We start from the raw sequence: 57,117 nt of genomic DNA on the forward strand, positions 1-57,117 counted from the left end.
GCTTGTTTCCCGATAATGTTCTTTGTGGGTAACCCTGTGGAAATCAGAGTCCGTGAGGGTTCCCCTCACGGACCTTTCGCGTGCATCGCGCGCCAGGCCCGTCGGCCCGGGCGAGAACCCTGCGCGCTACAGAGAAAACCCCAATGTGGCATTGGGTGCATCTGACGCACCCAATGCCACATTGGGGCGGGATCAGGTGGCGCCGCGGGTCCAGTTCACGGCGGAGCCGAACGGGCCCTGCATCGGCGGACCCGGCGTCAGGCCGGAGATTCCCTTGCCTACCGCCAACGTCTCGGCTTCCTGGAACAGCGGGATCGCGACATTCTGGGACCACAGTTGCGATTCCAGCGTCTTGAGCGAATCGGTGACCGTCGCCGAGCCGGTCAGCGCCGAGTCGATCGTCGCTTGCAAGCCCTGATCGCACAGTCCGGCGGGATTGGCCGGCACCACGGGTTTGGTCTTGTCCGCAGGGGGCAGTTCGGGCGCGCAGCCGTAGTTGGACGCCAGGACCGTCGCCGGGTCGCCGCCCACTGGCTGGCCCACTACGGCGATGTCGACGCCCACCGTGCTGTTCGAATCCGGGCTTGCCTGTTGTTTTCCGTTCACTACCGGCATTGCCAGCAGCGACGAGTACAGGTCGCGCGGCTGCGGTTTGATCTGGTTGACCTCGATGCCGCCCGCGACCAGCTCCGACGCCAGTTCCTTCGCGATCGACGCGTACGGTTCCTGTTCCCCGGGCGACGCGAGCACGATCGACAGCGTCTTGTTTCCCTTGCGCCACACGCCAGCTTCCTTCTTGTACCCGGCGGCGGTGAAGTACTGCTCAGCCTTGGTCGCGTCCGGAGCCGACGGCGGGCCAGCCGGAATGGTTGCGGCGTAGCCCTTCGCCGAAGGCGGGAGGACCTGCGCGTCCGCCTTCAGCGTCGCGGACGGGCCGCCCTTCGCTCCGGCGGAGATCAGCTTTCCGCGGTCCAGCAGCGAGGCGATGCCCGCCCGAACCTGGGGTTCAGACAGCGTCGCGCTGACCGGGCGCAGCAGTACCGACGCGGTCAGCGGGCGCGGCACGGTGTGCAACTGGACTGCCGAGCCGAGGTCGTTCAGCAGCTGCAAGCCGGTGGAATCGGTGTGGGTCAAGGAGAACTGGTCGTTGCCGCTGCGCAGGGCGGTCGCGATGCCGGACGCGTCCGAACGGCGCAGGATAAGCGTGTCGACCGCGGCTGGCTTCTCCCAGTACCGGTCGTTGCGCTGGAGAGTCGCTTCGCCGCGGGCGGTGTCGATGGTCTTGATCGCGAACGGACCGGCTACCGCGGGGAAGCTGGTCGCGAGCGCGTTCGTCCAGCCGCCGGGCGAGTCCTTGAGCAGGTGCTGCGGCAGCAGATTGTCGAACAGCGTCTGCCAGGCCGGGTACGGCTTGCTGAAGGTGACCTCGACGCCCTTGCCGCCGTCACGCGATTCGATGTCCGAGATCAGCCGGTAGCCCGCCGGGTCGATCACGCCGGGGTTCGTCTTCATCGCGTTGGCGAGGTAGATGAAGTCCTCGGTGGCGATCGGGGCCCCGTCGGACCACGAGGCGTCCGGGCGGATCACGTACTTCACCGTGAACGGCACCTGCGACACGACCTCGGCCGAGACCATCAGCGTCTTGTCGAGCGTGCGCGCGCCGTCGTCGGACTGCCGGAACACCGAGGGCAGCAGCAGTTGCGACAGGGCTGTGGTGATCGTCGAGGCGTCCGCGATGCTGTGCGGGTTGTAGCCGCCGACCACGTCGTCCACGCCGACCACGATCTGCGACAGCGCCGCCGCGCTGGTCGTGCTCGACGGCGGAGCCGACGTGACCACCGGGGGCGGCGGGGTGTTCGAACACGCGGCGAGCAGTACTCCCGCCAGCGCGAGCACCGGCCCCAACCGGCGTCCGAATCGCACGCTCGTCCTCCTGAAAGTTCCCGCCGCGCTCCGTGGTCCGAGCGGACATGCTGCCATGACAGGGCGGGGGCCGGCATCGAGATTCCCACATCGGCCGCCTCTCCGTGACATCGGAGTGGATACCGCCATAAGAGTGGACGCACGAACCGCTGCCGGGGTTCACGCGAAAGGGCGCCTCCCGGAACGGGAGGCGCCCTTTTTCACCTTCGCGAGGTTCAGCTGTTGTTGTCGCGGCTCTTGGCCCGCGAGCGCTCCTTGGCGCGGGTGTTGATGTCGAGCGTGACCTTGCGGACCCGCACGACCTCCGGCGCGACCTCGACGCATTCGTCGCTCGCGCAGAACTCCAACGCCTCTTCGAGGCTGAGCTTGCGCGGGCGGGCCAGCGTCTCCATCACGTCGGCCGAGGACTGCCGCATGTTGGTGAGCTTCTTTTCCTTGGTGATGTTGATGTCGAGGTCCTCGAACCGCGGGTTCTCGCCCACGACCATGCCCTCGTACACCTCCGCGCCGGGCTCGACGAAGAACGTGCCGCGGTCGGCGAGCTGGATCATCGCGTACGCGGTGATCGGGCCCGAACGGTCGGCGACCAAGGAGCCGCTGTGCCGGGTGCGGATCTCGCCCGCCCACGGGAAGTAGCCCTCGAACACGTGGTTCGCGATGCCGGTGCCGCGGGTTTCGGTGAGGAAGTCGGTGCGGAAGCCGATGAGGCCGCGCGACGGCAGCACGTAGACCAGCTTGATCCGGCCGGTGCCGTTGCCGCTCATGTCCTCCATGCGGCCCTTGCGGGACGCGAGCAGCTGCGTGATCGCGCCGAGGTGCTCCTCGGGCGAGTCGATGTACAGGCGCTCGAACGGCTCGTGCAGCTTGCCGTCGATCGTGCGCAGCACCACCTGCGGCTTGCCGACGGTCAGCTCGAAGCCCTCGCGGCGCATCTGCTCGACCAGGATGGCCAGCGCCAGCTCGCCTCGGCCCTGCACCTCCCAGGTGTCCGGGCGCTCGGTCGGCAGGACGCGGATCGAGACGTTGCCGATCAGCTCCTGGTCGAGACGGGCCTTGACCAGCCGCGCGGTGACCTTGTCGCCGCCGTTGCGCCCGGCCAGCGGCGAGGTGTTGACGCCGATGGTCATCGAGATGGCTGGCTCGTCCACGGTGATCCGCGGCAGCGCGACGGGATTCTCCGCGTCGGCGAGGGTGTCGCCGATGGTGATGTCCGGGATGCCCGCGATCGCGACCAGTTCGCCGGCGCTGGCCTCGGCCGCCGGGACGCGGGTGAGCGCCTCGGTGACGAGCAGCTCCGAGATCCGGACGTTCTGCACGGTGCCGTCCTCGCGCATCCAGGCCACGGTCTGGCCCTTGCGCAGCTTGCCGGCGTGGATGCGGATCAGCGCGATGCGGCCGAGGAAGTTCGACGCGTCGAGGTTGGTGACGAGCGCCTGCAGCGGGGCGTCCAGGTCCGCGGCCGGGGCCGGGACGTGCTGGAGCAGGGTCTCGAACAGCGGGTCGAGGTTCTCGCTGTCGGGAAGGCCGCCGTCCTCGGGCTGCTCCAGCGACGCCTTGCCGGCGCGCGCGGAGGCGTAGACGACGGGGAGGTCGAGGATCGCGTCGAGGTCGGCGTCCTCGATGTCGCCCGCCAGGTCGAGCAGCAGGTCGTGGGTCTCCTCGACGACCTCGGAGATCCGCGCGTCCGGCCGGTCGACCTTGTTGACCAGCAGGATCACCGGCAGCTTCGCCTCGAGCGTCTTGCGCAGCACGAAGCGGGTCTGCGGGAGCGGGCCCTCGCTCGCGTCGACCAGCAGCACGACGCCGTCGACCATGGAGAGGCCGCGCTCGACCTCGCCGCCGAAGTCGGCGTGGCCCGGGGTGTCGATCACGTTGATGGTGACCGTGCCGTCGGCGGTCTGACGGTGGATGGAGGTGTTCTTCGCGAGAATGGTGATGCCCTTTTCCCGCTCGAGCTCACCGGAGTCCATCACGCGGTCGACCAGCTCGGCGCGTTCGGCGAAGGCGCCGGACTGACGGAGCATGGCGTCGACCAGGGTGGTCTTGCCGTGGTCGACGTGGGCGACGATCGCGACGTTGCGCAGGTCGGGCCGGGTCTTGCCGGACGCGCGGCCGGTTTCGACCGCGGTGGCGCTGGCTGCGGGCACGCGAAGACTCCTGAACTTCGAAGAAAAAAGGCGGGTGGCACCGCGCGGCGGGTCGGGATGACGGGCACCGGACACTGCGACCGGCTCTCGCTGACCGGCTTTGGCCACACGCGGACTTCAACCAGGATACCTGTTGGGTTGGTGTGAGGAGCGCCACGCCCCATGATCGGTTAGGCTCACCTAACCTTGTGGGTGTTGTCGCAGCCGGGTTGAGGAGTGTGCGGTGGGCAAGAAGCACGCGGATGATCCCCGGGCTGTGGTGCGGAAGCTGATGAAAGCCGGGAAGGTCAAGAAGAAGTGCTGCCGGTCGAAGGACCGGTGCAAGAAGTGTCCGGTTTTGGCGCTGAAGAAGGCCAAGAAGCAGGTGGAGAAGGCTGCTTGAGGGCGTTCTGTCGCGGCTCGTCGCCTGGCGGCGACATTGCGCACGTTGGTTGCGTGGGGCACCCCGAAGCTTGATTGTGCTGACGGTCTGAGGGTGGTTGTCAAGGCTGGAAAGATGCCTTGACAACCACCCTCAGACCGCATTTTGGCTTCGTATCGGGGTGCGGGGGTGGTGTGGGTGCACCTCGAGTTGGGTGCATCGGCCGCGGTTCGCGTGGCCGGGGCTAGCGCCCCAATGTGGCATTGGGTGCATCTGACGCACCCAATGTGGCGTTCGGTGCATGCGACGCACCCAACGCCACATTGGGGCGCATCCCGGCGGCGGCAGGGCGGGGCGGGGCGGGGCGTGAGGGGAACCCTGAGGGACTCAGAGTCCCTGAAGGTGGCCCTCACGGAATTCGCTAGTTGTTGTCCAGGAGTTCGTTCACCAGGTTCAGTTCCGGGGACGTCCTGGTGGGCTGGAAGTGGATGATTTCGTAGGTCGCCAACTGGGCGATCGCGAAGGGGTCGGTGGCCAGGATCGCGTCCAGCCGCGCGCGTTCCATGGGGCGGGTGATCAGCACGCCGCCGGTGCGGGGTTTTTGGCCTCCCGACGCTAAGAAGTGGCCGTCTTCGTACTGCTTCGTGAGCCACTCGTTGTGGGCTGGGAGGGCGCGGTCGATTTCCGCTAGCGGAACGATGTACGTGAGCACGACGACGAACATGGTTCGAACCGTAGTCCGGTGCTAGGCTCGCCGCATGCGTTTCCAGAGCACTCAGTGGTGGCCGCCCGTTGGCGGCCCGCTTGCTCTGCGCTGAAAAACCAGCGAAGGCCGCCCCGGTGGGCGGCTTTTTTGTGTCCGCTCCCGGGGTTCTGCTCAACCTAGGGAGAGGGAAATCCAATGGTCCAGCTGTCCGGCATCACGCCGTCCGGTCACGTTCAGCTCGGCAACCACCTCGGCGCGTTGCGGCGGTGGGCGGCTGAGGGCGGAGCGGACGATCTGTACTTCGTGTCCGATCTCCATGCGATGACTACCGCGCACAATCCGGCGAGGTTGCGGTCGTTGGCGACCGAGCAGCTGGCCGTGCTGGTGGCTGCGGGGATCGCGCCGGAGCGGGTGTTCGTGCAGTCTGATCTTGCTCGGGAGCTGGGTGCGTTGACCTGGGTTTTGGAGTGCACGTGCTCGTACGGCGAGGCGGCGCGGATGATCCAGTTCAAGGAGAAATCCAAGGGGCAGGCGGGAGTTCGGCTCAGTCTGCTCACTTATCCGGTGTTGATGGCGGCTGACATTCTGTTGCAGGGCGCGGATGAAGTGCCGGTTGGCGAGGATCAGCGGCAGCATGTCGAGTTGGCTCGCACGCTTGCTCGGCGGTTCAACTCCACGTACGGCGAGGTGTTCGTCGTGCCGGAGGCGACGTTGCCGCCTGCCGGGGCGCGGGTGAAGGATCTGGCCGAGCCGACGCGGAAGATGTCCAAGTCCGCGCAAAATTCCGTGGGCGTGGTGTTCGTGCTGGACGAACCGGATCAGATTCGGCGCAAGATCCGCAAGGCTCAGACGGACGGGGACTCGGTGCCCGCGTACGACCCGGAGAACCGGCCGGGGATCTCGAATTTGCTGGAGATCCTGGCTGCTTGCGTGGGCGGCGAGCCGGCGGAGCTCGCGGACAAGTATCCGTCGTACGGCGTGCTCAAGGACACAGTCGCCGACGCGGTGATCGAGGAGTTGCGTCCGGTTAGGGAAGGCACGCGCGCGTTGCTCGACGACGTCACCGAGTTGGAGCGGGTGCGCAAGGCGGGCGCGGAGCGGGCGATCGACCGCAGTTCGCACCGGGTGTCCGCGGCGTTGCGGATGGTCGGGGCTGCTTGAAGGGCCTCGTGAGTGCCGGTTCTACTCGGAACCGGCACTCACGAGCTCATGCAGCGCGGGCAGCAGATCCCGGTCCGCCGGAAGCCAGTCCAGATCGTCCAGTTCGTCGTGTCCGACCCAGCGCAGGGCGGTGTGTTCGACCGCTCGCGGCTCGTCGCCGGGCGAAAGCAGCGCGGCGGAGTACACGCGCAGCACTTTTCCGCCCGGCAGCGGGATCTCCGGGCCGACGCGGTCGCCGACGGTGACCACCACGTCCAGTTCCTCGTGGCATTCCCGGGCCAGCGCGAAGGCTTCGGTCTCGCCCTCTTCTACGCGCCCGCCCGGCAGTTCCCACTGGCCCGCGTGATGCGGCGGCCAAGCTCGTTGCTGGGCAAGAAGCTTGCCGTCGCGCACCAGTGCCGCCCCGACGATGACCGCGTCCATGCGCCCAGTCTCCCCCACCGGATTCACCAGTCCGCTCCCGCCCGCCAGGTGACCTCGAACCGCGCGCCGCCGTCCGGTGACTCCCCGACCCGGACCTGGCCGCCTCGGCGGCGGACCGTTTCGGCGACCATCGCCAGGCCCAGCCCGGTTCCGCCGGACGAGCGCGCCCGGTCGTCGGACACCCGATAGAACCGGTCGAACACCTTGCTCCGATGCTCGGGCGCGATGCCGGGGCCGTCGTCGTCCACCACGACTCGGACCTTCGAGCGTGAAGCGAGCACGGACACCACGATCTGACCGGACGCGTACCGGCAGGCGTTGCGCAGCAGGTTGTCCAGCACCAGTTCGACCTCCTGGTGCGCCGCCGAGGCCCAGGCCTGCGCCACCGCGCTGCTCACCCGCGTGTTCGGCGTCCCGGACGGCAGCCGCCGCACGGCCGCGCGGACCTCGGACACCACCTCGACCGGTTCCGCGGGCGGCACCTCGCCGGCGTCGGAGCGAGCCAGCGTGAGCAGGCCGTCGAGCAGGCCGGACAGCCGTTCGGACTCCTCGAGGATGTCCGAGAGCGTCTCCTGCGACAGCTCCGGATCGGGATTCGTGACGGCCACCTCGGCCTGCACGCGGATCGAGGCGACCGGCGAACGCAGCTCGTGCGCCGCGTCGCCGGTGAACCTGCGCAGCCGCTGGCTGACCTCTTCCTGACGTTCGAGCAACGCGTTGAATTCCTCGGCCAGCGCGCGCATTTCGTCGTGCGACGTCGGCAGCGGCAGCCGGGACCCCGGAGGCAGCGCGCGCACCAGCCCGCGCATCCGAGCCACCGGCCGCAGCGCGAGCCGGACGACCAGCCAGGTCGCCAGGCCCGCCACCAGCGCGCCGACCAGCGCGACCACGACCAGCCACAGCCCGCCGTAATGCACCGCGGCGGCGAATCCGACGAGCCCGGCCCCGGCGACGACCAGCCGCTGGCTGCCGTTCGGCGTGCTGACCACCTGGCCGCGCCAGCGCGATCCGTCGGACTGCACCGGCAAACCCGCCTTGAGCTGCGACACCTCCGGCTCGGTCAGCTTCGGCCGGGCTTGGCCGTCGACCGGAGCGCCGGAAATGTCCAGCACCCGCACGGAAACCGGGTCCGCCGAGGTCAACGGCGTCCCGGTGGAGACCGCACCGGCCGCCGGGACGAGCGCGGCGGTCAGCTCCTCGTCGACCGAGTCAGTGAGCAGCGGGTCGAGCTTGTTGGCCGCCAGCGCGGCGAGGCCGAGCAGACAGCCGAGGGTGATCGCCGCGGCCAGCACGGTGATCCGGACCTGCAGTGAACGACCGCTCCACCACGACGACGGCGAGCCGGTCACCTGACCTCGTCGAGCTGGTCGTCGGAGGCGAGATAGCCGTGCCCGCGCACCGTCCGCAGGATCGAGCCCGCGCCGACCGCGTCGAGCTTGCGCCGCACGTAACCCACATACACCTCAACGAGATTCCGTGTGACGGCCTGCTCCTCGCCCCACACCGCGCGCAGCAGCTCGTCCTTCGTCACGACCGTCCCGGAACGGCCGACGAGCACCTCCAGCAAGCCGAACTCGCGCGGGCTCAACGGCACTTCGTGCCCGTCCCAGCGGACCTGCCGCAACGCCCGGTCGACCTCCAGCGCACCGAGTTTCAGCGCACCGCGTGACGCGTCCGGCCCGGCGCGGCGCAGCACCGCCCGCACCTGGGCGACCAGCACGACGAACGAGAACGGCTTCACGAGGTAACCGTCGGCGCCGAGGTCGAGGCCGTCGGCCTGGTCGATCTCGCCGTCCTTCGCGGACACCAGCAGCACCGGCGTGGTCACGTTCTCCGCGCGCAGCCGTTCCAGCACGCGATAGCCGGACAAGCCGGGCAGCATGATGTCCAGCAGCACGACGTCGAACGAACCGGTCCGCGCGAGCTGCAGCCCGGTCGGCCCGTCCGCGGCGGTGACCACGTCCATGTCCTCCGCGCGCAGGCCGCGCTGCAGCGCCTTGCGCACGCCAGGTTCGTCGTCGACCACCAGCACCCGAGGTTTCACGATCCTCATCATGGCCGGTTTGCGCAGTTGACGCGCGTACTCTCAGTGCGATCTCAGCTAGCCGGGCCGAACATTCAGGGGTATCTCAGCCTCGGCGGGGGAACGTCTGCACCGGGAGCCGGGCCCACCAGAGCCCGGGAACACAGGGAGAGACGAGATGGATCCGAAGAAGAAGGCCATCACAGCGGCCGTCGTCGGCACCGCGCTCGGTGTCGGGGGACTGGTTGTCGTGGCGATGCCTGCCTCGGCGGGGGACGCGCCGAAGCTGCCACAGGTCAGCGCGGAGGACTTGGTCCAGTCGGTGGTCACCGCCAAGCCGGCGCCGTTCGACGGCACCGTGACGGTAAGCAACGACCTCGGCCTGCCGAAGATGGCGACCGGCGCGATCCCGGGGGCGGGCGCGCTGGGCGTCGACTCGGCGCAGGTGTTCAGCGACGGCGCCGGCAAGACGAAGGTGTCGCTCACCAAGGGGCAGGCGCAGGAGACGATCATCCACAACGGCAACACCGTGTGGGACTACGACTCCAAGACCAACAGCGCGACCAAGACCACGATCCCGGCCGAGGTCGCGACCAAGCAGCACAAGCCGGCCGAGGGCCAGGCCGCCGACCCGTCCACCGCGGCCAAGGAACTGCTGGCCAAGGTGCGCGAGAGCAGCAACGTCGCGGTCGACGGCACGGCGACGGTCGCCGACCGCCCGGCGTACGAGCTGGTCCTCACGCCGAAGCCGACCGAACGCACGCTGCTGCGCGAGATCCGCGTCGCGGTCGACTCGCAGACCCGGATGCCGCTGCGGCTTTCGGTGCTGAGCAACGGAACCACCGCCCCGGCGCTGGAGCTGGCGTTCAGCAAGATCGAGTTCGCCGACCAGTCCGCCGACCTGTTCGCCTTCACCCCGCCCAAGGGCGCGAAGGTGACCGAGAAGCAGGCCAAGATCGACGACCGCGACAAGGCGCTCGCGAACGAGGCCAAGCAGGCCACCAAGTTCGTCGGCGACGGCTGGGACACCGTCGTCACCGGCAAGGTGCCCGCGGACCTGATGAAGCCCAAGCAGGCCCAGGGCGACGAAAAGGGCGGCGCGGACGTGCAGAAGATGCTGAGCCGGTTCGCCAAGCGGGTCAACGGCCCGTGGGGCAGCGGCTACCTCTTCACCACGAAGGTGGGCGGAGCGGTACTGACCGACGACGGCCGGTTCGCCGCCGGCGCGGTCCCGGAGCAGGTGCTCTACGAAGCGCTGGGCGCCAAGTGACCAGCATCGCGGTCGAAACCGGGGCGGGCATCTCGGACGAGGTGCCCGCCCCGGCGGTCCCGCTGGCCGCGCGCACCCGAGGGGTGCGCAAGGTCTACCGCAGCACGGTCGCGGTGGACCACGTGGACCTGGACGTTCCCGAGGGCGCCGTGCTCGGCATGCTCGGGCCCAACGGTTCGGGCAAGACGACCACGATCCGGATGCTGCTCGGGCTCGTCCGCCCGACCGCGGGCGAGGTCGAACTGCTCGGCCGGAAGATGCCGGAGGAGTCCGCGCACGCGCTGCCGGACGTCGGCGCGCTGGTCGAGGGGCCGGGCTTCCACCCGTTCCTCTCCGGCCGCGACAACCTGCTGCGGTTCGCCGCCGCCGAGCCCCGGCTGGCGTCGTCCGCGATCCCCGGCGCGGTCGACTCCGCGCTGGACCGGGTCGGGCTGTCGGTCGCCGCGCGCCGCCGGTACAAGGGCTATTCGCTCGGCATGAAGCAGCGGCTCGGCTTGGCGAGCGCGCTGCTGGTGCCGCGCCGGATGGTCGTGCTCGACGAACCCACCAACGGTCTGGATCCGGCGGGTACCAGGGAGATCCGCCGTATCATCGCCGATCTGCACTCCGACGGCGTGACCGTGGTGGTTTCCTCGCACCTGCTCGCCGAGGTCGAAGCGACCTGTACGCACGTGGCGGTGCTGCAGTCCGGCACGGTGGTCGCGCAAGGCGAGCTGTCGGACCTGCTGGAGTCGGGGAACGCCGCGCTGCTGGTGCGCACCCCGGACGCCGAGCAGGCGGTGGAAACGTTGCGGGAGAACCGGATCGGGGCCCGGCTGACGCCGGACGGCGTCCGAGTCGACCTCACCGCGACGCCTTCGCCGAGGGTGCTGCAGGTGCTCGTGCAAGCGGGCGTCGAGGTGCACGAGGCGACCCGGGCGCGAACCGGGCTGGAGGACCTGTTCGCGCGGCTGACCGAAGGGGAATCGGCGGCTGGCGAAGAAGCTGAGGGGGAATCATGACTGCCGCTGCGGTCGCGGTGCCGGTAAGCCGGACCGGACACGACACGGTGCCGTTGCTCCGGCTGATCGCCGCGGAGCTGCGCTGGATTTTCCACCGGCCGCGCACGCTCGCCGTGCTGGGTCTGCTGGCGCTGGTGCCGATCGTGATCGGGATCGGCCTCACGTTCGTCGGCCAGAACTCCGGGAGCAACGCGCCGGACGACAGCGGCGGCGCGCTGCTGGTGTCGGCGGTGAACAACGCGTTCGTGCTGCCGATCGCCGCGATGGTCATGACGCTCACGCTGCTGCTGCCGCTCGCCTCCGCGATGGCGGGCGCGGACGCGATCGCGGGCGAGGCCGCGCACGGCACGCTGCGCGGGTGGCTCATCGCGCCGGTGAGCCGGGGACGGCTGCTGACGGTGAAGGCGTTCGGCGTCGCGACGGTGTCCGTGGTCGCGGTGCTCGCGATGTGCGTGACCGGCGTGGCCACCGGGTTGATCATCAACGGCACGGATTCGCTGTTCACGCTGTCGGGCACCACGTTGTCGCTCGGCGAGGCGCTGCTGCGGATCCTGCTCGTCGGCGGCTGGATCGTGCTGCAGCTGTGGGCGGTCGGCGCGATCGCGCTGGCGGTGTCGAGTTTTACCGAGCACCCGATGCTCGTGGTCGCCTCGGTGCTGGCGATGAACATCGTCTTCACGATTCTCGGCTTCCTCAGCTCGCTGAAGGCGGTGCACCCGTTCCTGCTCACGCAGAACTGGACACTCGCCCCGGCCTCGGCCCTGCAGGATCCGATGACGCTGTCGATGATGGGCGAAGGCGCGGTCCGCGCGGCCTGCTACATCGTGGTGGGGCTGTCGATCGCCTACGGACGCCTCGTCACCCGGGACGGCTGACCTGGGGGTTCAGCCCACCACGGCGATCCCGTCCGGATCCGGCTCGAGCCGGACGGGGTCGCCGGCCCGGTAGTCCGCCCCGGCCGGGGCGATCGCGTCCACAGTGGACTCTCCGCAGCGGACGACCAGCCGCAGATGCTCTCGCCGATGCACCGCGGCGGTCACTTCGCCGAGTACACCCTCTTTGGCGCCTTTCAAGCCGTGCGGACGCAGTCCGAGCCTTACCGGGCCGTCGTCCACTCCCGTGATTTCGACAGTGCCCAGCTCGGTCCGCACCACGCCGTCGGCCGCGGTGCCGTCCAGGAACGTGGTGACGCCAAGGAATCGCGCCACGTCGTCGTCCACCGGCTTGTTCCACACCGACCGGACCGCGCCCTCCTGCCGGATTTCCCCGGCGTCGAGCACTGCCACGCGATCGGCGAGCGTGAACGCTTCCTCCTGATCGTGCGTCACGAGCAGCGCGGTGATCTTGCTGCGCCGCAACAGATCCGCCAGGTCGATGGCCAGCTGCTCGCGGAGTCCAGCGTCCAATCCGGACAGTGGCTCGTCCAGCAGCAGCAAACGCGGTTCCGGAGCCAGCGCGCGAGCCAACGCGACGCGCTGCGCCTGTCCGCCGGACAGCTCGGTCACCCGTCGCCGTTCGTAGCCCTCTAGGCCGACCAGCTTGAGCAGTTCCTCGACGCGCGCCGCGTGCCGTTCTCGAGGCACGCCGTGCATCCGCAGGCCGAACGCGATGTTCGCGGCGACGTCGCGATGCGGAAAGAGCTGTCCGTCCTGGAACACCAGACCGAATTCGCGCTTGTGCACCGGCACCGCGGCGAGATCGGTGCCGTCCCAGGACACCGAACCGGACGACACCGGCTCCAGCCCGGTGATCGCGCGCAGCAACGTCGACTTGCCTGAACCGGACGGGCCCAGCAACGCGAGCACCTCGCCGTCGGCGATGTCCAGCTTCGCGTCGCGGACCGCGGCGAACGATCCATAGTGGACAGTCAAGTCCCGTACCGTGAGCGCCATCAGAACTCCCCGACCGTGCTGCGGCCGCGGACCGAGCCGAACCGGTCGATCAGCGCCACCGCCACCACAGTCACCACCATGAGCAGGGCGCACGCGGCGTACGCCATCTGGTTGTTCAACTCCCCCGGCCTGCTGATCAGCGTCGCGACGGCCACCGGGAGCGTCGGCGCGTCCGGCCGGGCGAGGAAGCTGGTCGCGCCGAACTCGCCGAGCGCGACGACGTACCCGAAGCCCGCCGCGGCCACCACCGACCGCGCGACCAGCGGAAAGTCGATCTCCCGCCACACCCGCGCCGGGCTCGCGCCGAGCGTCGCGGCGGCCTGGCGCAACCGGACGTCCACCGCGCGCAGCACCGGCAGGATCATCCGCACCACCAGCGGCATGATCACCAGCGCTTGAGCGAACGGCACGAGCAGCGGCGACGTGCGGAGGTCGCCGGGCAACGCGTCGAGCGTCACCAGGTAGCCGAAGCCAACGGTCACCGCAGACACGCCCAACGGCAGCATCAACGCGACGTCCATGGTTTCGCCCATCCCGCGCGCGAGCCCTCCCGGCGAACGGCGGAGCGCCACCAGCACCACACTCGCGACCAGACCGACAGCCATCGCCAGCAGCGTCGCATCAGTGGCCGCGGCGAGCGAGTTCTGCGCCGCGATCCAGCCGGAAACCTGCAGTGCGTCGTTCTGCCCAACCGTGTTCAGCGCGCGGTATCCGGCAAGGCTCCATCCGTCCGAAGTGGACACCGACTCCAGGAGCAGCGAGACGATCGGTGTCAGCAACAGGCCGAGCACCACGACCGCGGCGCCGACCGTCCACCACTCTGCTCCGCGCGGCCGACGCGCGGTGACCTGCGCGGACCGCAGCTTCACCGCGTTCTCTCGCTTCCGACGCGCCATCGCCCCCAGCACCAGCGCAGCGACGACGGCCGCGAACTGGATCAACGACAACGCAGCCGCACCGGAGAGGTCGAGCAGGTCGACTGTCCGGAGGTAAATCTCGGTCTCGAGCGTCCGGTAGCTACCGCCGCCGAGAATCAGCACCACGCCGAAACTGGTAGCGCAGAACAGAAACACCACCGCAGCAGCAGACGCGATGGCCGGGCCGAGCGCAGGAAGCGTCACCGACCGGAACGCCCGCCACGGCGACGCACCGAGCGCCCGCGCGGCCTCGGTCGCTCGCGGATCGAGATGCGCCCACAGCCCGGCGACCGTGCGCGCGACGACGGCGACGTTGAAGAACGCGTTGGCCAGCACGAGCGGAAGCACGCCACCGTCCGGCCAGATCGCCCGGAAAGCCAGGCCGACAACAACCGTCGGCAGCACGAACGGAACCAGCACGATCGTCCGCGCCAATCCGACGCCCGGCAGCCGGACCCTCGCCAGCAGGTACGCCACCGGCAGCCCGGCGAGCACCGCGACCACCGTCGACGCGGCCGCGCTGGCCAGCGTGAACCCGGCGAGCCGCCACGTCTGCGGGTCGCCGAGCACGGTGTCGACGCCGCCCGCCGAGAACCCCCGGCCGACGATCGCGACGACCGGCCAGGCGAAGAACACCACCAGGAACGCGACCGGCAGCAAGCCGAGCAGCGTGAGCCCGAGGGTGCGCGCGGGGATCACGCGCCCATGAGCGAGCGCCATTCCCCGATCCACTTCTCCCGGCCAGCCTGCACCTTGTCCGCGGGCATGGTGGCCGGCGTCTGCGGCTGCGGCGCCGCGGTGGCCCAGCCCGCGGGCAGTTCGACGCCCTGACGCGCCGGGTAGACGTACATGTTGGCCGCGACCGTCGTCTGGAACTGCTGCGACAGCAGGAAGTCGACGACCTTCTGGGCCTGCGGGACCTGCTTGCCGTTGGTGAGCACGCCCGCGTACTCGACCTGGCGGAAGCAGGTGTCGAGCAGGGCCTTGGTGCGCGGCTTGCCGTCCTCGCCGACCTCAGCGGCCGGCGACGAGGCGTAGGACACGACGATCGGCCGCGGGCCCTTGCCCGACGAGCCGGAGAAGTCCTTGGTGTAGGCCTCCTCCCAGCCGCTGACGGTCTTGAGGCCGTTGTCCTTCAGCTTCTGCCAGTAGCCCTGCCAGCCGTTCTCGCCGTACTTCGCGACCGTGCCGAGCAGGAAAGCCAGCCCCGGCGACGCGGTGGCCGGGCTTTCCGCGACGGTCAGGTCCTTGTACTTGGGGTCGGCGAGGTCGTCGTAGGTCTTCGGCTCCGGGAGGCCCTTGCTCGCGAAGTAGGCCGGGTCGATGTTGACGCACACGTCGCCGAGGTCGACCGCCGCCAGCCGGTGCTGCGGGTCGACGGAGTAACGCTGCGGACCGCGGTCGGCCTCCGGGCTGGTGTAGGGCTGGAAGACGCCCTCGCTGAGCGCGCGCGAGGCGAAGGTGTTGTCGACGCCGTACGCGACGTCGCCGATCGGGCTGCCCTTGGTGAGCACGAGCTTGTTCGTGAGCGCGCCGGCGTCGCCGGACTTGAGGATCTTGAGCTTGATCCCGGACTGGCGCTGGAAAGCGTCGAGCACGTCCTGCGGAGCGGCGAACGAATCGTGCGTGACCAGCGTGACGGTCGGAGTCTGCTGGTCAGAGCTCGCGGACGACCCGCCGGAGTCGCCGCTGGAGAGCGAGCAGGCGCTGGCGAGCACCGAGACCCCTGCGAGACAGGCCACCGTGCGGACGGTCCGCGACATCATTCTTCCCCTCCTGCACTGCGCCGGATGAGGGAGAGCGATACGGCCTCCCTACGCCGGCATGATCCGGATCCAGGTGCGAACGGTCGCGGGTGCGAGGCCCGCCTCTCAGCCCGGCGTACCGGACTCCCGTGGCAATGCCGCAGCGTAGCCGACACCATGGAGTGATGACTCAGCTATTGAACGACTCGGCGGTGGACCAGGCCCTCGGCACCGTCCCGGAGTGGCGGCGCGAGGACGACACCATCGTGCGGACAGTCGAACTTTCGTCCTTCCCGGCGGCGATCGAGGTGGTGGACCGGGTGGCCGTGCTCGCCGAGGAGGCCGACCACCATCCCGACATCGACATCCGCTGGCGCACGCTGACCTTCCGCCTCAGCACCCACTACCTGGGCGGCCTGACCGAACGCGATTTCGCACTCGCCAGGCGGATCGACGAGGTGCTGGCGGCCCGCTGACCAGGTGTGACGTCCGCAACCCTGGCATAACGACCGGCCCCCTCGCGCGTCTCCCGGACAGACGCGACGGAAGGAGCCGGGATGGTCCAGGCACTCGTGGTAGGGATGGGTTCGTTCGGCCTGATGGTGGCCGCCGCGGGCGGGGTGCTGTGGCACACCGCGCGCAACCGGCGTGACCTTGATCACAAGCGGTAACAGTGAGCTAGATCAAGGCGCTATCCCAGCGGTAATCATCGGCACTCGCCCCGCTAGGACCCGCCATGAACAGCACAACCGCCCAGCTCACCGCCGCACAGCGCACGTGGGTCGCGGTGTTCTCGACCGCTGTCGTCCTGTTGTCGATGATTGTGCTCGGCCTGCTCGGCTGAGCATTACGGCAGCGGGAACATCCGGATGAACCAGAACATGGCGAACCCGATGAGCCCGAGCACGACCGACGCGCAGCCGATCACCCGCATCCCGGTCGGCCCCTCGGGGACCGATTCGGCCGGATCCTCCGGGTTCACCGCCACCTGAAGCGCCGCCCTCTCCCCCGGCGAGTTGTCACTGACGGTCTCGGAAAGGCCCTGATAGACGTGTCCGTCAGGGCCGCGGTACTCGTACCGCGGGTAGTAGAGCGACGCGCCGTCGTCGTCGGCCCCTCGCCGCTTTCTCTCGTACCCGGTCACCACGGCCTGAGCCTTCGGCCACGTCGCCAACGCCACCTTGCGCCGCCGGGCTTTCCTCGCCTGCACCACGACGCTGACCACGAGGGCGATCATGAGCGCGCCCCAGATGGCATAAAGAACGATCCGCACCGGGGCATCTTCGCCGGGCGAGCGGCACGAGAGGGACGTTTCGCCGGAGATGCCCCCGCGTGGGTCAGGTCACCGCGTCCCCGGGCGGTAACGCCGGGACTCTCCGATGCCACCTCGCGTGCTCGACCCAGCCCGGCGGCAGCCACTGCCCGGTGACGAGCTGCGGATGCCGGGGATGCACTGCGTTCGCCCACAGCACGAAGAGCAGTTCGGCCCACTCCGACTGGAACAACCAGGACACCGGGCCGGTCTGGCTGTTCCCCGTCACGTGCACGACCGCCGGGGAGACCACCGCCGCGCCGGTGATCGCCTCCCAGTGCCACGAAAGCACCCGCGGCGTGTAGAGGTGAAAGCCGTGCGCGCTCAGATAGAGCGCGCCTCGCTCGATCGGCACCCAACGCGGAACCGCCGCCGCGGCCGCCTGTTGCCGGGCCCGCGACCGGGCGATCGCCCCGCCCACCAGCGAACCGGCCACGAGCCCGACCCCCAGCGCCCCCGTCCCGAACACGAACGGCGTCGACACGCTCCAGCTCCCGTCCCCGAGCGCCCGGAAATCCGAGACGACAACCGACCCGGTGGCCAAGAACCGTTCACCGGGCACGTTCCGTCCGGGAAACGGCGCGAGCACTTCCTCGACCTGGCCAAGATCGGCATTGTCCGCCATCAAGCCCGCCAGGTAGCAGGTGTAGCTCAGCACGTCGTCGCGATAGGTCCATGGCGGTGCCATCGGAGACGGCTGCTCTTTCGCCATTCAAACCCCCTCGCTGAATGAGGAGGCGATCCTAGCGAAAGCCCGGACCGCTATTCGGCCGGGGAAATATTCTGCCGCGTGGAATATTCCACCGTTTCCACTACCCGATCCGGAACCGCTCCCGATATTCGTTGGGCGTCGTCTTTAATGTCCGCCGAAAAGACCGATTCAACGTCGAAACAGTGCCGAATCCGCAAGCCCCAGCGATCCGCGACAAGGTTTCGTCAGTCGTCTCCAGCCGATGCCGCGCCGCCTCGACCCGCGCGTGCTCGACGTAGGCGGCGGGCGTCATCCCCAGCTCCGCCTTGAAAACCCGCGTGATCTGCCGATCCGTCACATGGGCATGCGCGGCGAGATCGGCGACCGTCAACGGATCCGCCAGATGTGCGGCGATGTGGTGCCGCAACTCATCCACGCGCCGAGTCGCGGACGCGGGTTCCAACGACACGCTGAACTGACTCTGTCCACCCGGCCGCCGCAAAAACATCACCAGCTGACGAGCCACCCTCGACGCTAATTCCGGACCGAAATCGTCGGCCACCAACGCCAGCGCAAGATCAAGACAAGCGCTCAGCCCAGCCCCGGTCCACACGCTGCCGTCGCGAATAAAGATCGGATCCGCGTCGACAGTCACCTCCGGATGCTCCGCGGCCAACTGCCGAGCCGTCGACCAGTGCGTGGTGGCGCGCTTGCCGTCGAGCAGTCCCGCCGCCGCGAGGATGTGCGCTCCGACGCAGACGGACGCCACCCGACGCGTCCGCCCAGCCAGCCGCCGCACCTCCGCGACCACCGCCGGGTCACATCGCGCGACGATCTCCCCGTTCTCCCCGGCCGTCACGGCCCCCGGTACGATCAGCGTGTCGATCGCCTTCCCGGACAACTCCGCGAAGGTCACGTCCGGCAACACCCGCACCCCCGCAGAGGTGGTCACCGGGTCCATCGTCCCGGCCGCGAGCACCACCCGATACCCCGTCGGCTGGTCCATTTCCCGCTGCAGCAAGGAAAACACCTCAGCGGGCCCGGTCACGTCGAGCAGGTCGATCCGATCGAACAGGACGACGACCAGCAGCCGCTTCATCGCACTCCTCATGTCGGTTTCTGCGTCTTGCATGTCATTGCCGACATCCGCTGTCGAGTCTAGCGTCGATCGTGCGAACCGGAAACGAGAGGAAACCCCCACCATGGCAAGGAAAACGCTGCGGGAGCTGAACGGTCTCGACCAGACCCCGGCGACACTGGCCGACGCGACGCTGATCATGGTCGACTACCAGAACACCTACACCCGCGGCGTGATGGAACTGGACGGCTGGCGTCCGGCGCTGACCGCGGCTCAAGACTTGCTCGCCAAGGCCCGCGCCGCCGGAACGACCGTGATCCACGTAATCAACGACGGCGGCGAAGGCACACCGTACGACATCCGCGCCGAGATCGGCAGCATCCACCCGGACGTCGCCCCGCTCGAGGACGAGGCGGTCGTCGTTAAGGGCGCGCCGAACTCGTTCGTGAACACCGACCTGGGCTCGCTGGTTGACGAGGCCGGGCACAAGAACGTGGTGATCGCCGGGTTCATGACCAACATGTGCGTCACGTTCACCACCGAGGGTGCCTTCCTGCGCGGCAACCACCCGACCGTCGTCGCCAATGCCTGCGCTACCCGGCCGTTGCTGGCTCCGGCTGGGGAGGTTAGTGCTGAGCAGCTGCATAACAGCGCTTTGGCGACTATCGGAGATCTTTACGGCGTGGTTGTGCCGAGCGTCGCTGAGCTGAACTGAACGTTGGTCGCGGCCTCGGCAGGTCCGCCGTCCTGCCGAGGCTCAAAAATCGATGAACCCCGCAACAACCTCGCGCACAATCCCGTCGGATCCCGGGGTGCCATAGAAGTAGACCGACCCGTATCCCCAGAGGTACTCGTCGATGACGTCCTCGAGTTCCCCGTCGACCGGCCAGCCCTCTTCGTTGACCTGAAACAGAAACTGATGGCCATCGGCACGCACGGCGTCGGCGTAGCTGGGTTCGTTCTGGATCAGGACCGGCTCGTCCGCGATCCGGACCAGCGCGATCGAGTCTTCCTCGTCCGGCATCTCGACGAGCGCCGCCGAACGAAGCCCGGTCCATCCCAGATCGGTCCGCTCGCCGCGGGGTGAGGGCGCGTGCACCAGAGCGCGCATCGCCATGTCCGGGTATTCGAGGTCGCTGTCGCCGATGCTGAATCCGTTGCGCAGCAGGACCGAAATCTCGCTGTCGGGCGCTGTGGGGATAGTCAGCAAATAGCGGTGTGTCTCGAGAAGCGGATGCGCCTCAATCGCCACCGGCGGCGCACCACCGAGGCGACCCCCGTCCTCGCGATCCGGCAAGGACGGGGTGAAGAGCACGGGCATAGGCGGATCATACGAACTAGGACCGACAAATTGGCTTGCCGCCGCGTTCCGGACGGATTTCACCGTGCTCCGGCTTCCCCGGCAATCGGTCGAAGACCGGGGAAGCCAGCCGCGAAACCGGTCAGACGTTGAAGCGGAACTCCACGACGTCGCCGTCCGCCATCACGTAGTCCTTGCCTTCCATGCGGACCTTGCCCGCCGAGCGCGCGGCCGCCATCGAGCCCGCGTCGACGAGGTCCGCGAACGACACGATCTCCGCCTTGATGAAGCCGCGCTCGAAGTCCGTGTGGATGACGCCCGCGGCCTGCGGGGCGGTCGCGCCCTGCGGGATCGTCCAGGCGCGGGATTCCTTCGGGCCTGCCGTGAGGTAGGTCTGCAGGCCGAGCGTGTGGAAACCGGCGCGGGCCAGGGCGTTCAGGCCCGGCTCCAGCTGGCCGACGGACTCCAGCAGCTCGCGCACGGACTCCTCGTCGTCCAGCTCCAGCAGCTCGGCTTCGACCTTCGCATCGAGGAACACCGCGTCCGCCGGCGCGACGAGCTTCGCCAGCTCCTCGCGGCGCGCGTCGTCGGTAAGAACGGCCTCGTCGGCGTTGAAGACGTACAGGAACGGCTTCGTGGTGAGCAGGCTCAGCTCGCGCAGCGCCTCGCCGTCGATGTCCTTCTGCGCCTGGAACAGCGTGCGCCCGGAGTCGAGGATTTCCTTGGCCTTCTGGGCGTTTTCGAGCGCCGGCCGCGCTTCCTTCTTGGTGCGCGCCTCTTTCTCCAGCCGCGGCAGCGCCTTCTCGAGCGTCTGCAGGTCGGCGAGGATCAGCTCGGTGTTGATCGTCTCGATGTCGGACATCGGGTCGATCCGGCCGTCGACGTGCACGACATCCGGGTCGTCGAACACGCGGATGACCTGGCAGATCGCGTTGGCCTCGCGGATGTTCGCGAGGAACTTGTTGCCGAGCCCCGCGCCCTCGGACGCGCCCTTCACGATGCCCGCGATGTCCACAAAGGACACCACGGCGGGCACGGTCTTCTCCGACGAGAAGATCTCGGCCAGCTGGTCCAGCCGCGGGTCCGGCAGCGGCACGACGCCGACGTTGGGCTCGATCGTGGCGAACGGGTAGTTCGCGGCGAGCACGTCGTTGCGCGTCAGCGCGTTGAACAGGGTGGACTTGCCGACGTTGGGCAGGCCGACGATACCGAGGGTGAGACTCACGGCCGGTAAGTCTACGTGCTCGGCGAAGACCCCCGCCGACCCGGTGAGCGCGGCCGCAACGTCGTGTCGGTTTTCCGCCAGTCAGAGCTCTCACCTGCTGGCATCATCGAAGGCATGGCTACCTCGACCATCCCGATCTGGCGCGACACCGAGCGCTGCTACCGCGCGGTGACCGCCCGCGACCAGCGGTTCGATGGCCAGTTCATCATGGCTGTGCGCACCACGGGCATCTACTGCCGCCCGTCCTGTCCGGCGCTCACGCCGAAGGAGCAGAACGTCCGCTTCTACCCGACGTCGGCAGCCGCGCAGGCCGGTGGTTTCCGCGCGTGCCGCCGTTGCCTCCCGGACGCAGTCCCGGGCTCGCCGGACTGGAACGTACGCGCCGACCTGGCCGCCCGCGCAATGCGGTTGATCTCGGACGGCTTGGTCGAGCGTGAGGGTGTGCCCGGCTTGGCCCGTCAACTTGGCTACTCGGAACGCCAGCTCGGCCGCGTGTTGACAGCTGAGCTTGGCGCGGGCCCGATCCGCCTAGCCCGAGCACACCGCGCCCACTCAGCGCGGTTGCTGATCGAGATGTCGCAGTTGCCGCTCACCGACGTCGCGTTCGCGGCCGGGTTCTCCAGCATCCGGCAGTTCAACGAGACGATCCGCGAGGTGTTCGCGACGACTCCGTCGCAGCTCAGAGCAGCTTCGCTCCGCCGCGGAAACCGCAACGAACCAAGCGGCGCGACGCGGCTCAGCCTTCGCCTGCCGTTCCGCGCCCCGTTCGACGCGGCGGGCGTGCTGAATTACCACGCTTCACGGGCGTTGCCAGGCATCGAAGCCGTCTCGGACGACGGCTACGGCCGCACCTTGCGCCTGCCACACGGCCCGGCGTCGGTGTGGGTCAGCCCGCGCGCTGGCTATGTGCAGTGCGACCTGGCGCTCTCCGACCTGCGCGACTTGAGCAGCGCCGTCAGTCGAGTACGGCGGCTGCTGGACCTGGACGCCGACCCGGAAGCCGTCACCCGCGTGCTCTCCGCCGACGAGGCGCTGGCCCCGCTGGTCGCCGCCACCCCGGGAATCCGCGTGCCAGGCGCCGTCGACGGCCCGGAGGTCCTGCTCCGCGCCTTGCTTGGCGAGGACGTGGTCGACGTGGTCCGGCTTGGCGAGCCAGTCCCGCCCGCCGACCCGCCGATGGACACTCTGACAACCCTCTTCCCGACCCCGTCCGCCATCGCCGCGGCCGACGTAAAACCGCTGGTCAAACAGGTCGCCGCCGCGATCGTCGCCGGTGAACTCGACCCGCACGTGGGCCGCGACGCCGACGAACTGCGCACCGAAATGCTCACGGCCGGCGTCGATCCGGCCACCGCCGACTACGTCGTGATGCGGCTGCTCGGCGCCCCCGACGTCCTGCTGGCCGCAGACCCGGCCGTCCGCCGCGGCGCGGCCGAGCTGGGCATCGACCTGACGACGTCCGCACGCGGCTGGCAGCCGTGGAGTTCGTACGCCAGCCGGTATCTCAGTTCCCGAATCGCTTGAGGAGACTTTTCCCGTGCACACCGCCTTCTGGTCCACTTTGGACACCAAGATCGGCCCGTTCACCGCAGTGGTGGCAGGCGACGGAGCCGTACTGGCCTCCGGCTGGACCGGCGACGTCGCCGAACTGACGCCGCTCATCTCGCCGTCGCTGGCCCCGACGACCCTGACCGAACGCCGCGACCTTGGCCCCGTGACCGCCGCGATCCGCCGCTACCACGGCGGTGATGTCGACGCCGTCGCCGACATCGAGGTACGGCAGCGCTCAGGCCCGTTCCGCGAGCACGCGTGGGAGATGCTGCGCAAAGTCCCGGCAGGCAGCCCGGTGAGCTACGCGGAGTACGCCACCCTCTCGGGCAACCCCTCCGCAGTCCGCGCGGCAGCAACCGCCTGTGCCCGCAACGCAGCGGCCCTGTTCGTGCCTTGCCACCGCGTGGTGAGGACCGGCGGAGCGATCGGCAACTTCCGCTGGGGCGTGAACGCCAAGCGGTGGCTTCTGCACCACGAAGAATCCGCCTGACGGTTTGCGCGGCGGCGGAGTCGGGATTGGCCGGACCAAGGTGGCGGGCTTTGCAGAGAGCAACCGGGCGCAGTCGGCGAGCCTGGCTGGCCGAGGGAAGCGGCTGAGCCGAGGCGACGAGCGCGGCGGAGCTGGCTGGGCCACGCTGGTACGCGTTACCGAGCCCAACTGGGTCGCGGCAGCGCGCGTAGCCGGGTGGCTGAGCTGACGCGGCAACCGTGGCGGAGCTGGCTGGGCCCGTTATCCAACGGCCGCCAGTCTCCGCCAAGGGCACTCAGCTCGGCTCACCACTTCAGTAGCGGCCCCCGGCGGCCCTCAGCGACCAGCCAGCCGCCACCGCGTCGTCGCCCGCTTCCGGGCCAAGCCCGTCCGGCCGCGCAGCTAGCTCAGCTCCAGCCGCACCGGCCAGCCGCTCAGCCAGCCCGCTTCCAGTTACGCCGCTTGCCTGCTCTGCCAGCCCACTTCCGGCTATGCCACTTGCCTGTCTTGCCAGCCCACTTCCGACCAAGCCGCCAGCCAGGTCAGTTCCAGCCAAGCCATCCGCAGCCCGGCGCAGGAGCCCCAGCCGTCACCCGGCGCGGGACCCACCTGGTCTTATCAAGCCATCTGCAGCTCCACTCTCGAACCGGTGCGGGACTTCCGCACTCGCAGCCGCGTGGGGATGCGCTGGCGGAGTTCCTCTACGTGCGACACCAGACCCACCACGCGGCCGCCGGCGCGGAGTTCGTCGAGGATGTTCATCACCACGTCCAGCGTTTCGGCGTCCAGGGTGCCGAAACCCTCGTCCACGAAGAGGGTGTCGAGCAGCGCACCACCGGTTTCTCCTGCCACCACGTCGGCTAGGCCCAACGCCAGCGAGAGCGACGCGAGGAACGACTCGCCGCCCGACAGTGTCTTCGCTGGGCGCACCGCGCCGGAGTAGTCGTCCAGCACGTCGAGGCCGAGGCCGCCCCTCGTGCCGCGTGCACCGGCCGCGTCCGAGTGCACGAAGGAGTAGCGGCCCTGACTCATGGTCCGCAGTCGCGCGGTCGCCGCGAGTGCGACCTCTTCCAGCCGGGCAGCCAGGACATACGAACGCAACGACATCTTCCGCGCGTTCTGCCCTCGACCATTGACCACTTCGGACAGCGCCCGAAGTTCGGCCTGATCCTCTTCCAACGGCCTCAGCTCCGACAGCGCCGTGCCAAGCCGTCCAGCCAGCTTCACCAGTTCGCGGTGCTGTGCCGAAACCGCTTGCTGCGCGGCAAAAGCGGTATCCGCACGAGTCCGTGTTTCCTTCGCCCGTTCGGCCAACGGCGCGACCTCGACCGCATCGTCCGGCGAGATCCCGAACAGTTCCGGTTGCGCGAGCATCTCCCGCGCACCGGCGGCCATCGCTTCCGCCTCCACAAGGCCCTGCTCAAGCTTCGTGACCTGCTCGTCGCTGCGGACGGCGGCGCGCATTTCCTCAAGGGTCGAGAACCCCTTGGCATGCAACGAGATCTCGACCAGATCCCGCTGTTCCGCGAGCCGGGACTCCGCTCCGGACACCGCGGTGTGCGCCTCCGCTGCCTGATCGAGCGCTCCGGCGAACGTGAGCAGGTGCTGCCGTCGGGCGGGGACGTCCGGGAATTCTCCCCTGCCCGCGATCAGCCGCTGTTCGCGCTCGGCCATCCGCTCGGCCAAAGCCCGGATCTCGCTGTTCGCCTCGGTGACCGTCTGCTCGGCGAGACGCCGCTGTGCCGTCAGTTGCTCGACACCGCGCTCCAGTTCGGCGACCTTTCCGTTCAGCTGGTCTTTGCGCTGCGCCTTTCCGGAGAGTTCCGCGACGACCGTGCGGGCTTCGGCCAGCACGGTCGCGATCTCCTCCGCAGTGCGTCCGTCCAGCCGCTCCCGCAAGGAGACGACCCGAGCCTTCGCCTCTTCCAACGCGGACACCACTCGCTGGCGCAACGCCGACGCCTTCTGCTCGGCTTCTTCGGCAGCGCGTTCTTCGGCCGCGTCAACCAACGGCGCGTCATGGTTCGCCGGTGCCGGATGTTCGGCCGACCCGCACACCGGACACGCCGTTCCATCGGCCAGGCCAGCAGCCAACTCGGCTGCCATGCCGTCGAGACGCCGTTCGCGGAGGTCGAGCCGACGTTGCCGAGCCGTCTGGTGCTCGTCCACCACTTCGCGCAGTTTCGCTTCGCCACGCTCGACCCTGGCTTCAGCTGGCGGCAGCTCCTCAGCCGCACGAGTGAGCGCCGTCAGCTCGTCGACGCGGGATTTGGCACCGTCCAGCTTCGCCGCCGCTTCTCCGGCCACAGTCGCTTCGGTACGCGCAGCGGCGATGAGTCCGGGCAACTTGTCCAGCCGCTCCGCAAGCCCGGCAACCTGCTCGGCGGCTTTCTTCGCGACTTTTTGCCGCTCCGCACTGCGTTGCTCGTCGCTCTTCTGCTGGGTCGCCTCCGCGGCCAACTCGGCGAGAGCGCCCGCTTCCTCGCGAACGGAGCCCGCGCGCTCGCGAAGGTCGGCGACAGCGAGCCCGACCGCATCGAAACCGAGGTCGGCGAGGTCCCGGATCCGATCCGCCACCAGCACTTGCGCGTCGCCGAGTTCGGCCGTGCGCCGGTCCATCAACTCGGCCTCGGGCACCACTGCGGCGGCGCGCCGAGCTGCCGCGATCTCTTCCGTCCACTCGGCACGTTCAGTCGCCTGCTCGGCGATCTGCGTCAGCCGGGTGTGCGCGGTGCGGACCCGGCGGATCTTGTCCGCGTCTTCTTCCGCCTCGCGAAGCGCGACCTCAGCGGACTTCGCCGCCGAACGTGCTTGCGCTGCCTCGGTTTCCGCCGCCTCGGCCCGGGCGGCGATCTCGGTCAGGACAGCCTCGACCCACTCCGGCTGCCCCTCCTCCGGCGGTTCCTGCTGCGCTTCCTGCGCGTAGCGGGCGAGCAGCTCACGGACGTCTTGCTGCCGCTTTTCCAGCGCACGGCCGCGTTCCGCGCGAAGATCCGCGAACCAGCGCTCGACGTCGGAGAACCGCTCGGTGCCGAAAAGCCGTTCCAGCAGCTTCTCGCGCTCCGTGGTGTCGCTGCGGAGGAACTTCGCGAATTCTCCTTGCGGCAGCAGCACAACCTGGAAGAACTGCGCCGCCGTCATGCCCAGCAGCCGCTCGACGGTGCGCGCCACCTCGTCGATGCGGATGCTTCCGTCCGGCGGCAGCCCGGCAGGCGGTTCGCCGACCCAGGTGAGCGAGACCCGCGCCTGCTGCGTGGTGAATCCGTCGCCGCGTTTCTTCGGCCGCTGGTATTCCGGGCCGCGCACGATCCGCAGCCGCTGACCCTGCACGGTCAGCTCCAGCACGACTTCAGTCTGCCGATCGCGTTCGGCGAGATCGCACCGCAACCGCTTGACGTCGCCGCGCGCGCCTGGAACCACGCCGAACAACGCGAACGCGATCGCGTCGAGCAGCGTGGTCTTGCCCGCGCCGGTGTCGCCGTGGAGAAGGAACAGACCGTCGGCGCCGAGGGCGTCGAAGTCCACCACCTCTCGACCCGCGTAGGGGCCGAAGGCTTCCACCTCCAGCAGATGCAGTCTCACAGCTTCTCCACCGCCGTCCGGTTCGCTGCTTCGAGCGCCAGGTGCACCAGCCGCTCCTCGCGTTCGGTCGGCGGGGCACCGCGGCAGTCGTCGAGAAAACTGCGCGCGATTTCGATGTCGCTGCGCCCGCGCACGGCCTCGGCGTACTTCAGTTCGGTGCCGGCGGCCCCGCCGTCTGGCCGCCAATCCATGTGCACCGCATAGGGAAAGCGGTCCTGCAGCAACCGCATCGCATCGATCGGACGGACTCGATCAGTGACGGTGACCGAGAGGAAGTGCTCGCGCCATTGCTCGTGTTCCGGGTCCTCCAGCAAAGCGGCGAGTTCGCCGGAGAGGGTTGCGAGAGGACGCGGCACCGGCAGCTCGTGCCGGCAGACCTCGGCGAGACCGTTCGCGTCGAGATCCACAAACCACACCGATTTCCGTTGCCGCGCTTCGGAAAACGAGTACGCCAGCGGACTTCCGGAGTACCGGAGGTGTTCCGCGAGCGTCTGCGGACCGTGCAGGTGGCCGAGCGCGACATAGTCCACGCCGTCGAACACCGAGCCGGGAACCTGCTCGACGCCGCCGACCGCGATGGTGCGCTCCGATTCGCTGGCCTCGCCGCCGGTGACGAAAGCGTGTGCCAGCACTATGGATCGCGTTCCCGGACGACTGGCCAGGTCGTCGCGCACCCGCCGCATCGCCTCGCCGAGCACGCCGGTGTGGCCGCGCGCCTCCGGCACGCCCAGCGCGTGCCGCGACGGCTCGGGTTCGAGATACGGGATGCCGTAGAACGCGACCGCGCCGTGTTCGTCGTGCAGCACAACGGGTTCCGCGATGCCTTCGACGGTCGCGCGGACGTGCAGCCCGCCCGCCGCCGCGAATTCGGCGAACGCGCCGAGCCGCGCGGCCGAATCGTGGTTGCCCGGCGTGATCACGAGTTCCGCGCCGGCCCGGCGGATGCGGGTCATCGCGGCCGTGGCGACGCGGACAGCTTCGGCGGACGGCACCGCTCGGTCGTAAATGTCACCGGCCACCACCACGACGTCGACCGACTCGCGGTCGACGAGTTCGGCGATGTGCGTGAGGGCGGCCTCCTGTTCGGTAAGCAGATCGGCGCCGTGGAACGTGCGGCCGATGTGCCAATCAGAGGTATGGAGGACTCTCACGGCGACCACGTTAGGAGCAGACCCCGACGAAATCCCGTAGGCACGCCGTTGCCCCACTCGAACGTGTGTACGAAGCCGATCAGGTCCACGGGGGACACGCCCAGCACCGAATCTGCAAAGTCGCAGGTCAGCTACGCAGCGCGACCGTGGGTGCCGGTTTTTGTCGGTGGGGTCCGCCATGATGTCTCGCGTCCGGACACCCGACGGACCCGACGGAGAGGAGGACCGGGTGGAGACGGTGATCACCACCGCGGCCATCGTGCTCGCGCTGCTCCTGTGCGTCGCGGTCGTCGTGCTTTGGCGGCTGTACAACGACGGAATGCGCCGTGCCGACGCGGCCGCGCGGCTCGTGGCGGCGGAGCGCGCGAAAGGCGACCAGCAGCAACTCGCGCTGCGCCGGTACGAGGTGGCGTTCGCGTCGATCCACGGCCGCGGCGAGCTCGGCGAACAGGTGCTCGTGGAAACCGCGCGCGCACTCGGGCTGCGGGAGGGACTGCACTTCACCCTGCAGACCGATCTGGGCGGCGGCGGAAGCGCGAAGCCCGACCTGGTGCTGAATGTCGGCGGCGGCCGAGCGGTACCAGTCGACGCGAAGGCGAGCATGGCCATCTGGGCGGAGGCGGTCGAGACCGACGACCCGGAAGAACGGCTCGACGCGTTGCGCGTCCACGTCCGGCAGTTGCGCTCCCGCGCGGCGGAGCTGGCGGGCAAGGGCTACCAGCGCTGGGCGGACGCGATCTACGGCACCGTCATGTTCGTCCCGTCCGACGCGGCCGTGGTCGCCGCTCTCGACACCGATCCCGAACTGCTGCGCTGGCTGATCGACCGCCGCGTATTCCTGTGCGGCCCCACGGGATTCGGGGTGCTCGCGTCGGCGGCGCTGTTCGCCGCCAGCGACCGGGCGCTCGTCGAGGACGTCGAGCAAGTCCGCGCGGGCGCCGCCGCCGCACACCGGGCCGCGGGCAATGCGGTCGAAGCGCTGAACCTGTCCACAACGCACCTTCAGCGCTTTGTTTCGGCCCGACGCCGGGAACTCGAGGCATTGGAGTCGTTCCGCGCGACGGTCGCGCCGCTCACCGACGCGTCGGGCAGTCCGGCACCGGTGCCGCAGCTTCGGAAGGGAGACGAGGTGGCAGCTGGTTGAGGTTGCGGCGCGACGGCCGCGGGCTCGACAGTCGCGATCGGACGATCGGCGGCGTGCTCTCGCGGGATGCGACTGACAACGTGGCTTGGCGGGCGCGAGCGTGGCGGCACGTTCCCGACGGCGCGACGTTCGGCAGGCACGGCCCGCCAGGTCGCTCCTAGGCAGACACAGTCCGGCTGCTTGGCCTTCTTTATGCGCGGGCATGCCTAGGCAGTCGCTTCTGCCGAACGAGCGTCCGCAGCGCGATCCGGTGGGGCGACCTGGCGGAGCGAGCTCGGCAGCGGTACCGCCGGGAGTCCTGACTCCACTCGGCTCGGGCGTTGCCGTGAGCGGTGGCGCATCGCGGTGACGCTGCAGGCGTCCAAGCTGAGCTGAGCGACGTCCCTGCGAGCGGGCAGTCCGCGATCACGCGTCGGCGGCCGAGTCGACGGGTTGGGCCGTGGTTTTGGTCCGCAGCTGTCGGCGGCTTGCCGCGGCTCCCGGCGGGTGCTGCGACGCACGTCGGACGGGCGAGTGCCGGAGTCCGGATTGCCCAGAACGAACGGCGAAGTCCAGGTTGGACTCTGCCGTCGCGGCGAGCGAAAGGGCAGGGTTGCGACGTCGCGCGGGCAGGATCCGGAGGCTCAGGCGGTTCGCGGGAACGTCAATTCCCGGTCAAGTTCCAGAACGGCGAATGTTCCGGAACGGGACCGGCGGCGCCGCCGTTGCCGGGGTCGGCCGGTGGCATAGCCTGGGCCCAGCGCAGGGCCGGGAATCGGGCAGTCAGACCATACCGTCGGTATCACCGCTGGTCAGAGGTCTGGTCCACGGGTTCCCCGTCCGGCGGAGCGGGGCGGGCAAGCCGTACCGCGAGTACCGCTCGACCGAACGAAATGTCATGCGGTCGAGTGGCTGCTTCGTGCTGTCCTCGGCAGTGCCAACAAGATCGTGACAAGTACGGGCTACGGTGTGCCTCGTGACCGCGATACGCGATCGCCAGAGCGATCCCGATGCCGATGACGCCCCCGTGCCGTGGGACGAGCGTCTCGTCGTCGGCACGAGGCGCGGCCTGCCCTGGTGGGCGGCTGTGCTCGTGGGCTTCGGCTTGGCAGTGCTCGGCGCCATCATCGACGAGAAGTCCACCGGCAGCCTCGGTTTTGTTTTCAAGGCGGGCTACTTCCTCGGGGCCGTGATCGCGGTCGGCGCGGTGCAAAGACGCGGGCTGTTCGGTCCGATGGTGCAGCCGCCGCTGGTGCTCGCCGTCACCGTGCCGGGCGTGGTGCTGCTGACCGGCGGGGGTTCGGAGGCCAGCGACACCCTGTCGAAGCTCCTCAACATCGGGCAGCCGCTGATCAAGGGCTTCCCGACGATGGCGGTCACCACCGGCGTCACGTTGCTGTTCGGCTTCTTCCGGATCTATCGCGAACGCGACCCGGACGCGCCCGTCAAGATCAAGGACGGCAAGCTGCCGCGCAACCGGGACGAGGACGACGACAAAGCCGCGAGCCGTCCGCGCTCGCGGCCTCCAGCCGGACGCACCGGGCAGACGCCGCCTCCGGGCAACCGTCGCCGTCCGCCGCGGGATCTCGACGCACCGCCGCCGCGACGTCCGCGTCCGCCGTCCGACCCGGGGGCCCGTCCTCGGCGCGAGCCGATGGACCCGAACGCTCCGCGCGGTGGCCGCAAGCCGCCGCCAGAGGGTCGTCGTCCCCGGCCGCCGGAAGGGGATCCACGCCGTCGTGATCCGCGGGGCGACGCACCGCCGCCGCGTCGTCGGCCGCGCGGGGACGAACCGCCGCCCGGGCGTCCGCGTCCGCCTCGCCGGGAACCGCCGCGCCGCCAGCGTCCTTGGGACGACGAGGGCTGAGCCAGCGCGGAATTCTCGCGCCAGGCGCGGTCACGGTCCGCGGCTAGACACAGGCAAACGACAAAGGCCGCCGATCCCTTAACCGGGATCGGCGGCCTTTTCGTTGTGGTGCAAAGAAATCTCTAGCCTCAGATCGGCAGCTGCGCGGGCCCTGACGGCTTCTCGGCGCAACGGCCGGGATTCCTCACGGCCTCTCCGCACAGCGACCGAGCTTCCCCACCGCACCAAGCTCTCCGTCGCGGCAACCCCCGATGAGAGGCAAGCAGCGAAACCCAAAACGCCCGTCAGGACTCCGACTTAACAGCCTTCCGAAGCTCCTTAGGCAACGCGAACGCGATCTTCTCGTTGGCCGTGGTCACCTCGTCGACCTGCCCGTAGCCGCGCTCGGCCAGCCACTTCAGCAGGTCCATCACCAGCACGTCCGGCACCGAGGCCCCCGACGTGACGCCGACCGTCGCGACGCCCTCCAGCCACGACTCGTCGACCTCGGACGCGAAGTCGATCAGGTGCGAAGCCGACGCTCCGGCCTTCAGCGCGACCTCCACCAGCCGCTTCGAGTTCGACGAGTTCTTCGAGCCGACGACCAGCACCAGGTCGCACTCGGGAGCCATCGCCTTGACCGCGACCTGGCGGTTGGTGGTGGCGTAGCAAATGTCGTCGCTGGGCGGGTCGGCCAAAGTCGGGAAGCGGTCGCGCAGCTGGTCGACGCGTTCCATCGTCTCGTCCACGGACAGGGTCGTCTGGGACAGCCAGATCACCTTCGACGGGTCGCGCACGTCCACCTTGTCGACGTCCTCGGGCTTGTCGACCAGCTGCACCTTGTCCGGCGCCTCGCCAGCCGTGCCCTCGACCTCCTCGTGGCCCTCGTGGCCGATCAGCAGGATGTCGTAGTCGTCCTTGGCGAACCGGTTGACCTCTTTGTGCACCTTGGTGACCAGCGGGCAGGTCGCGTCGATGGTGCGCAGGTTCCGTTCTTCGGCCTCGGCGTGCACCGCGGGCGAGACGCCGTGCGCGGAGAACACCACGAGGGCGCCCTCGGGCACCTCGGACGTCTCCTCGACGAAAATCACGCCGCGTTCGCGCAGGGTCTCGACGACGTGCCGGTTGTGCACGATTTCCTTGCGTACGTACACCGGCGGCCCGTACAGCTCGAGCGCCTTCTCGACGGCGACGACCGCGCGGTCAACGCCGGCGCAATACCCGCGCGGCTTCGCGAGCAGCACGCGTTTGGCGGCGCCGGACCGGGAGATCGTCGGGGTACCGGCGGGTTCGGTTCCGGGACTCGCAGAAGTCATGCCTCCAGGGTACGGGCAGTGCCGATCCGGGATCGAAGTCCTCGTTCGGATGATGGCGGCGGCCATTCAGGCTGTGCCGGGCGTCACGTCCGGCGCCCCTGGCCACCCGTTCGGTTGGGCAGGACGGCCCTGATACGGCACGCTGGACCCATGAAGCCACTCCCGCTCCCCCTCCGGGTCGCCGCGGGCCTCGCCGTCACCACCGCCGAGCGGGTTCGTGAGCTCCCGAAGCAGCTCACCGGCCTGCCGGTCACCGTCGTGAGCCAGGTACTGCAGCTGTCCATGCGCGTCCAGCAGCAGGTCACCGAGCTGGCCATCAAGGGCGACGACGCGCTGTCGATGCTGCGCCCCGTCGAGGACACGCCCAGCTGGGCGACGTTCGACGAGGACGCCGTGCCCGAATTCACTCCGTCCCGGCCCACGCTCGTGCCGGTCGACGACCTGCCCGAGCCGCGCACCAACGGCCACCGCGCGCAGCCGCCGGACCTCGCCGCGGAAGCCATCGACGACCCGTGGGTCGAGGAGACCCGTGCGCTCGCCGAGGAGCACTCCGAGGGCGAGAACGACAGCTCCGGCCCCGCTGGCCTGGGCAATTACGACGAGCTCACGCTGCCGCAGCTGCGCGCCCGGTTGCGGCGACTGACCGTGCCGCAGCTGGAAGAACTGCTGGAGTACGAGAAGGCCAACGCCGACCGCGCGTCGTTCGTCGGCATGCTCGCGCGGCGGATCGGCAACGCCCGCAAGGCCGAGGAACAGCCGGGCGACCCCGCGGAAGGCCAGTGAGCAACGACCCCGCCACCAGCGCGGAGAACCCCTGGCCGGTCCGCACCGTCGCGCGCAAGATCGGCGACTGGGTCCACCGGCTCGGCGACGTCTGGGTCGAAGGCCAGGTCACGCAGATGAACGCGCGGCCGGGCACGCAGACCGCGTTCCTGACCCTGCGCGACCCGTCCGCGGACGTCTCGATGTCCGTCACCTGTCCGATGTGGCTGGTGCGCGAACTGCCGACGCCGTTGCGCGAGGGCGACCGAGTGGTCATCCACGCGAAGCCGTCGTTCTTCTTCGGCCGCGGCACGCTGAGCCTGCGCGCGGACCAGATTCGCGCGGTCGGCATCGGCGAGCTGCTCGCGCGGATCGAACGACTGCGCAAGCTGCTGGCCGCCGAAGGAATGTTCGCCCGCGAGCGAAAGCGGCCGATTCCCTTTCTTCCTAAGGGAATCGGGCTGATCACCGGACGCGCGTCGGCGGCCGAGCGGGACGTGCTGGCGAACGCGCAGGCACGCTGGCCGCACGTGCTGTTCAAGGTGCTGAACACCGCCGTGCAGGGTACGCAGGCGGTTCCGCAGATCCTTCGTGCACTGTCCATTTTGGACAAAGACCCGGACGTCGACGTCATCGTCATCGCCCGCGGCGGCGGCAGCGTCGAGGATCTGCTGCCGTTCTCCGACGAAGCGCTGTGCCGGGCGGTCGCGGCCGCGGGCACGCCGATCGTCAGCGCCATCGGCCACGAGCCGGACACTCCCCTGCTCGACCACGTCGCCGACCTGCGCTGTTCCACCCCGACCGACGCGAGCAAGCGCATCGTGCCGGACGTCCGCGAGGAGACCGCGCGGGTGCGGCAGATGCGCGACCGCGGCCGTCGCGCGCTGCACGGCTGGGTCGACCGGGAGACGCGGCTGCTGACCCAGCTGCGCAGCCGTCCGTCGCTGGCCGATCCTCTAGGGCCGATCGAGCGCAGGCTCAACGACGTCGAGATGCACCGCGAACGCGGCCGTCGCGCGATGCTCGGCCTGCTCGCCAAGGACCAGGCCGAGGTCGCGAACGCGCGGGGCAAACTGGCCGCGCTCGGCCCGGCGGCCACGATGGCGCGCGGATACGCCGTCGTCCAGTTCACTGATTCCGAGGGCAACCTCCACGTGCTCCGCTCCGTCTCCCAGATCGAGGACGGAGCGCAGCTGCGCGTACGGGTCGCCGACGGGGCGGTCCGCGCGGTGGCCGAATCCGTCGAGCCGACGACACCCGCACCGGAAGGAGACCGGCCGTGATGCACCGGGCCCCGGCGTTCCTCCCGCTCACGGTGGACGCCGCCGCCCGGCTCAACGCCGGTCTCCTGCTGCGCCAAGCCCTGGTCACCGACCGCGCCGCCGACGAATGCTGGACAGCACTGCTCGCGGGCTGCGGCACGGCGGCCCGACGCGGGCTGGCTCCGCAGCTCAGGCGGCTGTCCGAGGCGACGTCCGAGCATGTTGGCGTCCGGTGGTGGTTCGCCGAAGGAACCGGGCACCGGCGACGGGTGGCGAGCGCGCAGGAGAACCTCGAGGACGCCATCGCGGACGGTGACGGGCAGGAGTTCGCGCTGGCTTTCGTCGGGTACGACCACGCGATGGCCAGCGCGGTGGTCGCATGCCCGCAACGGGCCCGATCGAGCGTCCCCGGAACCCCAGCCGGACGCGGTAGTCTGCGCGAACAGCCCCGTGCACCACAAGGTCGGAGAACGTGAGCGAAGCAGACACCGCCGGACTCGGTTACGAGCAGGCCCGCGATCAGCTCGTCGAGGTCGTGAAGGAGCTGGAGGCCGGCGGGCTCTCCCTGGAGCAGTCGCTTGAGCTCTGGGAGAAGGGCGAACAGCTCGCCAAGGTGTGCGAACGGCATCTGGAAGGCGCCCGCGAGCGGATCGAGGCCGCGCTGGCCTCGGTGGAGACCGACGACGCAGAGTGACGTGCACCATGCGTGGCTGAATCGGTCAGGGGGTCCACGGATCTGACAGACTGGGCACCCGCTGACGAACCGTGTTCCGGGAGGCCACCATGACCACCGCCAGTGACCGCAGCCGACGCGAAGCGCCTGATCGCAACCTCGCCATGGAACTGGTGCGGGTGACCGAGGCAGCCGCGATGGCGGCCGGCCGCTGGGTCGGCCGAGGCGACAAGATCGGCGGCGACGGGGCTGCCGTCGACGCGATGCGCCAGCTCGTCTCCACCGTCTCGATGCGCGGCGTCGTCGTCATCGGCGAGGGTGAGAAGGACGAAGCGCCGATGCTGTTCAACGGCGAAGAGGTCGGCAACGGCGACGGTCCGGACTGCGACGTCGCGGTCGACCCGGTCGACGGCACCACGCTCATGGCGAAGGGCATGCCGAACGCGCTGGCCGTGCTCGCGGTCGCCGAGCGCGGCGCGATGTTCGACCCGTCCGCGGTGTTCTACATGGAGAAGCTGGCCGTCGGCCCGGACGCGGCGGGCAAGGTGGACATCTCCGCCCCGGTCGCGGAGAACATCCGGCGCGTGGCGAAGGCGAAGAACTCCAGCGTCAGCGACGTGACGGTCTGCATCCTCGACCGGCCGCGGCACGACCAGCTGATCAAGGAGGTCCGCGAGGCGGGAGCCCGGATCCGGTTCATCTCCGACGGCGACGTCGCGGGCGCGATCGCCGCGGCCCGGCCGACCACCGGCGTCGACATGCTGCTCGGCATCGGCGGCACGCCCGAGGGCATCATCGCCGCGTGCGCGATGAAGTGCCTCGGCGGCGAACTGCAGGGCCGGCTGTGGCCGAAGGACGACGCGGAGCGCGAGAAGGCGCTCGCCGCCGGCCACGACCTTGACCGGATCCTGCTCAACGACGACCTGGTCACCGGCGACAACGTGTTCTTCTGCGCGACCGGCGTCACCGACGGCGACCTGCTGCGCGGCGTCCACTACCGGGCGGGCGGCGCGACGACGCAGTCGATCGTCATGCGGTCCAAGTCCGGGACGGTCAGAATGATCGACGGCTACCACCGGCTCGAGAAGCTGCGGGCGTACTCGTCCGTCAACTTCGACGGCAACCTCGACCTCGACGAGCGCGCGGTGCCTCCGCTTCCCTGATCCGCCAAGGAGTTCCCGGTGTCGAAACGGCTGTTCGCGCTGGCGCTGACCGTCCTCGCCGGAGTCGTGCTCAGCGCGGGCAGCGCTTCGGCCGGGCCCGCTGTGCCGTCGATCGTCGGCGGAACCGACGCGGACCAGCCGTACCCGTTCGCGGTGTCCCTGCACACCTCGGGCGGCGCGCTGTTCTGCGGAGGCTCGCTGATCACGCCGACCTGGGTGGTCACCGCGGCGCACTGCCTGTCCGCGAAGGACCCGGCGACGATCGGGCTGCGCGTCGGCAGCAACGACGCGGACGCGGGCGGGGAAACGCCGAAAGCGGCGGAATTCGTGCTGCACCCGCATTTCAACGCCGAAACGCAAACCGGCGACGTCGGCCTGATCCGGCTGACCGCACCGGTGCGGGCCGCGCCGATCGCGATCGGCGGTTCGGCCGCACCGGGCACGGCGGTCCGGGTAATCGGCTGGGGCCAGACGTGCGCGACGCCGAATTGCGGGCCGGTCTCGAAGTCGTTGCGCCAACTCGACACGCAACTGGTACCGGGCGCGAAATGCACGGCGACGTTCGACGGAACCTCCGAACTGTGCACGGAAAGCCCCGGCGGATCCGGCTCGTGCTACGGCGATTCCGGCGGCCCGGAACTGGTCCGCGACGGCGACCGGTGGGTGCTGGCGGGGATGGTCAGCCGCCCGGGGAACCGCTCGTCGACGTGCGCATCGGCTCCGTCGATCGCGACGTCGGCGGTGGCGTATCAGCCTTGGATCGCGGAGAAGACCGGCTGATTCGCTCGACGTTAACGACCGGAGCTCTTGTCGAGACGCTTCGAGAGTTCCCTTTCAGTGCTCTATTGACGATAGTTAACGGGTTCTTCCCATAAGCCATGCAGTGGACGAAGTGACTGGACCACCTCATATCCCGGTTGAAGTCGACGATGACATCGACATCTCCTAGCTCCTTCGCACCTCGCGCATACGAACCGAAGACTTAGACGGCTTCCACGAGACACACCGGCCACTCGTCTCCGCCCACTCGACCCAGCAAGTCTTCCAGCAGGGCCGTCGCTCTGCGCCTCTTCACGAGTCACCCTCTACGGCGTCACTCGACGTTGCTCGAATGCCCCGGGAACAAATGTGCCTCCGGATTCAACGCCACCGCGATATTGTTCACCGCCGTAGCCGCCTCCCCGAACCCGGTCGCGATCAGCTTCACCTTCCCCGGATACGCCGCCACATCCCCCGCCGCATAAACGCGCGGCCGCGCGGTGGCCATTGTCGAGTCCACCGAAATCGCCCGGTGATCGATTTCCAACCCCCAGCTCTCAATCGGCCCCAAATCCGCAGTGAACCCCAACGCCGCGACCACAGCGTCCGCGCGCAGCTGTTCGTCCGCGCCGCCCTTCACCGCCACGTCGACCGCCGTCAAAGAACCATCGGGGGCCTCGACAAATCGGGACACCTCCGCATCGGTCACCAACCGCACGCCCAGCTCCCGTACCTGCCGCACGATCGATTCCGCGGCCCGGAACTTCGCGCGGCGGTGCACGAGCGTCACGCTCGCCGCGACCGGATGCAGCGCCAGGCACCAGTCGAACGCCGAATCCCCGCCGCCGACCACAACGACGTGCTGGCCCTCGTGGGCCGCGAGCGACGGGACGAAATGGACCATCCCCCTGCCTAGCCAGCCGTCCCCGGCGGGCAGCGGACGCGGCGTGAACTCGCCGATGCCCGCGGTGATCAGGACCGCGCCCGCGCGCAGCACGTCGCCGCCGTCGAGGGTCAGTTCCAAGCCGTCCCCGGCGCTCTCCAGCTTCTCCGCCTTGCGGCCGAGCAGGTAGTCCGGCTTCCACGGCGCGACCTGGTCCACCAGTCCCCGCACGAGATCCCGGCCGCGGACCGCGGCGAACCCGCCGACGTCGTAGATCATCTTCTCCGGATACATCGCGGTGACCTGGCCGCCCGGTTCGGGCAGCGAATCGACGACGGCCATCGAGAGGCCGCGGAATCCCGCGTAGTAGGCGGCGAAGAGGCCGGTGGGACCGGCTCCGATGACGACGAGGTCGTAATCCATGAGGCTCGCTCCATGCCAGTGGTGGGTGGCGGTGATCGAGAACACAACCGAGCGTACCGGGGTGGGCGACAACACCCGGCCAGAAAACGGAATCGGGGCCAGAATCGGGGGTATGGCTGAACAGGAATACCGGATCGAACACGACACGATGGGTGAGGTCCGCGTCCCGGTCGACGCGCTCTACCGCGCGCAGACGCAGCGTGCCGTCGAGAACTTCCCCATCTCCGGCCGCGGTCTCGAGCGCGCCCAGATCCGCGCGCTGGGCCTGTTGAAGGCCGCCGCCGCCCGCGTGAACGCGCGCCTCGGCGTCCTGGACGCCGACGTCGCCGACGCGATCGCCAAGGCAGCCGACGAGGTCGCCGAGGGCAAGCACGACGAGCACTTCCCGATCGACGTCTTCCAGACCGGTTCGGGCACGTCGTCCAACATGAACGCGAACGAGGTCATCGCGACGCTGGCCACCCGCGCGCTCGGCCGCGACGTGCACCCGAACGACCACGTCAACGCGTCGCAGTCCTCAAACGACACCTTCCCGACGACGATCCACGTCGCCGCCGCCGAGGCTGTCCTCACCGACGTCGTCCCGGCGCTGGAGCACCTCGCCGGCGCGATCGAGGCGCGCGCCGAGGAGTGGAACGACGTCGTCAAGTCCGGCCGCACGCACCTGATGGACGCCGTGCCGATCACGCTCGGCCAGGAGGCCGGCGCGTGGGCCGCGCAGATCCGCTTCGGCATCGAGCGGCTGCAGTCCGGTCTGCCGCGGCTGGGCGAACTGCCGATCGGCGGCACCGCGGTCGGCTCCGGCCTGAACGCGCCGGACGGCTTCGGCGCGGCTGTGTCGGCCGAGCTGGCGCAGATCACCGGGTTGCCGCTCACCGAGGCACGCAACCACTTCGAGGCGCAGGCGACGCAGGACAGCGTGGTCGAGACCTCCGGGCACCTGCGCACGGTCGCGGTGTCGCTGAACAAGATCGCTAACGACCTGCGCTGGCTGGGTTCCGGCCCGCGCACCGGGCTGGCCGAGCTGGCGCTGCCGGACCTCCAGCCGGGTTCGTCGATCATGCCGGGCAAGGTCAACCCGGTCATCCCGGAGGCGACGCTGCAGGTCGTCGCGCAGGTCGTCGGCAACGACGCGGCGGTCGCGTTCGCCGGTGCGGCGGGCAACTTCCAGCTCAACGTGAACCTGCCGGTCATCGCACGCAATGTGCTCGAATCGGCGCGGCTGCTCGCGGCCGTCTCGCGGCTGCTGGCGGACAAGGTGTTCGCCGGGGTCACCGCGAACGCCGAGCGCGCGCGGCAGTACGCCGAGGGCTCGCCGTCGATCGTCACGCCGCTCAACAAGTACATCGGCTACGAGGAAGCGGCCGCGGTGGCGAAGCAGGCGCTCAAGGAACTCAAGACGATCCGCGAGGTCGTGCTGGAGCGCGGGTACGTCCGCGACGGCAAGCTCACCGAAGCGCAGCTCGACGAGGCGCTCGACGTGCTGCGGATGGCACGCGGCGGCAAGTAGCGCTCAACCGACCGCAGCGGCTCGTTCGGACAATTCCGGGCGAGCCGCTTCGCGCTTCCACAGTCCACATGCGACTCCAGCAGCAACCAGAGCGACACCGGCCAGGTCCTTGAGCTCGAACCGTTGCGCGCCGATCAACACCGCGACGGCCAGCCCGGACACCGGCATCAGCCCGATCAGCACGCCCGCCCGGTCCGCGCCCAGCTCCACGACGCAGCTGTACCAGAGCACGAAAGCCACCGCGGTCACCACGACGGCCAGCAACAGCAACGCGACGAGTTCGCGTGCGTTCGGCCACTGCCAGGCTCCAGCCGGATCGACCACCGTCCCGACCACGGAACCGCTTGCCGCAGCGGTGAAACAGCCCCACGTCGAGGTGGCCAACGGACCGAGCCGGCGCAGCAATCCCACTGCGAGCAGCGTGAACGACGCTTCGCACAACATCGCCAGCGCGGCCAGCGACAACCCCGGCGCGGAAGCGGATCCGCCGCCGGACAGGACCACGATGCCGAGCCCGGCCAGTACCGATCCGACGACTGGCGCGGCGGACGGACGGCGACCGTCGAGCATCGGCGCGATCAGCGCGAGCACGAGTGGGCTGGCCCCGAGAAACGCCGCTACCGCACTGGGTTCCGCGTAACGCTGGGCCAGCAGCAGACAGGCCTGAAACCCGATCATCCCGGTCGCGGCGAGGCCGAGCAAAGTCGGCAGATCGCCGAGTTTCGGCCGCGGCAGCGGGCTGCGCGTGACCTTCGCCCAGCCGAGCAGCAGAAGGCCGCCCAGCGCGTATCGCAACGCCTGCCCGGTGATCACCGGATACCCGTCCAGCATGCCGGTGACCGGCACCGATCCGCCGACCAGCACCGCGCCGGCCACCCCTGAAAGCACCATCGACCGTTTCACGCAGCTCAGTCTTCAGCCGCGAGTGGTCTATTCAGAAGGACCACTCGACACTGGCCTAACTGGACCACTTAGCCGTACCGTCATGGCCGTGGAAACGATCCGCGAGCTGCTGCTGCCCGCCGCTGCCGGAGGACGCCGGGGTCGCGCCATCGAGGCCGCGTTGCGCGACGCGATCCGCACTGGACGGCTGGCTGTCGGCACCCGGCTGCCGTCGAGCCGCGATCTCGCGCGCCAACTCGGGGTCGCGCGCGGCACCGTCACCGCGCTGTACGAGCAACTCACCGCCGAGGGCTACCTGCTGAGCAAACACGGCTCAGGCACCCGCGTCGCGCCGATCGACGACCCCGCGCCAAATCCTCGCGTCAGTGCGACTAAATCGCCGACCTGGGAGTTCGACCTCCGCCCTGGGCTGCCCGCATTGTCCGCCTTCCCGCGCGCCGAATGGCTTGCCGCCGAACGAGAAGCCCTGAACGCGACGCCTGACCTCGGCCTCGGCTACCCCGATCCGACCGGCCATCCGGCGTTGCGCGCGGAACTGGCCGCCTACCTCGGCCGAGTCCGGGCGTTGCCGACGAACCCGGACGATATCGTGATCACCAGCGGGGCCGCGGAAGCGTTGTCGCTGCTGGCCGACGCCTTGCCGGACCAGCGCATCGCCGTCGAGGACCCGAGCCACCACGGCCAAGCCGTCCTGCTGCGCGACCACGGGCTGCAGCCCGTCGGGATTCCAGTCGACGACAAGGGCATCAACGTCGACGCGCTGTCCACTTCAGACTGTTCAATCGTGCTCGTGACCGCCGCGCACCAGTTTCCGCTCGGCGTTGCGCTGCATCCGGAACGCCGTCGGCACCTGCTGTCCTGGGCGGCGGAAACCGGCGGGCTCATCCTGGAAGACGACTACGACGCCGAGCATCGCTACGACCGCCCCGCCCTCGGCGCGATGCGCGCACTCGCGCCGGATCACGTCGCCTACATCGGCAGCGTCAGCAAAGTGCTCGCGCCAGCGTTGCGGATCGGCTGGCTCATTCCGCCACGACGGCTGCGCGACGCCGTGGCCCGGGTCAAGGAAATGCACGACCTCGGTTGTCCGCCGCTCCCGCAAGCCGCGCTCGCGCATCTGATCGCCACCGGTGGTTACGACCGGCATCTGCGCCGCACCCGACGCCTGTACCGGGCCCGTCGCGACGCGCTTATCGAAGCCATAACGCAGCACCTTCCGCAGTGGCAGCCGGTCGGGATCGCCGCTGGACTGCACCTGGTCGTCCGCCTCCCGGACGGCACCGATGACGTACAGCTGCGGGAAAAGCTCGCCGCAGCAGGCGTGCATACCCCTGCCTTGTCGACTTATTCCCATACCGCGGCGGGATATCCGGGTCTCGTGCTCGGTTATGCCGCGCTCCCGCCGGACCGGCTGCGCGCCGCCGTGGAGCGGATCGCGTCGGCTGATTGAACCGCAGGTGAACACCTCGTGCACCCGGGAGGGGTCCCGCGACTGACGCTTAGTGTGGACAGTCTCGGAAGCGGGGGCAGGGGGATCACCGTGAGCTTCGGGGAAATAGTGCGCACACTCGCCGACGTGCTCACGTCCAGCCGCGGCCTCGTGCCGATCGCCGTCGTCGCGGGCGCGACGATCCTCGCGCCGATCATCGACCGCTACGTCATCCGCCGCAGGCGCGTCATCTACCGGGAACTCTACAACTCCAAAATCGGCCTCAATCCAGTTACGCTCAGCGATTCGGACAACGGTGCGGTGCAAGCGGATCCGGAGCTCGTGCGCACCGTGCAGCTGCTGGAACCGCTCAGCGTCGTCGTGATCCGCATCCGCAACACCGGCAGCTTCGACATCGGCCCGGACGACTGGGAACACCCGCTGCAGTTCACCTTCGGGCGGAGGGTGGTCTGGGACGCGCGCGTGTCCGACGCCAGGGACGGGTTGCGTGAAGTGGTCCGGAACGGACTTGAATTCTTTACTCATGATCAGCCTACGCCAGATCCCGGAACCGCGCGACTGTCCGGAGTGCGGGCATTGCTGCCGCAGCGAATTTCCGCTCTGCTGCGGCAAAACGACGCCCCGGCCGCACCAGCGCCGCAGTGGCACGGTGTACGCCTCGAACAGCTTTCGTTGAAGCGGCGGGAAAAGTTCAAACTCGTCGTCGTCCTGCGCGAGCCGGACGACTGGCGAGGCGGGCCGCTTTCCAAGGAACTGGACGTCACCGGACGGCTCAGCGGCGGCCGGATCAAAGACGAGCGCAAACAACGCTGGCTGTCGTGGCCGGTCGTCACGGGAGCGATCGGAGTGCTGCTGACCGGAGCATTGCTGAGCATGCTCCTCGTCGCGGTGTCGCGCGGCTCCGAGCCTGGATGTGGCAAAGGATCCCTTGCGGTGCACGGATCCAGTGCGTTCGCACCAATCATGAAGGGCATCGCGGCGGAGTACCAGGGACAGTGTCCCGGCTCGACGATCGCGACGCAGGCGGTCGGGAGCGTGTCCGCGATGCGCGAGCTGGGACCGTTGCCAGCAGAACAAAAGGACAGCCTGGCAGTGCTGTCCGACGGCAAGGCTTCCGACGCCGGACCGGATCTGGTCACACAACCCGTCGCTGTGCTCGTGTACAGCCTGGTAGTGAACAAATCCGTGGGCGTCGACCATCTGAGCGGCGAGCAGGTGCGCGGCATCTTCAGCGGGAAATACACCAACTGGGCGCAGCTGCGCGACGGTCCGCCGGTCCCGATCCGGGTCGTCGGACGCGGGCAGGAATCGGGTACGCGCAAGACTTTCGAGGAGAAAGTGCTGGGCACGGCCGAGCCGGGACTGTCCTCGGACGACTGCCGGACGCCGACCCGCGACCCGCACGCCGCGGTGGTGCGCTGCGAACGCGGCACGACCGACGACCTGCTGCGCGCCGTCGGCGACGCCCCCGGCGCGATCGGCTACGCGGACGTGCCCGCGGCCAAGATCGCGGCGGCCAACGGCGGCCGGATCACCATGGCGAAACTCGACGACCGCTACCCCGACGTGACCAGCATCGACGCTGGCTATCGCTTCTGGACGGTGGAGTACTTCTACACCAAGGGCGTGCCGGAGAACGACTCGCTGCTGAAGCAGTTCATCGACTACCTGCGCAGCAGCACGGCGCGGGCGGAACTGCAGGACGCAGGATACACGCCGTGTGTGACGAAACAGGGGCTGCTGGACCAGTACTGCACTCGTCCGGATGCCTGACCAGCTGTTTTTCACCCGGTCGAGGCCAGGGCGGGAGTTTTTGTCGGTGGCGGGGGCGATGATGGCCGGGTGTTGTTCACCGACCTCGTCACCGCCTCCGCCGAACTGGCGGCCACGCGGTCACGGAAAACGAAGATCGCCGTGCTGGCCGCTGTGCTGCGCGCGGCCGAACCCGGCGAACTGCCCGCGGTGATCGCGTATCTCACCGGGCAGACGGCGCAGGACCGGCTCGGCGCCGGCTGGCGCACGCTCGCCGACCTCGCTGTCGAACCCGCGGCCGCGGCTGCCGTCTCGGTGGCGGAGGTCGACGTCGCGCTCACGGACGTCGCGGCCGCGACGGGCGCGGGGTCGGTCAAGCGGCGAGCCGAGGTGCTCACCGCTTTGTTCTCCCGGCTGACCCGTGCCGAGCAGGAATTCGTGTTCCGGCTCGTCACCGGGGAGCTGCGGCAGGGCGCGCTGGAAGGCGTGATGGTCGACGCGGTCGCGGCGGCGGCCGAGGTGGAGGTCGAACTGGTTCGGCGAGCGTTCATGCTGTCCGGCCGGTTGCCGGTCACCGGGCAGGCAGCGCTGACCGGGGGCGCGGCGGCGCTCGCGGAGTTCGGACTGGAGCTGGGCCGTCCGGTGCGGCCGATGCTCGCATCACCGGCGGAGTCCCTGGCGGAAGCCGCGGCGGAGCACGGGAACGCGATCGTCGAGTACAAAATGGACGGTGCGCGGATCCAGGTGCACCGCCTCGGTGCGGAAGTGCACGTGTACACGCGCACGCTGCGCGAAATCACCGGCAGCGTAGGCGAATTGGTCGATCTGGTGCGAGCGCTGCCGTGCGAATCGGTGGTGCTGGACGGCGAAACCCTCGCGCTCACCGACGACGGGCGGCCGCGGCCGTTCCAGGAAACGATGAGCCGGTTCGGCAGCACGCGGGACGAGCAGGTGCGGGCGTTGCTGCTGCGGCCGTACTTCTTCGACTGCCTGCATCTGGACGGGGTCGATCTGCTCGACGCGCCGCTGTCCGAGCGCAACGAGGCGCTGCGCCGGGTGGCGGGCGAACACGTGATCCCCGGCTCGGTCCGGCCGGAATCACCGGCCGCGGTGCTTGAGGCGGCGATGGACGCCGGGCACGAAGGCGTAATGGTGAAGGACCTCGATTCGAGCTACGCGGCCGGGCGGCGCGGGCGCGCGTGGCTCAAGGTGAAACCGGTGCACACCATCGATCTGGTGGTGCTGGCGGCGGAGTGGGGCCACGGACGGCGCACTGGGAAACTGTCGAACCTGCACCTCGGCGCGCGCGACCCGGACGGCGGGCCGCCGATCATGGTGGGCAAGACGTTCAAGGGCCTCACCGACGAGCTGCTGGCCTGGCAGACCGAGCGGTTCCAGGAGATCGAGTCGCACCGCGACCGGTGGACCGTCCACGTGCGGCCGGAGACGGTGGTCGAGATCGAGCTGGACGGGGCTCAGGTCAGCACGCGGTATCCGGGCGGGCTGGCGCTGCGGTTCGCGCGGGTGGTGCGGTATCGGCCGGACAAGGAACCCGGCGAGGCGGACACCATCGACACCGTCCGGGGGTTGCTGCGCGGCAGCCGTCCGGCGGAGGAGTCCGGCCAGGCGGAGCGACCCGGCGTCGCGGGAAGTGCCGGGTCCTCGGGGCAGCCCGGTTCCGAGGGGCAATCCGGTTCCGAAGGGCAGCCTGATTCCGCGAGCCCTGAAGAACAGACCGGTTCCGAGGAGGCGTCCGGATGATCGCCCGGCAGGCCCTCCGGATGAGTGGGCACATTACGGACATCAGGCAGTTTTCCCCGCCGTACTCAGGAAAACGCCCGACGAAAGTTGATGTCGCACCCGTGGCCGCGTACCCGAGAGTGAGAGCACTGGCCTGTGTCGATAGGAGAAAAGCATGACGTTCCGGGTGAAATCAGCCGTCCGGGGATTCGGGCGGCCGATGACCCTGCTGGCGGGCGTGGCGCTCGCCGCCACCGTGGTGGCGGCACCGGCCAGTGCCGCGCCGGCGCCGCCGCAGCCGTCCCGACACCACTTCTCGGCCGCCGCGCAGTCGTTCGTCGGCGCGACCACCGTGTCCGAGCGGGTGGCGCGGCTCAACGCGGCGATGGCCAAGCTGCCGAAGGAAAGCGGCGCGTACAACGCCACGAAACTGTGGAACCAGGGCATCACCGGCGCCGGGTCCACCGTGGCCACGCTGGTGTCGTTCGGCGACGACAAGGTCAAGCAGGTCCTGGACGAGTACTCGCGCCAGCACGGCCTGCCGCCGGCGAACGTCGAGGTGCTGCAGCCGTCCGGCGCGGTGCCCGCGTGCACCGATCCGGGAGTGGACACCGCCGCCTGCCAGTCGTGGGGCGGGGAAACCGACCTCGACGTCACGATGATGCACGCGATGGCCCCGGCCGCGAAGATCGTCGTCGCGGCCACTCCGGTCGCCGAGACGCAGGGCTTCGCCGGATTGCCGGAAATGATGCACGCCGTCGACTACATGACCGAGCACCGCATCGCCGACGTGGTCTCGATGAGCTTCGGCACCACCGAGGAGAACTTCCCGTCGCTCGAGTCGATCAAGACCCTCGACCCGGCGCTGGAGCGGGCGAGCAAGGCGGGCGTCACGCTGGTGGCGTCGTCCGGTGACGACGGCCCGACCGGGGCGTACCTGCAAGGCCCCGGCAGGTATCCGTACCGCGTGGCGAGCTGGCCCGCCAGCGACCCGAACGTCACCACGCTCGGCGGCACCCAGCTGCACCTGGACGCGAACGGCGTCCGCACCCAGCCCGACGACCTGGTCAACGCCGCGGACAACGGGTTCAGCGAGGGCGCGGGCCTGTCGAAGGCGTACGCGCGGCCGTCCTGGCAGAACCACGTCAAGAAGATCACCGGCAGCACGATGCGGTCGTACCCGGACATCAGCATGGAAGGCGTCCAGGGCACGTCGCAGTCGGCACCGTTGTTCGCGGGCGTGCTGGCGTTGGCGGTGCAGGCCAACCACGGCCGGCTGGGCCAGATCAACCCGGCGCTGTACTCGAAACTGGGCCCGAAGGGCACCGCGGCCGGAATCGTCGACGTCACCAAGGGCGACAACAGCCAGTGGGACGTCGAAGGATTCAAGGCCGGTCCGGGCTACGACATCGCGAGCGGCTGGGGCACGGTCGACGCGTCGGTCTTCGTGCCTGCCTTGGTGAAGGCGGTGCGGTGATGCGGTAGTCAGCGGCCGAGCACTGCCTCCGGAGGGCAGTAGTCGCTCGGCTTGAGCAAGTTCACCCGGCCCGGCGCGATCGATCCCGGTCGTGTCGGGCAGGGCGGACCGAGCCGGAACCGTAGTGTCAGCGGCATGTCCTCGAAAGCGTTGGCCCGGCTGTGGTTCGGGGTGACCGCGGCCGTCGTGCTGGCCGCGCTCGTGATCCAGATCGTCGCGCTGGTGCCGGCGCAAGGGCGGTACGCCAGCTTCGGCGGGCGGGTGACGAACCTGTTCACCTACTTCACGATCATCTCGAACCTTCTCGTCCTCGTCACCGGCGCGGCGTTCGCTCGCGGACGCGGCACCTCGCCGCTGATGCGCGTGCTGTGGCTCGACGCGCTCGTCGGGATCGTGGTCACCGGCGTGGTCTACCAGGTCGCGCTCGCCGGGCTGTACGAACTGCATGGGCTCAGCCTCGCCGCGGACATCTTGCTGCACCGTGTCACCCCGGTGCTGTGCGTGCTCGGCTGGCTGCTATTCGCCCCGCGCGTGCTGGAATGGCGCACCGTCTGGTGGTCGCTCGTCTACCCCTTGGCGTGGCTGGTTTTCACGCTCGTCCGCGGAGCGATCGACGGCTACTACCCGTACCCGTTCGTCAACGCCGACGATCTCGGTTACGGGCAGGTCGCGCTGAACTGCGTGCTCATCGGCGTCTTCTTCATCGTGCTCGCCAGCGGAGCCCGGCTCGTCGACCGGCGGCTCACGCGCGTACCCGGCGAAACGCGTTCAGCGGATCGCTGAGCCCGGCCTGGGCCAGCGCCCGCCACGCGCCGCGCTTGAGGTCCACCGGCTTGCCCGCGGCGACGCGGTGCATCTGCTGGGTGTGCCACTGGATCTCGAGCAGGCTGTCGGCGAGCCGGATTCCCGTACGCGGGCACCGCCGTTCGGCTCGGACGTCCTCGCCCGCCAGCAGCCGTCCGGGCAGACCGGGGTCCACAGTGAACGGACGGCCGATCCCGAGCATGTCCAGCGCACCGGATTCCAGTGCCTCCGCCATCCCGGCCGCCGTGGTGAAGCCGCCGGTGACCATCAGCGCGACGTCGCTGATCTGCCGGGCTTTCGCCGCGTAGTCCAGGAAATACGCTTCCCGCCGCTGCGTGCTCGCCCGACCGGCCCCCATCATCACGGCCCGCTCGTAGGTGCCGCCGGAAATCTCCAGCAGGTCGATCCCCGCCTCGCCCAGCGCGCGAACCACCCGCAGCGACTCGTCCTCGTCGAAGCCGCCGCGCTGGAAATCCGCGCTGTTGAGCTTCACCGAAACCGGCACGCGATCCCCCACCGCGCCCCGAACCGCACGCACCACCTCAAGCAGGAACCAACTGCGGTCGCGCCCCCACTCGTCGTCGCGACGATTCACCAACGGCGACAGGAACTGCGAAATCAGGTACCCGTGCGCGCCATGAATCTGGATCCCGGCGAACCCGGCGTCGACGAAGGCCCGCGCCGACACCGCGAACCTCGCCACCACCGCTTCGATCTCGTCCCCGGTCAACGCCCGCGGCGGCGCGAACGCCGTCCGCACCCCTCGATCGCCGAACGGCACCGCCGACGGCGCGACCGGCTGCCGGGACAGGTACCGAGGACTCTGCCGACCGGGATGGTTGAGCTGCACCCACAACTGCGCGTCAGTCCCGTCCACGGACTGCGCCCACGACCGGTACGCCGCCGGATCAGGCACGGTCGGCACCGCGACGTTGCGCGGTTCGCCGAGCGCCGTGGGATCGACCATCACGTTGCCGGTCACCAGCAGTCCAGCACCCCCGCGCGCCCATGTTCGGTACAGCCGCGCGAGCTCGGCGGAAGGCGCGTTGCGACGGTCGCCAAGCTGCTCGCTGAGCGCAGACTTCGCGATCCGATGCGGCAGCACCGCCCCGCACTGGAGTTTGAGCGGTTCGGCGAGCAGATCCCGGGGGTCGGTCATGAGCAGTCCCGTCGTCGCGGCCAACTTACCGCGAGTAAGAATACTCGAAAGTAAGTACCGGCGGTATGCCTCGCGGGCCACTAGGGTCTGCGGCATGACGGCGATAGTGCAGAACCTGGTCACGTCGGGCGTGTTCGAGCTCGACGGCGGCAGCTGGGACGTGGACAACAATGTCTGGATCGTGGGCGACGGCTCCGAGGTGATCGTGATCGACGCCGCCCACGACGCGGACGCCATCGCGGACGTGGTCGGAGACCGCACAGTCCGCGCGATCGTCTGCACCCACGCGCACAACGACCACGTCAACGCCGCCCCCGCGCTGGCGGAGCGCACCGGGGCGCCGATCCTGCTGCACCCGGCCGACCGCGTCGTGTGGGACCTGACCCACCCGGACCGCGCCCCCGACGGCGACCTGGCCGACGGGCAGGTCATCACCGTCGCCGGCACCGACCTCACCGTGCTGCACACCCCCGGCCACGCCCCCGGTGCGGTCTGCCTGCACAGCCCCGAACTGGAAGTCCTCTTCACCGGAGACACCCTGTTCCACGGCGGCCCCGGCGCGACCGGCCGCTCGTACTCCGACTACCCGACCATCGTGAAGTCCATCCACGACCGCCTCTTCCCCCTCCCCGACGCAACGATCGTCCGCACCGGCCACGGCGAAGCGACGACCGTCGGGAAGGAAAAAGCCGCGTCGGCCAACTGGCCCGCCGCCTGATCCGCGCTGAATCTCGCCGTGCGGGTCGGCAAGCTCGTCGACCCGCACGGCGAGTTCAACAATCGGCCCCTGAGACCACTCCGCAAACGCTTGCGCGCAGCCAGACTAGCTAGTTCGACACTCACTTGCGCGCACGAACGCGCACCGCCGGAACTGCACGCCAGGCCGAGCCGCCTCACCGGACCGCACTGCCGAAGCCGCCCCGGCTCACGTCGCTTCGCGATCAATCGCTCAGCCGGACCGCGCCGCCGGAACCACCCGCCTTGCAGTCGGTCGCCGCGCCTCGCCGCCGAAATCGTCGGATCAGCCCAGCTCGCGATCGGTCGCCACACCGATCAATGCACTCGTCCGCCAGCGAGCCGCATTCCCTCCGCAGCTCATCCCGCGCCAAGCCCACCGCATGAGCCGCGGACTCTCGGCGAAAGCTCCGCCGCAAGCAAGAACTCCCCCAGCCGCGCCAGCCAGCCGAACCGGAAACCCAGCCCAGCAGCCCCGAACCCCGCCTACCGGGCCAGCCGAGGAACCTCAGGCACCACCCGAACCCGCTCCCGAGCCTCGCCCGCAAGCGCTTGCGCCCACTGCTGCAACCCGGCCACATCCACCCCGTACGGAGGTTCCGCCCGGAACGGCGCGATGTTCTCCGCACCCCGCTCCAGCAGCGCGACCGCTCCGTTCCCGTTCCCCCGCAACGCGTGCGTCAGCCCCACCGCCAGCTGGGCCAGGCCGCGCCACAGCTCGCGCTCCGGCCCGTCCGTTGCCTTCCAAGCGTCCTCGAACACCTCGTGCGCGTGGAACGGGCGGCCGGTGTCCAGCAGGTGCTGCGCCTCCGCCAGGGTCTCCGCCGGGGTCCGCTGCACGCCCTCGGGCTGGCGCGGCACGCCGTCGGACCCATACGGCAGCGGGCGGCCCAGACCATCACGCGGGCGGGCGTTGCGCGCCCGTCCCTGGTCGTCGCGATCACGGCTGTCCACCCGGCCATTGTTCCACGTGCCACGCCGGGTTAGCGTCTCGCGCGCAAGCCACGTAGCCTGGTGACTCGTGCGCTTTCTGGATGGGCACGTGCCCGCTCACGACCTGACCTACGACGACGTGTTCCTGCTGCCGAACCGTTCGGACGTGGAGTCCCGCTTCGGCGTCGACTTGTCCACTGTGGACGGCACTGGCGCGACGATCCCCTTGGTGGTGGCCAACATGACGGCCGTCGCCGGGCGGCGGATGGCCGAGACGGTCGCTCGCCGCGGCGGGCTCGTCGTGCTTCCGCAGGACGTCGACACCGAGGCGGTGACCGAAATCGTCTCCTGGGTGAAGTCCCGCCACGCCGTCTGGGACACGCCGCTGGTCCTCACCGGCGGCGACGCGGTGGCCGACGCCCTCAACCTCGTGCACAAACGAGCACACGGCGCGGTCGTCATCGTCGACGGTGACGGCAAGCCGGTCGGCGTCGTCGACGAGGCCGCCTGCGCTGGTGTCGACCGCTTCGCGCGGCTGGCCGACGTCGCCGAGCCAGCCGTCGTCGCTGTTCCGCTGGACACGCCGCCGCGCGAGGTTTTCGAGCTCCTGCACAGCCACGGCGGACGGCTCGCCCTCGGCCTCGACGCCGACGGTCGCCTCGCCGGCGTCCTCACCGCGGTCGGCGCGCTGCGCTCGGAGATCTACACCCCGGCCGCCGACGCTCAGGGCAAGCTGCGCGTCGCCGCCGCGGTCGGCGTGAACGGCGACGTCGCGGCGAAGGCCGAAGCGGTGCTGGCCGCGGGCGTCGACACGCTGGTCGTCGACACCGCGCACGGGCACCAGGAAAAGATGATCGCCGCGCTCAAGGCGGTCCGTTCGGTGTCGCCGAAGGTGCCGATCGTGGCGGGGAACGTCGTGACCGCCGAGGGCACTCGCGACCTCATCCACGCGGGCGCGGACGTCATCAAGGTCGGCGTCGGTCCCGGCGCGATGTGCACCACGCGGATGATGACCGGTGTCGGCCGCCCGCAGTTCTCCGCCGTGGCGGAATGCTCGGCTGCCGCCCGTGAACTGGGCAAACACGTCTGGGCGGACGGCGGCGTGCGGCACCCTCGCGACGTCGCGCTGGCGCTGGCCGCGGGCGCGTCGGCGGCGATGGTCGGCTCGTGGTTCGCCAGCACCCACGAATCGCCCGGCGACCTGCGGTACGACGAGCAGGGCCGCCCGTACAAGGAGTCGTTCGGGATGGCGTCGAAGCGCGCCGTCGGGGCCCGCACGCGCACGGACAACGTCTTCGACCGCGCGCGCAAGGCGCTGTTCGAGGAGGGCATCTCCACGTCGAGGATGGCGCTGGACCCGACCCGGCCCGGCGTCGAGGACCTGATCGACTCGATCTGCTCCGGTGTCCGCTCGTCCTGCACCTACGCGGGCGCGCGCACGCTTGAGGAGTTCCACGAGCGCGCCGTGCTGGGCGTGCAGTCCGCGGCCGGTTTCGCCGAGGGACGCCCGCTGCCCTCCGGCTGGTAACCCCGCAGCAAGTCCGTGAAGGACTCCTTGAGGGAATCTGATTCCCTCAAGGAGTCCTTCACGGAACTAGATCAGCCGTGGTCCTCCAGCATCTCGGTCACCAGCGCCGCGATCGGCGAGCGCTCCGACCGGGTCAGCGTCACGTGCGCGAACAGCGGGTGCCCCTTCAGCTTCTCGATCACCGCCGAGACGCCGTCGTGCCGTCCGACCCGCAGGTTGTCGCGCTGGGCCACGTCGTGCGTGAGCACCACCCGCGACGCCGAGCCGAGCCGCGAAAGCACGGTCAGCAGCACATTGCGTTCCAGCGATTGCGCCTCGTCCACGATCACGAAGGTGTCGTGCAGCGAGCGGCCCCGGATGTGCGTCAGCGGCAGCACCTCGAGCATGCCGCGGTCGAACACCTCGTCCAGCACGTCCTGGCTGACCAGCGCGCCGAGCGTGTCGAACACCGCCTGCGCCCACGGCTGCATCTTCTCGCTCTCGGACCCGGGCAGATAGCCGAGATCCTGGCCGCCGACCGCGTAGACCGGGCGGAACACCACGACCTTGCGGTGCTGCTGGCGTTCCATCACCGCCTCCAGGCCCGCGCACAGCGCCAGCGCCGACTTGCCGGTGCCCGCGCGCCCGCCGAGCGAGACGATGCCGACGTCGGAGTCCAGCAGCAGGTCGAGCGCCACGCGCTGCTCCGCCGAGCGGCCGTGCAGGCCGAACGCCTCGCGGTCACCGCGCACCAACCGCACCCGCTTGTCCGCCGTGACCCGGCCGAGCGCGCTGGAGCTGCCCGCGAGCAGCCGCAACCCGGTGTGGCACGGCAGTTCGCCCACCTCGCCGAGCCCGAACTCCGCCGGATCCGCCGAACCGCCCGAGAAGAGCGCGTCGATCAGCTCCTGGGGAGCGTCCGCGTCCGCCATGCCCGTCCAGCCCGACGGCGTGACCTCCTGCGCCCGGTACTCGTCCGCGGTGAGCCCGACGGCGCCCGCCTTGACCCGCAGCGGGATGTCCTTCGTCACCAGGACGACCTGCGGCTGCTCCGTCGCGAGGTTGAGCGCGCACGCGAGGATGCGGTGGTCGTTCGAGTCGGTGCGGAAGCCCACCGGGAGGACGGACGGATCGGTGTGGTTCAGCTCCACCTGCAGGGTTCCGCCCGCCTCGCCGATCGGGATCGGGGCGTCGAGCCTGCCGTGCTTGAGCCGGAGATCGTCCAGCAGCCGGAGGGATTCCCTGGCGAACCAGCCCAGTTCGGAGTGGTGGCGCTTGGCCTCCAGTTCGCTGATGACGACCAGCGGGAGCACCACCGCGTGTTCGGCGAACCGGGTGACCGCCCACGGGTCAGAGAGCAGCACCGACGTGTCGAGCACATAAGTGATGCGTGGGGATTCGGGCGAGATCGAGGCTTTCTCCGGCGCCGGGGCACCGGTCGAAGAACGGCCTGAGGCCTTGCGGGGTGAACGCTGCGCAGTCACGACGGCATCTCCCTCGAGGGCGTGTGCACCCCACGCCCGCACTCGCTGGGCCGGGCACCTCCCTGGCTGAGTCCGCACTCCCTGACGCTGGCTGCGTCAGGCGGCACGGCCACGAGGGCCGGGTGCCGGCCCCCTCGTGCATCTCGTGGGCGGCTGAGCCGCCCCCTCGATCAACGCCACGACCAGGGCCTCCCGCGAGAACCCGCACGGAACGCGAGCCCTCTATCCCGGAAGGTACCTACGTCCGCCCCGTCGTGCAGGCAGCCACACAGGTGATTCGCCGATTCGTCATCCCACCGTCGGTCGCCCGCAACAGAGTGTCCACAGTGCTCACCCAGCGTCACCGGGTCCGGCGATCGGGGGGTCGCACAGATGGATGATCAAGGAAAATTAATCACCGAGTGCAGGCAATTCCCAGGTAAAGGGCCTTGTACCACGCGCAAGACCGGAATGCATTTCGCGTCCTGGACACTGAACCGGTCCGAGTGAACTGGGCCTTCAAGCGCTCACACAATGGGCGTACGCACCATTCGCTAGAGGCCATTCGGGGGTAATTTCCTTACTGCGGGACACACCACCGGAACACTCCGGTGCCCCGAATCCCAGTATCTCTACCTAGGAGTGTGCGAAGTGCTGAAGAAGGCTGGAATTGTCGCCGGTGCCGCCGCGGGTCTGATGATGATCGGCGGGACGGCGTTCGCCTCCCCGGCCGCGACCCAGGGCGCTCCGGACCCGACGTTCGGCGACGCCTACGCCACCTTCATCGAGGGCGGCGGCGCGCTCGGCTACGGTGCCGCTTCGCTGGTCGCCGGCGCCTACACCGGCGTCGCGCTGACCCCGGCGCTGGTGGCCCACTCGATGGAGCACCACCACGGCTGAGCCGTCTTGACGCGAAGGCCCCGGAGCCCGGCTCCGGGGCCTTCGCGGCGTCAGCGGCCCGGGTTGACCGGCCCGGCTGGGTGGGTCCGCCGGGCCGGTCCGCCGCTCAGACCCCGAACCGGCGGTGCCGCCAGGCGTAGTCGCGCATCGCGCGGAGAAAATCGACGCGCCGGAATGCCGGCCAGTAAGCCTCGGTGAACCAGAATTCCGAATGCGCGGACTGCCAGAGCAGAAATCCGGAAAGCCGCTGTTCACCGGACGTTCGGATAATCAGCTCCGGATCCGGCTGGCCGGATGTGTAGAGATGTTCCGAGATGTGGTCGACGTCGAGGATTTTCGCGAGTTCGCGAATCGAAGTGCCCTCGTCGGCGTGCTGCAGGAGGAGTTTGCGGACGGCGTCGGCGATCTCCTGCCGTCCGCCGTAGCCCACCGCGATGTTCACTTCCATGCCCGAGTGGTTCTCGGTCCGCGCCGCGGCGGCGGTGAGCTTCTGCGCCACCTCGAGCGGCAGCAGGTCGAGCGCGCCGACGATGCGCAGCCGCCACGGCACCTCGGCCCCGGCGAGTTCGTCGGTGACGTCGGTGATGATCTTCAGCAGCGGCGTGAGCTCGTCCGGATCGCGGTTCAGGTTGTCGGTGGACAGCAGCCACATCGTCACGACCTCGACCTCGGCCTCCTGGCACCAGCTGAGGAAGTCGGCGATCTTCTTGGCCCCGGCGCGATGCCCGTCGGCCACGTCGGCGAACCCGGCCTCGCGGGCCCAGCGGCGATTGCCGTCGAGCATGATCGCGATATGCCGGGGATGACGGCCTGCCGACTGCTGGATCAGTCGGCGGCTGTAGACGCTGTAGACGACGTCGGACATGAAGGACCGGAGGCTCACGTCGCCCGAGCGTACGCACCCCTGGAGTAAGGGTGTGACGCGCCACGGGGGCTGGCGAAAAACCTACGGTCCCGTAGCCTTGGCTCGGTGAGCGTGACGACCGAGCCCCCACCCGTCCCCGAGGACACTCGCCCCCGGCTGCGCGGCCATATCCACTTCTGGTCGTTCTTCGGCGCGGTCGCCGGAGCCGCCACGCTGATCAGCCTCGCCGCCTCGACGGTTTCCGGGGTAGCCGCGCTGGCGACGTCCGTGTACGGCCTCACCGTGCTGGGCGTGTTCGGCGTGAGCGCGCTGTATCACCGCAGGCTGTGGAGCCCGCGCGCGTACAAGTGGATGAAGCGCGCCGACCATTCGATGATCTTCCTCTTCATCGCCGGCACGTACACGCCGTTCACCCTGCTGGCCATGTCGAAGCCGACCGGATACATCGTCCTGGCCATCGTCTGGGGCGGCGCGGTCCTCGGCGTGGCGATGAAGATGCTGTGGCCGCACGCGCCGCGTTGGCTCGGGGTGCCGATCTACATCGCACTGGGGTGGGTCGCGGTCTTCGTTCTGCCCGAGTTGCTGAGCCATGCCGGGGTCGCGGCTTTGGTGCTGCTTTGCGTGGGCGGGCTGTTTTATACCGTGGGGGCGGTTTTTTACGCGGTCAAGTGGCCTAACCACTGGCCGGAGACCTTTGGGTACCACGAGTTCTTTCATGCGTGCACGGTGTTGGCTGCGGTGTCGCATTACATCGCGATCTGGTTGGCGATGTACGCCTAGCTGCGGTTTTGCCTCTGTGGATCTTTCTCAGGCCGTCTCCAGGCCGTCACGCTGCCTGGGGGCGGCCTGAGTCGTTCCCGAAGCTCCTGAGCAGACCATCGACTGCCTTACGGGTCCGCTCGTGGCTGGTCGGGAGCAGGTGCGTGTAGACGCGGAGGGTGAAGCCTGGGTCGGAGTGGCCGAGGTAGGCGGACAGCGCCTTGATGGACTCGCCTGCGTCGAGCAGGACCGAGGCGTAGAGGTGACGGAGCGCATGCATCCCGTCAGCCCTGGTCGGCTCCACGATCCCGGCCCGCTTGAGTGCCGGTCGCCAGACGTTGAGCCGGAAGCCGCCCCGCCGGAACGGCAGCCCGTCGTAATCCACCATCAGCAGGTTCACCGTGACCGGCTTGCCGTCCGGATGCACCCACGGCAGCGTCGTCAGAGTCGGCGGAAACTCCTCGGCGTAATCGTCCAACTCGGCGAGTAGCCGGGACCCGATCGGCACCTCACGCGTCTTGCCCCGCTTCGGCGGAGCGAAGCACAGCACGTTGCTCACGATCCGGACTTGCCGCTCCACCCGGACAATGTTCCGTTCCCGGTCGACGTCATCGAGCGAGAACCCGAACACCTCGCCCTGCCGCAACCCGAGCCCCGCCGGAATCCGAACCGAGGGGCGATACCGGGCAGGCAGTGCCCGCAACACCGCCTGTGCCCGCTCAGCCGACCATGGCTGAACCCGCGTGTGGTCTTCCCGCGGCCTGGTCACGCTCCGGGCCTGCGCCGGGTTGCTCACGATGAGCTTGTCTTCCTTGGCGAAGCTGAATATCGACACCAGGTGCGTGAAATACAGGACTCGCGAGTTCGCGCTCACGCCACGCTCCTGGAGCCAGCGCAGCCAGCCTTGGACATCGCTAGGGCGGACCGCTGCGATCGACTTGCCCTCGAAGTACGGGACTAGATGGTTCGCCACTCGGCTTGCGACCCGTTCCCGCGTCGTGTGGTCATACGTCTGCGCAGCG

Annotated in this window: 51 protein-coding genes and 1 riboswitch (1 of these 52 only partly in view); of the genes, 27 read left to right on the top strand and 24 right to left on the bottom strand. The window is 69.4% G+C overall.

Translation table 11 applies throughout. From position 1 onward, the window contains the following. Positions 1-192: 192 nt before the first annotated feature. Positions 193-1,923, bottom strand: coding sequence for an ABC transporter family substrate-binding protein (locus tag ABZX37_RS16020; protein WP_354740072.1), 1,731 nt, complete (start codon positions 1,921-1,923; stop codon positions 193-195). 215 nt (positions 1,924-2,138) lie between these two features. Next, positions 2,139-4,070 (bottom strand): translational GTPase TypA, encoded by a 1,932-nt coding sequence (gene typA / locus ABZX37_RS16025; RefSeq protein ID WP_354740074.1) that lies wholly within the window; start codon positions 4,068-4,070, stop codon positions 2,139-2,141. Positions 4,071-4,293: 223 nt separating this feature from the next. Here typA and ABZX37_RS16030 point away from each other — a divergent pair, with 223 nt between their 5' ends. Next, entirely contained in the window at positions 4,294-4,452 is a 159-nt protein-coding gene (locus tag ABZX37_RS16030; protein WP_354740076.1) for a hypothetical protein, read from the top strand. Positions 4,453-4,852: 400 nt separating this feature from the next. Here the strand turns inward: ABZX37_RS16030 and ABZX37_RS16035 are convergent, their stop codons facing one another. Next, the gene (locus tag ABZX37_RS16035; protein ID WP_354740078.1) at positions 4,853-5,155 is read right to left on the bottom strand and encodes a YciI family protein; all 303 of its coding nucleotides are present in this window, start codon (positions 5,153-5,155) and stop codon (positions 4,853-4,855) included. 177 nt (positions 5,156-5,332) lie between these two features. On the opposite strand from ABZX37_RS16035, the gene trpS reads away from it, so the two are divergent. Next, positions 5,333-6,298 (top strand): tryptophan--tRNA ligase, encoded by a 966-nt coding sequence (gene trpS / locus ABZX37_RS16040; RefSeq protein WP_354740080.1) that lies wholly within the window; start codon positions 5,333-5,335, stop codon positions 6,296-6,298. 21 nt (positions 6,299-6,319) lie between these two features. Here the strand turns inward: trpS and ABZX37_RS16045 are convergent, their stop codons facing one another. Genes ABZX37_RS16045 through ABZX37_RS16055 form a run of 3 tightly spaced genes read right to left on the bottom strand, consistent with a single transcriptional unit; the run spans position 6,320 to position 8,777 of the window. Further along, positions 6,320-6,721, bottom strand: a complete 402-nt coding sequence (locus ABZX37_RS16045; protein ID WP_354740082.1) for a (deoxy)nucleoside triphosphate pyrophosphohydrolase — start codon at positions 6,719-6,721, stop codon at positions 6,320-6,322. Between the two features lie 23 nt (positions 6,722-6,744). Beyond that, complete coding sequence (locus tag ABZX37_RS16050; protein WP_354740084.1) at positions 6,745-8,070, bottom strand: HAMP domain-containing sensor histidine kinase; 1,326 nt, start codon at positions 8,068-8,070, stop codon at positions 6,745-6,747. Continuing rightward, positions 8,067-8,777 carry a response regulator transcription factor gene (locus ABZX37_RS16055; protein WP_354740086.1) on the bottom strand — a complete coding sequence of 237 codons (711 nt, stop codon included), beginning with the start codon at positions 8,775-8,777 and terminating at the stop codon, positions 8,067-8,069. Before ABZX37_RS16055 ends, ABZX37_RS16050 begins: the two co-directional genes overlap by 4 nt. A 145-nt stretch (positions 8,778-8,922) precedes the next feature. Here ABZX37_RS16055 and ABZX37_RS16060 point away from each other — a divergent pair, with 145 nt between their 5' ends. Genes ABZX37_RS16060 through ABZX37_RS16070 form a run of 3 tightly spaced genes read left to right on the top strand, consistent with a single transcriptional unit; the run spans position 8,923 to position 11,890 of the window. Then, on the top strand, positions 8,923-10,014 hold the full coding sequence (locus ABZX37_RS16060; RefSeq protein ID WP_354740088.1) for an outer membrane lipoprotein carrier protein LolA: 1,092 nt from the start codon (positions 8,923-8,925) through the stop codon (positions 10,012-10,014). After that, positions 10,011-11,015, top strand: coding sequence for an ABC transporter ATP-binding protein (locus tag ABZX37_RS16065; protein ID WP_354740090.1), 1,005 nt, complete (start codon positions 10,011-10,013; stop codon positions 11,013-11,015). Before ABZX37_RS16060 ends, ABZX37_RS16065 begins: the two co-directional genes overlap by 4 nt. After that, positions 11,012-11,890, top strand: a complete 879-nt coding sequence (locus ABZX37_RS16070) for an ABC transporter permease subunit (protein WP_354740092.1) — start codon at positions 11,012-11,014, stop codon at positions 11,888-11,890. The genes ABZX37_RS16065 and ABZX37_RS16070 overlap by 4 nt, the downstream gene beginning before the upstream one ends. A 9-nt stretch (positions 11,891-11,899) precedes the next feature. Here the strand turns inward: ABZX37_RS16070 and ABZX37_RS16075 are convergent, their stop codons facing one another. The 3 genes from ABZX37_RS16075 to ABZX37_RS16085 are packed head-to-tail and all read right to left on the bottom strand — an operon-like array spanning position 11,900 to position 15,587. After that, a complete protein-coding gene (locus ABZX37_RS16075) occupies positions 11,900-12,907 on the bottom strand; it encodes an ABC transporter ATP-binding protein (RefSeq protein WP_354740094.1) in 1,008 nt (335 codons plus the stop codon). After that, complete coding sequence (locus ABZX37_RS16080; RefSeq protein ID WP_354740096.1) at positions 12,907-14,544, bottom strand: iron ABC transporter permease; 1,638 nt, start codon at positions 14,542-14,544, stop codon at positions 12,907-12,909. Before ABZX37_RS16080 ends, ABZX37_RS16075 begins: the two co-directional genes overlap by 1 nt. Continuing rightward, the gene (locus ABZX37_RS16085) at positions 14,520-15,587 is read right to left on the bottom strand and encodes a thiamine ABC transporter substrate-binding protein (RefSeq protein ID WP_354740358.1); all 1,068 of its coding nucleotides are present in this window, start codon (positions 15,585-15,587) and stop codon (positions 14,520-14,522) included. The genes ABZX37_RS16080 and ABZX37_RS16085 overlap by 25 nt, the downstream gene beginning before the upstream one ends. Before the next feature lie 31 nt (positions 15,588-15,618). Further along, positions 15,619-15,730: riboswitch (TPP riboswitch) on the bottom strand. A gap of 24 nt (positions 15,731-15,754) precedes the next feature. Between ABZX37_RS16085 and ABZX37_RS16090 the strand changes: the two genes are divergently transcribed. Continuing rightward, the gene (locus ABZX37_RS16090) at positions 15,755-16,045 is read left to right on the top strand and encodes a 4a-hydroxytetrahydrobiopterin dehydratase (protein ID WP_354740098.1); all 291 of its coding nucleotides are present in this window, start codon (positions 15,755-15,757) and stop codon (positions 16,043-16,045) included. 371 nt (positions 16,046-16,416) lie between these two features. Here the strand turns inward: ABZX37_RS16090 and ABZX37_RS16095 are convergent, their stop codons facing one another. The 3 genes from ABZX37_RS16095 to ABZX37_RS16105 all read right to left on the bottom strand — a co-directional run bounded on the left by ABZX37_RS16095 (position 16,417) and on the right by ABZX37_RS16105 (position 18,671). After that, positions 16,417-16,842, bottom strand: coding sequence for a DUF3592 domain-containing protein (locus ABZX37_RS16095; RefSeq protein ID WP_354740100.1), 426 nt, complete (start codon positions 16,840-16,842; stop codon positions 16,417-16,419). A 64-nt stretch (positions 16,843-16,906) separates the two neighbouring features. Continuing rightward, the gene (locus tag ABZX37_RS16100) at positions 16,907-17,569 is read right to left on the bottom strand and encodes a hypothetical protein (protein WP_354740102.1); all 663 of its coding nucleotides are present in this window, start codon (positions 17,567-17,569) and stop codon (positions 16,907-16,909) included. Between the two features lie 124 nt (positions 17,570-17,693). After that, positions 17,694-18,671, bottom strand: coding sequence for a DJ-1/PfpI family protein (locus ABZX37_RS16105; protein ID WP_354740104.1), 978 nt, complete (start codon positions 18,669-18,671; stop codon positions 17,694-17,696). Positions 18,672-18,774: 103 nt separating this feature from the next. On the opposite strand from ABZX37_RS16105, the gene ABZX37_RS16110 reads away from it, so the two are divergent. Further along, positions 18,775-19,365, top strand: coding sequence for a cysteine hydrolase family protein (locus ABZX37_RS16110; protein WP_354740106.1), 591 nt, complete (start codon positions 18,775-18,777; stop codon positions 19,363-19,365). A 42-nt stretch (positions 19,366-19,407) separates the two neighbouring features. On the opposite strand, the gene ABZX37_RS16115 is transcribed toward ABZX37_RS16110, so the two are convergent. Together ABZX37_RS16115 and ychF are read right to left on the bottom strand one after the other, a co-directional pair. Further along, positions 19,408-19,971 (bottom strand): hypothetical protein, encoded by a 564-nt coding sequence (locus tag ABZX37_RS16115; protein WP_354740108.1) that lies wholly within the window; start codon positions 19,969-19,971, stop codon positions 19,408-19,410. 121 nt (positions 19,972-20,092) lie between these two features. Beyond that, positions 20,093-21,175: a redox-regulated ATPase YchF gene (ychF, locus tag ABZX37_RS16120; RefSeq protein WP_354740110.1), complete on the bottom strand. Its 1,083-nt coding sequence runs from the start codon at positions 21,173-21,175 to the stop codon at positions 20,093-20,095. A gap of 114 nt (positions 21,176-21,289) precedes the next feature. Between ychF and ABZX37_RS16125 the strand changes: the two genes are divergently transcribed. Both ABZX37_RS16125 and ABZX37_RS16130 read left to right on the top strand, forming a co-directional pair. Further along, positions 21,290-22,699 carry an AlkA N-terminal domain-containing protein gene (locus tag ABZX37_RS16125; RefSeq protein WP_354740112.1) on the top strand — a complete coding sequence of 470 codons (1,410 nt, stop codon included), beginning with the start codon at positions 21,290-21,292 and terminating at the stop codon, positions 22,697-22,699. Between the two features lie 13 nt (positions 22,700-22,712). Beyond that, on the top strand, positions 22,713-23,216 hold the full coding sequence (locus ABZX37_RS16130; RefSeq protein WP_354740114.1) for a methylated-DNA--[protein]-cysteine S-methyltransferase: 504 nt from the start codon (positions 22,713-22,715) through the stop codon (positions 23,214-23,216). Between the two features lie 597 nt (positions 23,217-23,813). On the opposite strand, the gene ABZX37_RS16135 is transcribed toward ABZX37_RS16130, so the two are convergent. Together ABZX37_RS16135 and ABZX37_RS16140 are read right to left on the bottom strand one after the other, a co-directional pair. Then, positions 23,814-26,777: an SMC family ATPase gene (locus tag ABZX37_RS16135; protein WP_354740116.1), complete on the bottom strand. Its 2,964-nt coding sequence runs from the start codon at positions 26,775-26,777 to the stop codon at positions 23,814-23,816. After that, a complete protein-coding gene (locus tag ABZX37_RS16140) occupies positions 26,774-27,928 on the bottom strand; it encodes an exonuclease SbcCD subunit D (protein ID WP_354740118.1) in 1,155 nt (384 codons plus the stop codon). Before ABZX37_RS16140 ends, ABZX37_RS16135 begins: the two co-directional genes overlap by 4 nt. 229 nt (positions 27,929-28,157) lie before the next feature. Here ABZX37_RS16140 and rmuC point away from each other — a divergent pair, with 229 nt between their 5' ends. After that, positions 28,158-29,072: a DNA recombination protein RmuC gene (rmuC, locus tag ABZX37_RS16145; protein ID WP_344286210.1), complete on the top strand. Its 915-nt coding sequence runs from the start codon at positions 28,158-28,160 to the stop codon at positions 29,070-29,072. Between the two features lie 955 nt (positions 29,073-30,027). Continuing rightward, positions 30,028-30,918: a DUF6542 domain-containing protein gene (locus ABZX37_RS16150; protein WP_354740120.1), complete on the top strand. Its 891-nt coding sequence runs from the start codon at positions 30,028-30,030 to the stop codon at positions 30,916-30,918. Between the two features lie 284 nt (positions 30,919-31,202). On the opposite strand, the gene ABZX37_RS16155 is transcribed toward ABZX37_RS16150, so the two are convergent. Continuing rightward, positions 31,203-32,213, bottom strand: a complete 1,011-nt coding sequence (locus ABZX37_RS16155) for a 4-hydroxy-3-methylbut-2-enyl diphosphate reductase (protein WP_354740122.1) — start codon at positions 32,211-32,213, stop codon at positions 31,203-31,205. A gap of 150 nt (positions 32,214-32,363) precedes the next feature. Between ABZX37_RS16155 and ABZX37_RS16160 the strand changes: the two genes are divergently transcribed. The 6 genes from ABZX37_RS16160 to ABZX37_RS16185 all read left to right on the top strand — a co-directional run bounded on the left by ABZX37_RS16160 (position 32,364) and on the right by ABZX37_RS16185 (position 36,853). Then, complete coding sequence (locus ABZX37_RS16160) at positions 32,364-32,996, top strand: lipid droplet-associated protein (protein WP_354740124.1); 633 nt, start codon at positions 32,364-32,366, stop codon at positions 32,994-32,996. Then, on the top strand, positions 32,993-34,258 hold the full coding sequence (xseA, locus tag ABZX37_RS16165) for an exodeoxyribonuclease VII large subunit (RefSeq protein ID WP_354740126.1): 1,266 nt from the start codon (positions 32,993-32,995) through the stop codon (positions 34,256-34,258). Before ABZX37_RS16160 ends, xseA begins: the two co-directional genes overlap by 4 nt. After that, the gene (locus tag ABZX37_RS16170; RefSeq protein ID WP_354740360.1) at positions 34,258-34,713 is read left to right on the top strand and encodes a hypothetical protein; all 456 of its coding nucleotides are present in this window, start codon (positions 34,258-34,260) and stop codon (positions 34,711-34,713) included. Before xseA ends, ABZX37_RS16170 begins: the two co-directional genes overlap by 1 nt. Beyond that, complete coding sequence (locus ABZX37_RS16175; RefSeq protein WP_182889946.1) at positions 34,710-34,931, top strand: exodeoxyribonuclease VII small subunit; 222 nt, start codon at positions 34,710-34,712, stop codon at positions 34,929-34,931. Before ABZX37_RS16170 ends, ABZX37_RS16175 begins: the two co-directional genes overlap by 4 nt. An 89-nt stretch (positions 34,932-35,020) precedes the next feature. Further along, positions 35,021-36,073: a class II fructose-bisphosphatase gene (gene glpX / locus ABZX37_RS16180; protein WP_354740128.1), complete on the top strand. Its 1,053-nt coding sequence runs from the start codon at positions 35,021-35,023 to the stop codon at positions 36,071-36,073. Between the two features lie 18 nt (positions 36,074-36,091). Next, a complete protein-coding gene (locus ABZX37_RS16185; RefSeq protein ID WP_354740130.1) occupies positions 36,092-36,853 on the top strand; it encodes a serine protease in 762 nt (253 codons plus the stop codon). A 313-nt stretch (positions 36,854-37,166) separates the two neighbouring features. Here ABZX37_RS16185 and ABZX37_RS16190 read toward each other — a convergent pair whose 3' ends face one another. Beyond that, positions 37,167-38,138, bottom strand: a complete 972-nt coding sequence (locus ABZX37_RS16190; RefSeq protein WP_354740132.1) for an NAD(P)/FAD-dependent oxidoreductase — start codon at positions 38,136-38,138, stop codon at positions 37,167-37,169. A 112-nt stretch (positions 38,139-38,250) separates the two neighbouring features. On the opposite strand from ABZX37_RS16190, the gene ABZX37_RS16195 reads away from it, so the two are divergent. After that, positions 38,251-39,648, top strand: a complete 1,398-nt coding sequence (locus ABZX37_RS16195; protein WP_354740134.1) for a class II fumarate hydratase — start codon at positions 38,251-38,253, stop codon at positions 39,646-39,648. Between the two features lie 3 nt (positions 39,649-39,651). Here the strand turns inward: ABZX37_RS16195 and ABZX37_RS16200 are convergent, their stop codons facing one another. Further along, positions 39,652-40,551, bottom strand: a complete 900-nt coding sequence (locus tag ABZX37_RS16200; RefSeq protein WP_354740136.1) for a DMT family transporter — start codon at positions 40,549-40,551, stop codon at positions 39,652-39,654. Between the two features lie 82 nt (positions 40,552-40,633). Here ABZX37_RS16200 and ABZX37_RS16205 point away from each other — a divergent pair, with 82 nt between their 5' ends. The 5 genes from ABZX37_RS16205 (at position 40,634) to ABZX37_RS16225 (ending at position 47,753) form a co-directional block, all read left to right on the top strand. After that, positions 40,634-42,001, top strand: coding sequence for a PLP-dependent aminotransferase family protein (locus ABZX37_RS16205; protein WP_354740137.1), 1,368 nt, complete (start codon positions 40,634-40,636; stop codon positions 41,999-42,001). Between the two features lie 126 nt (positions 42,002-42,127). Next, positions 42,128-43,774 (top strand): substrate-binding domain-containing protein, encoded by a 1,647-nt coding sequence (locus tag ABZX37_RS16210; RefSeq protein ID WP_354740138.1) that lies wholly within the window; start codon positions 42,128-42,130, stop codon positions 43,772-43,774. Between the two features lie 69 nt (positions 43,775-43,843). After that, the gene (locus tag ABZX37_RS16215; RefSeq protein ID WP_354740139.1) at positions 43,844-45,514 is read left to right on the top strand and encodes an ATP-dependent DNA ligase; all 1,671 of its coding nucleotides are present in this window, start codon (positions 43,844-43,846) and stop codon (positions 45,512-45,514) included. 154 nt (positions 45,515-45,668) lie between these two features. After that, complete coding sequence (locus ABZX37_RS16220; RefSeq protein ID WP_354740140.1) at positions 45,669-46,970, top strand: S53 family peptidase; 1,302 nt, start codon at positions 45,669-45,671, stop codon at positions 46,968-46,970. A 135-nt stretch (positions 46,971-47,105) separates the two neighbouring features. Beyond that, positions 47,106-47,753 carry a Pr6Pr family membrane protein gene (locus ABZX37_RS16225; protein WP_354740141.1) on the top strand — a complete coding sequence of 216 codons (648 nt, stop codon included), beginning with the start codon at positions 47,106-47,108 and terminating at the stop codon, positions 47,751-47,753. Here ABZX37_RS16225 and ABZX37_RS16230 read toward each other — a convergent pair. After that, positions 47,713-48,933, bottom strand: coding sequence for an NADH:flavin oxidoreductase/NADH oxidase family protein (locus ABZX37_RS16230; protein ID WP_354740143.1), 1,221 nt, complete (start codon positions 48,931-48,933; stop codon positions 47,713-47,715). The two genes, ABZX37_RS16225 and ABZX37_RS16230, sit on opposite strands and share 41 nt — an antisense overlap. A 94-nt stretch (positions 48,934-49,027) precedes the next feature. Between ABZX37_RS16230 and ABZX37_RS16235 the strand changes: the two genes are divergently transcribed. Next, a complete protein-coding gene (locus tag ABZX37_RS16235; protein WP_354740145.1) occupies positions 49,028-49,651 on the top strand; it encodes an MBL fold metallo-hydrolase in 624 nt (207 codons plus the stop codon). 503 nt (positions 49,652-50,154) lie between these two features. On the opposite strand, the gene ABZX37_RS16240 is transcribed toward ABZX37_RS16235, so the two are convergent. Next, on the bottom strand, positions 50,155-50,622 hold the full coding sequence (locus ABZX37_RS16240) for a DUF309 domain-containing protein (protein ID WP_354740147.1): 468 nt from the start codon (positions 50,620-50,622) through the stop codon (positions 50,155-50,157). A 67-nt stretch (positions 50,623-50,689) separates the two neighbouring features. On the opposite strand from ABZX37_RS16240, the gene ABZX37_RS16245 reads away from it, so the two are divergent. After that, entirely contained in the window at positions 50,690-52,129 is a 1,440-nt protein-coding gene (locus ABZX37_RS16245; protein ID WP_354740149.1) for a GuaB1 family IMP dehydrogenase-related protein, read from the top strand. Between the two features lie 71 nt (positions 52,130-52,200). Here ABZX37_RS16245 and ABZX37_RS16250 read toward each other — a convergent pair whose 3' ends face one another. Then, on the bottom strand, positions 52,201-53,487 hold the full coding sequence (locus tag ABZX37_RS16250) for a PhoH family protein (RefSeq protein ID WP_354740362.1): 1,287 nt from the start codon (positions 53,485-53,487) through the stop codon (positions 52,201-52,203). Positions 53,488-54,222: 735 nt separating this feature from the next. Here ABZX37_RS16250 and ABZX37_RS16255 point away from each other — a divergent pair. Next, positions 54,223-54,471, top strand: a complete 249-nt coding sequence (locus tag ABZX37_RS16255; RefSeq protein ID WP_067576545.1) for a hypothetical protein — start codon at positions 54,223-54,225, stop codon at positions 54,469-54,471. A gap of 106 nt (positions 54,472-54,577) precedes the next feature. Here ABZX37_RS16255 and ABZX37_RS16260 read toward each other — a convergent pair whose 3' ends face one another. Beyond that, the gene (locus ABZX37_RS16260; RefSeq protein ID WP_354740364.1) at positions 54,578-55,336 is read right to left on the bottom strand and encodes an isoprenyl transferase; all 759 of its coding nucleotides are present in this window, start codon (positions 55,334-55,336) and stop codon (positions 54,578-54,580) included. 105 nt (positions 55,337-55,441) lie between these two features. Between ABZX37_RS16260 and ABZX37_RS16265 the strand changes: the two genes are divergently transcribed. Beyond that, on the top strand, positions 55,442-56,116 hold the full coding sequence (locus ABZX37_RS16265; protein ID WP_354740151.1) for a hemolysin III family protein: 675 nt from the start codon (positions 55,442-55,444) through the stop codon (positions 56,114-56,116). A gap of 46 nt (positions 56,117-56,162) precedes the next feature. Here ABZX37_RS16265 and ABZX37_RS16270 read toward each other — a convergent pair whose 3' ends face one another. Then, positions 56,163-57,117, bottom strand: partial view of a site-specific integrase gene (locus ABZX37_RS16270; RefSeq protein ID WP_354740153.1) — the 3' portion only. 299 nt of this gene lie beyond the right edge of the window; 955 of the gene's 1,254 nt are visible here — the last part of the coding sequence; its start codon lies beyond the right edge, outside the window; the stop codon is at positions 56,163-56,165.

The organism is Amycolatopsis sp. NPDC004079 (assembly GCF_040610415.1).
Lineage (GTDB): Bacteria > Actinomycetota > Actinomycetes > Mycobacteriales > Pseudonocardiaceae > Amycolatopsis > Amycolatopsis halotolerans.

Coding starts and splice junctions, on each gene's coding strand:
- ABZX37_RS16035 (WP_354740078.1), bottom strand. CDS start 5,155: ATGTTCGTCGTCGTGCTCACGTACATCGTTCCGCTAGCGGAAATCGAC.
- trpS (WP_354740080.1), top strand. CDS start 5,333: ATGGTCCAGCTGTCCGGCATCACGCCGTCCGGTCACGTTCAGCTCGGC.
- ABZX37_RS16045 (WP_354740082.1), bottom strand. CDS start 6,721: ATGGACGCGGTCATCGTCGGGGCGGCACTGGTGCGCGACGGCAAGCTT.
- ABZX37_RS16055 (WP_354740086.1), bottom strand. CDS start 8,777: ATGATGAGGATCGTGAAACCTCGGGTGCTGGTGGTCGACGACGAACCT.
- ABZX37_RS16060 (WP_354740088.1), top strand. CDS start 8,923: ATGGATCCGAAGAAGAAGGCCATCACAGCGGCCGTCGTCGGCACCGCG.
- ABZX37_RS16070 (WP_354740092.1), top strand. CDS start 11,012: ATGACTGCCGCTGCGGTCGCGGTGCCGGTAAGCCGGACCGGACACGAC.
- ABZX37_RS16075 (WP_354740094.1), bottom strand. CDS start 12,907: ATGGCGCTCACGGTACGGGACTTGACTGTCCACTATGGATCGTTCGCC.
- ABZX37_RS16080 (WP_354740096.1), bottom strand. CDS start 14,544: ATGGCGCTCGCTCATGGGCGCGTGATCCCCGCGCGCACCCTCGGGCTC.
- ABZX37_RS16085 (WP_354740358.1), bottom strand. CDS start 15,587: ATGTCGCGGACCGTCCGCACGGTGGCCTGTCTCGCAGGGGTCTCGGTG.
- ABZX37_RS16090 (WP_354740098.1), top strand. CDS start 15,755: ATGACTCAGCTATTGAACGACTCGGCGGTGGACCAGGCCCTCGGCACC.
- ABZX37_RS16100 (WP_354740102.1), bottom strand. CDS start 17,569: ATGGCACCGCCATGGACCTATCGCGACGACGTGCTGAGCTACACCTGC.
- ABZX37_RS16105 (WP_354740104.1), bottom strand. CDS start 18,671: ATGAAGCGGCTGCTGGTCGTCGTCCTGTTCGATCGGATCGACCTGCTC.
- ABZX37_RS16110 (WP_354740106.1), top strand. CDS start 18,775: ATGGCAAGGAAAACGCTGCGGGAGCTGAACGGTCTCGACCAGACCCCG.
- ABZX37_RS16115 (WP_354740108.1), bottom strand. CDS start 19,971: ATGCCCGTGCTCTTCACCCCGTCCTTGCCGGATCGCGAGGACGGGGGT.
- ABZX37_RS16125 (WP_354740112.1), top strand. CDS start 21,290: ATGGCTACCTCGACCATCCCGATCTGGCGCGACACCGAGCGCTGCTAC.
- ABZX37_RS16155 (WP_354740122.1), bottom strand. CDS start 32,213: ATGACTTCTGCGAGTCCCGGAACCGAACCCGCCGGTACCCCGACGATC.
- ABZX37_RS16160 (WP_354740124.1), top strand. CDS start 32,364: ATGAAGCCACTCCCGCTCCCCCTCCGGGTCGCCGCGGGCCTCGCCGTC.
- ABZX37_RS16170 (WP_354740360.1), top strand. CDS start 34,258: ATGCACCGGGCCCCGGCGTTCCTCCCGCTCACGGTGGACGCCGCCGCC.
- glpX (WP_354740128.1), top strand. CDS start 35,021: ATGACCACCGCCAGTGACCGCAGCCGACGCGAAGCGCCTGATCGCAAC.
- ABZX37_RS16190 (WP_354740132.1), bottom strand. CDS start 38,138: ATGGATTACGACCTCGTCGTCATCGGAGCCGGTCCCACCGGCCTCTTC.
- ABZX37_RS16195 (WP_354740134.1), top strand. CDS start 38,251: ATGGCTGAACAGGAATACCGGATCGAACACGACACGATGGGTGAGGTC.
- ABZX37_RS16205 (WP_354740137.1), top strand. CDS start 40,634: ATGGCCGTGGAAACGATCCGCGAGCTGCTGCTGCCCGCCGCTGCCGGA.
- ABZX37_RS16220 (WP_354740140.1), top strand. CDS start 45,669: ATGACGTTCCGGGTGAAATCAGCCGTCCGGGGATTCGGGCGGCCGATG.
- ABZX37_RS16225 (WP_354740141.1), top strand. CDS start 47,106: ATGTCCTCGAAAGCGTTGGCCCGGCTGTGGTTCGGGGTGACCGCGGCC.
- ABZX37_RS16230 (WP_354740143.1), bottom strand. CDS start 48,933: ATGACCGACCCCCGGGATCTGCTCGCCGAACCGCTCAAACTCCAGTGC.
- ABZX37_RS16235 (WP_354740145.1), top strand. CDS start 49,028: ATGACGGCGATAGTGCAGAACCTGGTCACGTCGGGCGTGTTCGAGCTC.
- ABZX37_RS16260 (WP_354740364.1), bottom strand. CDS start 55,336: ATGTCCGACGTCGTCTACAGCGTCTACAGCCGCCGACTGATCCAGCAG.